The sequence below is a fragment of the Paenibacillus amylolyticus genome (assembly GCF_003719335.1).
Classification (GTDB): Bacteria; Bacillota; Bacilli; order Paenibacillales; family Paenibacillaceae; genus Paenibacillus; species Paenibacillus amylolyticus_D.
Map to the genome: position 1 here is coordinate 1 of NZ_RIAS01000021.1, position 57,671 is coordinate 57,671.

A 57,671-nucleotide genomic window follows, 5' to 3' on the forward strand; every position below is an offset into this window, starting at 1 on the left:
AGGATCAAACTCTCCAATAAAGTTATTGAAAAGAGCGATAAGCTCATTTTGAATCTGACGAGATTAAAAATCTCATTTGTGTTCCAGTTTTCATACAGCCAGATGGCATGTACCAAAAACCTTCACGTCATTCTGCAAGCAGAATGTTTACTCACTCGTTGTTCAGTTTTCAAAGATCAAACTTGTTTAGTTACCTTTACTCATTCGCATCAGTAACTTTTATATCATATCACTTCCGAACCAACTTTGCAAGCTTTTTTTGAAGTTTCTTTCGAAGCTTTCTTAATTCACTGCTTGCCGCACCGTGTTAATTGTGTTTTCTTGGCCGGAATTAGAATATACCATGTATAGAAGTTGAATGCAAGTTTTTTTTCTAAATTCATATCATATCTTGAAACTTAACTTTAGTTGGCTCATATAATCACTAAATTTACTTATAAACGATGATCTATGAACGACTAATTAAAAATTAAGAGGAGACCCTCTCGTTATGAGAAGGTCTTCCCACCTATAAATCTAGATACGTATTCAACCGAGTACTTCCTGTATATATAACTGTCTTTGTTGCATTAGATTGATAATCGATCCTTCTACAGATACCATTGGCCGTGTAGGATGATTTCGATCCGAGAAGATAATTTCCCCAATTTGGCTATTACTCAGTTTTACCCGAATCCCATTATGAATTTGAGTGGAGCGCTGTACAAACACATTCACAATAGAAGGTTCAAGCTTACCAAATGCCTCGCTTTGAATTTGTTCCAACACCAGATATGGAGATTGAGCCTTTCGATAGACCTTCTCCAGGGTCATTGCATGGAAAATATCTGCAATAGCTACGATTTTGGCATAGATATGAATCTGCGTACCGGTAAGTTGCAGGGGATAACCCGATCCATCCACTTTTTCATGATGCTGCAGTGCTGCGAGTCTTGCACCCTCATTAATCGCTTTAGCCTGTTTAAGAATCTGATAACCATATTTACTGTGTTGCCTGATTTCCTCCTGCTCCTCGGCTGTTAGAGAAGAAGGTTTATGAAGAATCTGCGGATCAACCTTGTTATTACCGATATCATGGAACAATCCAGCAAAGGCAACCTGCATCCAATCCTTGGAGGGAAGATCGATCCACTGAGCCAGTTGATAGGATGTAATTGCGCTCAGCACGGCATGGTGATATACATAATCATGCTCTTTCATATTGCGTGGAGTGAAGGTGAGCACATTATATTGCTTGAGATGCATGAACAGAGCCTCAAGTTGTGTCCGTAACTCATAAACGGGCAATTCGGCAGCCAATGAGGAGAGAAAGGCGTTTTTAGTCAACGTAACCATTTTCTCGTATTCGTCCTGAAGCGTAATAACCGGAGCTGAAACCATTGTACTTGTCCGATCACCATTCTTCTCAGCGACGGCTGTTCCTAATGCTCCGCCGGGTCCAGTTGCTCCTTTGGAACCACCACTGCTAGTTCCTGTCCTGTCTTGTTCGATATCTACCTGATGAATCATAAACGCCCTGAGGACTTCCATATCTTTGGGTAAAATAATTTTACCCTTTTGAAGCAACACATTGCCACGCAACGTCTGCACATCACTTCCCAACTTCAGTCCTGGTTTGACTTCTGACAGGGTAATTAATCCCATAGTGATTCCCCTCACTCATCGTTCTTCTTAAGATGATGACAATACAAGACCATAGTCCCGGTTTCTCATGTTATTTCCCATTATATTACTCAGAAAACAGGCTGTACATCCTAGATTTTGAAGCTTCCATCATTTCATCTGTACATATCAAAAAGGCCCCCATAAAGGGAGCCTTTCCTATCCTGTTCCAATCTTCTGAACGATTTGATAAACAAGATACCTATGTTATTCTTCCGAACCTGAATCATCACCTTGAACATCAGCTTCGGCCTCAGATGTCATGTTCTCTTCCAGATTTGACTCTGTAAGAGAAGACACCCCAGCTTCCATTGCTTCAATGTTATCTTCGTCGGGTTCTTCTTCATTTTTATCGATGCGGCTCACGGTAGCCACAGCGTCTTCCTCACGGATATGAATCAGCTTCACACCCTGTGTATAACGACCCATGGTTGAGATGCCATCCATGCTCATCCGAATCAATGTACCACTGGATGTGATAATCATCAGATCCTCTTCGGTTTTAACCATTTTGAGGCTGACAACAGCACCATTCTTCTCGGTAACATTGATCGTCTTGATCCCTTTACCGCCACGGGTTTGCATCCGGTAATCACTAACTGGAGTCCGTTTACCGTATCCTTTGGCTGTAACGATCAGAACATCCAAATCAGAATCTACGACATCCATACCGATAACTGCATCCTGATCATCAAGCGTGATACCCTTAACCCCGGTAGCGCTACGTCCCATAGAACGCACATTACCTTCCGAGAAGCGAATAGACATTCCATGAGCTGTACCCATAATAATCTCTTGCTGCCCGTCCGTCAGTTTCACATCAATCAGGCTGTCATCATCACGCAAGGAAATCCCGATGAGACCACCTTTACGGATATTGGTGTAATCTTCAAGCGGCGTTTTCTTCACTACACCCTGACGTGTTGCAAAGAACAGATACTTGTCGCTCTCGAATTCCTGTACCGGAATAACCGCATTGACGGATTCTCCCTGCTCAATCTGAATCAGATTGATAATCGGTGTCCCGCGCGCTGTCCGTCCAAGCTCCGGAATCTCGTAGGCTTTCAACCGGTATACTTTACCTTTATCCGTGAAGAACATCAGGTAATTGTGAGAGTTGGTTACGAAAAGATGCTCGACAAAGTCAGTATCCTTCGTGTCCATCCCTACAACACCACGTCCTCCGCGTTTTTGACTACGGTAGGTAGATACAGGCAGACGTTTAACGTAACCCGTATGGGTAATCGTGATGATTACTTCTTCGCGTGGAATCAGATCCTCATCCAGAATACTCTCTTCCCCAACCGTGATCTCGGTGCGGCGATCGTCACCAAAGCGCTCACGGATCTCTTGTAGCTCTGTACTGATAATCTCAAGTACAAGATGCTCATTAGCCAAAATTTCGCGATACTCGCTGATTTTGACCATCAATTCGTTGTACTCGTTCTCGATCCGTTCACGTTCCAAACCTGTCAGACGTTGCAGACGCATATCCAGAATCGCCTGCGCCTGGTCATGACTGAGTGAGAAACGCTCAATCAAACCTTCTCTAGCGGCATCTGTATTGCTGGATGAACGGATCAACGTAATAATCTCGTCGATGTGATCCAATGCAATACGCAAACCTTCCAGAATGTGAGCACGAGCTTCCGCTTTTCTCAGTTCGAATTGTGTACGACGACGAATAACCTCGATCTGATGCTGCAAATAGTGATACAACACTTCACGCAGATTCAAAATCTTCGGTTCTTTATTTACAATTGCCAGCATGTTAATGCCGAACGTGGACTGCATCGATGTATGCTTGTACAGATTGTTCAGTACAACCCCAGGGTTAACGTCCCTGCGAAGCTCTATCACAATCCGCATACCGTTACGGTCAGATTCATCACGAAGGTCGGTAATGCCATCGATCTTTTTGTCACGAACCAACTCAGCAATTTTCTCTACGAGCCTGGCTTTATTCACCTGGTACGGAAGCTCTGTAACAACGATTCGAGCTTTGTTGTTGTTCTCCTCGATATTCGTTCTGGCACGCATCGTTACCGATCCGCGTCCAGTCTGGTAAGCCTGACGAATGCCTGAGCGTCCCAGAATATAACCGGAAGTAGGGAAGTCTGGCCCCTGAATATAATCCATCAATTCCATGGATGTAATGTCTGGATTTTGGATCATGGCCTGTACGCCGTCAATAACCTCGCCCAAATTATGAGGGGGAATATTGGTAGCCATACCTACGGCGATCCCACCGACCCCGTTAACAAGCAAGTTAGGAAAACGAGACGGCAGAACAACGGGTTCACTTTCTTCACCATCATAATTCGGTTGGAAGTCAATCGTATCTTTGTTGATATCTCTGAGCATTTCCATTGCAATTTTGGACAAACGTGCCTCAGTATAACGCATCGCTGCAGCCATATCGCCATCGACTGAACCGAAGTTACCGTGACCATCCACGTGCATGTAACGCAGGGAGAAGTCTTGAGCCATCCGTACCATCGTCTCGTAAACGGCAGAGTCACCGTGCGGGTGATACTTACCGATAACTTCGCCGACGATTCTGGCTGATTTTTTATGTGGTTTATCAGGTGTCATGCCAAGCTCCGACATTGCGTACAGGATACGCCGGTGAACCGGCTTCAATCCATCACGCACATCTGGCAGGGCACGGCTCACAATGATGCTCATCGCATAATCCATAAACGATTCACGCATCTCGACGCCAATATCCCGATCTTTAATCTGCGAGTTCATTTCTTCCGCCATGCTGGACCTCCTTCTTGTCCTTCAACAAACGTTCCAAATCAATCATTTCCAAAAAATTAATATATGTGAAAAGCCTAACAAGGCTAAAACCGCGCAAGAACGCTACTCTTTATTATATTACTTTCACAAAAGTTACACAATTAAACGTCCGCTGGGCAATAGCCTTTCTTCCGGGAACTTGAGCGTGTCTGGGGGTTCGCCCTGCCTTCCTCTGCAATTGCACATACAATGCTAGAAAAGCGGCATATGTACTGTCCAATCAAGGCTAGAGCCGTTCCCGCGTGGCAATCAAACTGCAATTTTATTGGCTGACAGCACAAATCGCCATATTCCTCTATTATACCACTGAAATCATCTCTTGTCCTTTGATTTTCTGCATAATGTCCCTCAGCACAACGGATCAAAACCAAGAAAGGACTGATGCACATGAGTATCCAGCGTGTCTCCAGCAAATGGACTAAAACGGCCATTTTGCAACGCAGTCGTCATGTCAATGAATATATACCAGTGACCCGAAAATATAGCTCGCAAACACTAGAACGAATGACCGAGTTATTCCCAGCAAATTTTATTAAGCCCGACCGGGGAACTTACGGTAATGGGGTGATGCGGGTAAGGACAGTTCGCACCTCAATAGAAGTCCCTCGTTCCGCAGATTCAACAACCGAATCCACAAGTGATGAAGCTCCCGATGAATCCACCTCACCCGATTCGGTAGACTCAGATCTTAATCCTCCAACCATGTCCGATCTGACGACCTATCATCTGCAACATGGAACAGAAGAGCGAGTCTTTCATTCGCTCACAGAACTTGAGAACGCATTGAACGAACGTATTCAGAAACGTGACTACATTATTCAACAGGGCATTCCGCTGATGACACATGGGGGATTACCTTTTGACCTGCGTGTATTAACCCAGAAGAACCCACAGCACAGCTGGGAAACGACAGGTATACTGGGACGGGTTGCTGCACCAGGTAAAATCATTACCAATATCCACGGAGGCGGCCGTCTGGCCACCTTTGAAGAACTTGTACTCCCGCAACTCAAAAGGGAAGGATATCAAAAGCTTGAGCACGAATTGCGCCGCCTCGGTATTCATACTGCTGTCCAATTGCAAAGTTCTTTTCCCAGACTCAAAGAGATCGGGATTGATATCGCTTTGGATGACCACGGGCGGCCCTGGATCCTGGAGGTTAATACACTGCCAGGCATCTACGCCTTCGGTCTGCTTCCAGATAAGGCGGCTTATCGTAAGATCAAACGTTATGCCATTGCTTATGGACGCTTACCCTCCAAAAAGGGCAAAACGAAAAAGGCAACTTCTAAAGCTTCCAAAGCGCAAGCTTCAGCCGTTAAACGACGGACAGTCAGATAAATAAGCGCATAGCCTCTCATAATATAAAAAAGGCGCCCTCACAGGCGCCTCTTCGCAACTCGTTAAATATCGAGGTTTTTCACGTATTTTGCATTCTCCTGGATGAAGTCACGACGAGGTTCGACGTTATCTCCCATCAAGGTGTCGAACATGGCATCCGCGAGCATCGCATCGCTAATCGATACTTGCAACATCGTACGGCTTTCCGGGTCCATCGTGGTTTCCCACAGCTGTCCGGCATTCATCTCGCCCAGACCTTTGTACCGCTGAATGTTGAACTTGGCGTTCTCACCCAAGGAAGCGATAATCTCGTCACGCTCTTTCTCGGAGCCTGCATAACGAATGACTTTGTTACGCTCAATCTTGAAGAGTGGTGGCTGTGCAATATATACGTAACCAGCCTCAATGATTTTGCGCATGTAACGATACAAGAATGTCAGCAACAGTGTCCGGATATGGGCACCATCAACGTCGGCATCGGTCATCAGGATAATTTTGTGATAACGTGCTTTGGAAATGTCGAAATCATCGCCGATCCCTGTTCCCATCGCTGTGATAATCGCACGAATCTCGGCATTGCCCAGAATACGGTCAAGGCGTGCCTTTTCCACGTTCAGAATCTTACCACGAAGCGGCAAAATCGCTTGGAAGTGACGGTCACGACCCTGTTTGGCTGAACCGCCGGCAGAGTCCCCTTCGACGATGTACAATTCACTGATGGATGCATCTTTGGATGAACAGTCCGCCAGCTTACCCGGCAGCGAGCTGACTTCAAGCGCGCCTTTACGGCGTGTCAGTTCACGAGCTTTACGAGCCGCTTCACGGGCACGGGCAGCCTGCAATCCTTTTTCCAAAATACGACGGGATACGGAAGGATTCTCCTCCAAGAACTCCTGCAGCTTCTCTGCAAACAAAGACTCCACAATACCACGTACTTCACTGTTTCCGAGCTTTGTTTTCGTTTGTCCTTCGAATTGCGGTTCCGGGATTTTGACCGAAATAATGGCCGTCAGACCTTCACGCACATCGTCACCAGACAGATTGCCGGTGCTATCCTTGATTACACCCGCTTTACGGGCATAGTCATTAATAATCCGTGTAAGTGCACTCTTAAAACCGGACTCGTGCGTTCCACCTTCATGGGTGTTGATATTGTTGGCAAAGGAATAAATATTCTCGGTGTAGTTGTCATTGTATTGCAGTGCAACCTCCACCTGAATGTTATCCCGCGAACCTTCAACGTAGATCGGATTCTCATGCAGCACTTCACGCTTTTGATTCAGGAAAGATACATACTCAATGATCCCTCCCTCGTACATGAAGGAATTGGTTGCACCAGTACGCTCATCCGTTAACGTTAGACCAATGCCTTTGTTCAAGAAAGCCAGCTCACGGACACGTGTAAGCAATGTTTCGTAGTCATATACAGTCGTTTCTGTAAAAATTTCAGGATCGGGATGGAACGTTACAGTCGTTCCTGTCTCGTCTGTTGTACCGATCACTTTGAGGTCATATTGCGGAGCACCGCGGCGGTATTCCTGCTGATGGATATGACCATCCCGTTTTACAGTGACGACCACTTTCTCAGAGAGTGCGTTGACAACGGATACACCTACACCATGCAAACCACCGGATACCTTATACCCGCCTCCGCCGAATTTACCCCCTGCATGGAGAACAGTCATAACGACTTCCAGAGCTGGACGTTTCATTTTGGCATGTTCGCCAACTGGAATACCCCGTCCATTATCCACAACGGTTACGCTGTTGTCTTCATGGATACTGATTTCGATATGATCACAGTAACCCGCCAGCGCTTCATCGATACTGTTGTCCACTACTTCCCAGACCAGATGATGCAGACCTTTGGCACTGGTGGAACCGATGTACATCCCCGGACGTTTACGTACGGCTTCCAGTCCTTCAAGGACCTGAATTTCATTCGCATCATATGACGGTTGATTCATAGACATGCCTTTCACCTACTTCTATAGATTCAATATCTTGAATATGCGTTAACTTAAGAATATTAGCAGACATAGGAGTTTTCTCTTGAATATCCGCTATAGATCAGGAAAATGGTGAGCACGCTTCTTAAGCGTGGCAGAGGAGATCGGTGAGTAATACACAATGTTTTTCGTCACCACAATGGACTTTGCTTCCTCTTCACCGATATGTTCAACGGTTTTCTCCTGTTCGGCATGTGTAACATACTGCTTGGATATTTTTGAGGATTTCTCAATCGATATATCAAAAATAGCAACCAACTCAGAAGAACGGATGATTTTTTCACCGCCCAGATGAATGTACATAAGCCCTCACTCCTTAGCGTTCCACCTGTCCGGCATGAACGTGATAGATACTAGCGTCTTTAAGCTTGTCAACGTTCAGGCTCTCAATTCCCGTAGCAGTAATAAAAGTCTGTACCTTGCTTTGGAATGTTTCGATCAGCTGGGTCTGACGAAAAGGATCGAGTTCGGATAATACGTCATCCAGCAACAGAACCGGATATTCTCCGATCTCTTCATGAATCAGTTCAATCTCCGCAAGCTTAAGAGACAACGCTGTCGTGCGCTGCTGCCCCTGAGAGCCGTACGTTTGTACTTCCCGTTCGTTAATGAAAAAGGACAGGTCATCCCGATGTGGCCCACTCAGCGTTGTGCCTCGGCGAATCTCCTGCTCTTTCATTTGTGATAATTTTATCATAAATTGCTCCATTAAGACAGCTTCATCTTCCTCAGCGGCTTCGCTGAAGGAAGGAAGGTAGGCCAGACGCAGGACTTCTCCACCTCCAGTAATCCCCTGATGGATCGTTTCTGCCCATTTTTGAAGTTTCTTTATGAATTGTTTCCTTTTTTTGACGATTTTAACACCGTGCTCTGCAAGCTGTTCGTTCCAGATCTCCAGCATCGCTTGAGCCGAATCCCCTTTTCCCCACAGTTGCTTGAGCAAATTATTCCGCTGCACCAGCACCTTCTGATACTGCTGCAGATGATAGAGATAACCTGGAGCCACTTGCCCGATCTCCATGTCAAGGAACCGGCGGCGTACCCCCGGTGTGCCTTTGACAATCTCGAGATCTTCAGGGGCAAACATCACCACATTGAGAGAACCGACAAAATCGCTTAATTTACGCTGCTCCAGACCGTTAATCTTTGCCTTTTTCCCTTGCTGTGATAAAGACAGTTCCAGCTTAACTGCTCCGTATTTTTTGTCGACCTCGGCGGTGAGCCTTGACCGTTCTTCCCCGAATCGGATCAATTCCTTATCTCGGGAGGTGCGGTGGCTCTTGGTTAGTGCCAGCACAAAAATAGCCTCGGCCAGATTGGTCTTGCCCTGAGCGTTTTGTCCAATCAACAGATTGACGGGTCCAAACGAATCCAGCTTCAGATGCTCATAATTGCGGTATTGCTGCAACTCTATGCTGTTTACAAACACGCGTTAACCTCCCTTTTATCCCGTCCGTCAGGAGGCAGCAGGATTGCACCTTGTTTTCTACTCTGCAACCACTTCGAACGTTCCTTCTCCGTCTACCTCAACGATATCCCCAGGGTATAACTTCCGTCCACGGCGTTCTTCAGCCTCTTTATTCACACGAACAAGTCCTTCTTGGAGGAGGGCTTTCGCCATACCTCCGGTAGGGATGCAGTCTGCGAGTTTCAAAAATTGGTCAAGCTTAATATATTCCGTACGAATCGATACTTGCTTCATCGTGTGATCTTCCTTTCGTTAGTTGGTCGTCCGATAAGGCAGGATGACGTATAGGCTCTGACTGTCGTCCAGTGGTTTCAGGATAATCGGACTCATTACACCGGTAAAGGCAATCATCAGTTGCTCACTTTCCACCACTTTCAGTACATCCAGCATGTATTTGGAGTTAAACGAGATTTTAAGCGGATCACCCGTAAATTCAGCCGGTTCGATCTCTTCTCGTACTTTACCAAGCTCGGAGGAGCTGGAGGATATTTCAATCGTGCCGGAGTCCATCGTCTGCATGCGCACAATGTTTGTTTTTTCCTCACGCGACAGCAAATAAGCCCGGTCAATCGATTCACTTAATTTTTTTGTGTCCAAAACAAGTTCTGTTTTGTATGACGTTGGAATAATTCTAGAAGTATCCGGATATGTTCCGTCCAAAATACGGGAATAGAACAATACGCGGTCAATTTTAAACAAGACCTGATTATCTGCGACAACGATATCCACAAGTGTGTTCTGGTCAGGAACGATTTTACTCAGCTCGTTCAGTGTTTTACCAGAAATGACGACGTTGTTGAAACGGATACCCTCTGCATTATCCAGCATTGCCGAGCGTGTAGCAAGACGATGACGGTCCGTTGCCACGAATTTCAACTCGTTGTCACCAAGACTCCAGAGTACACCTGTCAGAATCGGTGTCGTTTCATGGGTGGAAATGGAGAACACAGTTTGTTTAATCATATTTTTCAGCAAATCTCCAGGAATGGAGACTGTTTGGTTCTCTTCAATGCTTGGCAGTACCGGGAACTCTTCCGGGTCCAGACCTACAAGTTGAATCTCCGTTGCTCCTGCAGATATAAACGTGTTGAAGTTTTCTTTGACTTCCATATGCACTTCCTGGGAAGGCAACTTTTTAATGATCTCTACGAAAAATTTGGCTGGAAGAACAACGCTGCCTGGTTGCTCTACTTGAACAACACTTTTGTCTCCCTCTTCAAGCGGGATAAACGACTGGATCGAGATATCTGTGTCACTTGCTGTCAACGTTACACCTTGGTGATTTACGTCGAATTTGATACCGCCCAGAATAGGAATCGTCGTACGACTGGAGATCGCTTTGGATACTTGTTGAATAGATTCGTTAAGATAACTTTTCATTATGCTGATTTTCATGGTTTCACTCCTAGCGGATTTTTTAGATGTCTTTTGGTTTTGATCTGGTCTTAAAAAGGTGTTTATCGAAAGGCCGAAGGCCGTGCTTTGCAACGGCTTTTTGGAGAAGATATCTTTAGATCTTTATAGTAATAATAGTAATAGGGGCACTGAATATGTGGATAAGTAGGGTTAAACCCATAAAATTAAGCCTATCCACATGTGTACACGTTGTGCATAGGCTTGGGACTTGTTCAGGTTGGATTCTTAATTTTTTCGGTTAAGCTGTTGATAACTTTATAGAGATCCTGATCGTTCTTGATCGCTTGAGAGATTTTTTCATGGGCATGAATGACCGTGGTATGATCTCGTCCTCCAAAAGCATCCCCGATTTTGGGCAGAGAAAAGTCTGTCAATTCACGAGAGAGATACATAGCGATCTGTCTAGGAAAAGCAACAGCTTTCGTCCGTTTCCGTGCTTTGAAATCTTCAAGCTTGAGGCTGTAGTATTCGCCGACCTTTTGTTGGATGTCTTGAATTGTGATCATTTTGGGACGGCTGGAAGGAATGATATCCTTCAGTGCTTCAGCTGCCAGATGAGAACTAACGTCCTGATTGGTCAGTGAAGAGTAAGCAACGACACGAATCAGAGCTCCTTCAAGCTCCCGGATGTTCGTATCGATCTGGTTCGCGATGTACATCATCGCTTCATTTGGAATATCCAGATTCTCCGCACGCGCTTTTTTACGCAAAATCGCAATCCGCGTCTCCAGATCAGGAGGCTGAATATCCGTAATTAATCCCCATTCAAACCGAGAGCGAAGCCGCTCCTCCAGAGTTGGAATTTCCTTCGGCGGTCTGTCGCTGGAGATGATGATCTGCTTCCGTTCCTCATGCAGCGCATTAAACGTATGGAAAAATTCCTCTTGTGTTGATTCTTTCCCGGCAAGGAACTGAATATCATCAATAAGCAGAATATCTACGCTCCGGTACTTGTTACGGAAGCTTTCACCGCGATTATCACGGATGGAGTTGATGAACTCATTCGTGAATTTCTCAGATGACAAATAAACCACCTTGCTACTCGGATTATGCTCCAAAATATAATGTCCGATGGCATGCATCAAGTGGGTTTTGCCAAGTCCTACGCCTCCATATAGAAAAAGAGGATTGTAGGCTTTGGCGGGCGCCTCAGCGACCGCCAGCGATGCGGCGTGGGCAAAACGGTTACCCGGCCCAATGACAAAGGTGTCGAACGTATATTTAGGATTCAGCATGCTAAGCACGGCTTCTTCCTGAACAACTGTCGGCGTCGGCGCCGGCAGTTGCGGATCTGGTTCTACAGGTTTGTTCTCCTCGATGACAAATTTCACATCGACCTGTTTGCCAAGCAGTTCATAGACCGTCGAACCAACCAGTTTGGTGTAACGGCTCTCCAACCATTCGACGGCAAACGTGGTTGGGGCGGAGATGACGATCGTCCGATCGTTCAGCTTGGTAGCCTTGGTTGCTTTGAACCAGGTGTCGAAGCTGGGTTTGCTGAGTTTATTTTGTATGATTGATAGAATTTGCTGCCATAAATCAGAAGTATGGCTGTCCACAGACTGTCACTCCTTTTACATGTTCCAAGTGTGGCTTAAGCCATGATGCAGTGTCGAAATACGAGATATATTGCCGAATTTATCCCCAAACTCCCGCAGTTCAAAAACAAAAAAAGAAGGAACAACGGAAAATTGTTCACAACTTTATCCACAGGCTGTTGATAATATTATGGGTCAGATCACATATTCACATCCAAAAGTAATACAATCATAGCAAAAGAAGCCCCGCATTTCAACGTATGGCGAGATTTTATCCACAAATTCAATAACTTGTGTATAATTTTTAGTCACAACACAATATATTGTTTATAAATTGTTTAATTTTCGACAGCATGACCTAAAGTACAGAAAATTTTTATACACAGGATATCCGTCGAAAGATGCTAAATGATGTGCAAAAGTGGACTTGCAGTGTGAATAACTTGGTTGTGGATAAACTGAAAGTGAATTGAAGTGAGTAAGTGGAAAATGAGACGAAGTGTAGAGAGGTCTTTTTCAACCTCATGAGGTACTACGTAGTAATAAGGTGACGTATTTGGTTGCTGAATACTCATAAAGGGATGGTTGATTAAATTAAAAGTGACCAGGAGAAAATGAGTGAGGGACATAAGTATGACTGTGCTCACTGAATTGTGACAAAATATCATCAAAAAGAGGAAGACCCCGAAGCCGTTTATGGCTTCGGGATCTTCTCTACTTATATATGAAGCGTAGACATTTTGCGTTGGAATGCAGCAATGTCTGCATATTCCTCTTCCAGTTTGCGCGAAATTCGAATGTAGATCGGCAGCAGCTCCTGATAGAGGGAGGCATTTTCTTTGACCGGCGTATGCCGGTGAGTTGTGCCTATCATTGAGGAAACATCTTCAAGAGACTTGATTCGTCCTGTAGCATATAGGCCAAGTACAACAGCGCCGAGGCATGAACTTTCAAAGCTCTCAGGCACAACGACTTCCTGATTAAAGATGTCGGACATCATCTGCCGCCACAACGGCGAACGTGCAAATCCACCCGTAGCTTGAATAGAGGTGGGTTGCCCGATCTGTTCCTCCATGGCAAGCAGAACGGTATAGAGATTGAAAATAACCCCTTCAAGTACTGCACGAATCATATGCTCTTTCTTATGATGGAGGGTCAGGCCAAAAAAGGAGCCTCGAGCATCTGGGTTCCAGAGTGGAGCACGTTCGCCCGAGAGGTACGGATGGAACAACAACCCTTCGGAGCCAGGTGGAACACGTTCTGCAATTTTGGTTAGTACATCATAGGAGTTGATACCGAGGCGTTTCGCTGTTTCTACTTCAGACGCGGCAAACTCATCCCGAACCCAGCGGAAAAGCATTCCACCGTTATTTACAGGCCCACCTACAACCCAAAGTTTTTCCGTCAGGGCATAACAGAAGGTACGGCCTTTCGGATCAGTCACAGGGCGATCAACGACAGTACGAATGGCTCCACTCGTGCCGATGGTTGCGGCGACGATGCCCGGTTTGATGGCATTAACGCCAAGGTTGGATAATACCCCGTCACTTGCGCCAATGACAAAGGGCGTGGAGGGGGAGAGAACCATTTTTTCGGCCCATTCAGGATGCATTCCCTCTATTGTATAAGTCGTCGGTACAAGCTTTGATAGATGATTCGGTGTGATCCCTGCGATGTCTAGTGCTTCCTGATCCCAGTCCAGTTGTTCAAGGTTCAGCAGCCCTGTACAGGAAGCGATGGAATGATCGACAATATATTGCCCAAATAGACGGAAGAAAAGGTACTCTTTAATCGAAATAAACTTTGCCGTGCGTTCGAATAGTTCTGGCTCGTCATGACGCAGCCACATCAATTTGGTCAGGGGCGACATCGGATGAATGGGGGTGCCTGTACGTAGATAGATCTGATGACCGACGCCATTTTCTTGCAGCTTGGTGGACCAAGCTGCGCTTCGATTGTCAGCCCAGGTGATGCAGCGCGTCAGCGGATGATCGTTCTGATCCATGGCGATGACACTGTGCATGGCTGAACTGCAGGATACGAAGAGAACGTGGTTAGCGGAAATTCCGCTCTGGGTCATCACGCCGCGTACAGAGCTAATGGCTGCTTGCACAATCTCATCCGGGTCTTGTTCTGCAACATCCGGAGCGGGTGTATAGAGCGGATATTCCTGAGTAGAGGTTGTGACCACCTCGCCTTGCTCTGTGAATAAAACAGATTTGGTGCTAGTCGTTCCGATATCGATTCCAATCATATAGTTGGTCATTCGTCTTTCCTTCTTTCGATTTTTTACATGAAAAAAACTGATGTTAACGTATGATCACACCACTGTACTTAGTAGCAAGATAAAGATCAGTCCAACCACAGAAAGCAGTGTTTCCATAACAGTCCACGTCTTCAGTGTCTGAGCAACACTCATATTGAAGAACTCCTTGATCATCCAGAAGCCTGCATCATTAACATGTGAAAGTACAAGGGAGCCTGCACCCGTAGCAAGTACAACCAGCTCAATGTTAGCTCCTGGTGTAAGAGCGAGTACTGGAGCAACAATACCAGCAGCTGTAGTCATCGCAACTGTAGCTGATCCAGTAGCAACACGAATGAGTGCGGCTACAAGCCAGGCAAACAAAATGACGTTAATGTGTGCATTTGTAGCGAATTCTGCAATGGCATTGCCAACGCCACTATTAATCAGCACCTGTTTGAAGGCACCGCCGCCACCAATAATGAGAATAATAGTAGCTGTAGGGGCCAGACATTCACTGGTGAAGCGGGAAAGTTCATGTTTGGTAAACCCGCGGGCAAAGCCGAGTGAAAAGAGAGCGAAAACAACAGAGATCAAAAGCGCAATAATCTCATTGCCGATAAACTCGCTAAAAACGGTAAATCCACTTGTTGCATCAGGATCAACGATGTTCGCAATGGAGCCGATCAGCATCAAAATGACGGGTAGCAGAATCGTAAGCAATGTAATGCCAAATCCGGGCAAATTACTGTTTTTCTTAGCCGAGAACTGTTCAGCGAGTTCAGCTGGTGGTTCGGTGTGAATTCTTTTGCCAATAAATTTACCGAATACCGGTCCGGCAATAATCGCAGTAGGGATGCCCACAATTAAAGAATACAGAATCGTTTTTCCCAGATCCGCGTTGAAGGCTTCAATGGCAATCATCGGTGCCGGATGTGGTGGAACAAGCCCGTGAACTGTGGAGAGACCAGCCAAAATAGGAATTCCGATCTGAAGCAGGGACATATTGGTTTTGCGGGCTACCGTGAAAATGATTGGAATCATTAGAATGACGCCGACTTCAAAGAAAACAGGAATACCTACAATGAATCCAACAATCATCATGGCCCAGTGCACACGTTTCACACCGAATCGATCAACAAGAGTCGTTGCAATCTGCTCGGCACCGCCGGATTCAGCCATCATTTTACCAAGCATTGTGCCAAGTCCGATGACAATAGCAATCGTTCCTAAAGTACCGCCAAGTCCGCCCGTAATGGAGGAAATGACATCAGCTGGTTTCATACCTGCAAGCAAACCAAGCATTAATGCAGATAATAGAAGGGTGATAAAGGGGTTCCATTTATATTTGGAGATTAACAGGATCAGGAAGATGATCGCGATCAACGTCCAGATCAGCAATGTAGCATTATGGGATAATCCGAAAATCGTGCTCATGATGTAATTACTCCTTCGTCTTGGGGATCAACGCTTACAATGAAAACAGTGTTAAGAAAATTAACGCCTTGGTCTGATAACAATGTCAATGAAGCAAACTATTCTTATCATGTCCGAAAAATGAATAAACATCGCATTTTGTATACTTGTCGACAAGTTAAGTGGCAATCATTCACGTCGTTGACGCTGGATTGATTGCACACTCTACCGTCACTCCTAAGAAATCTGTAGGGAACGCTGGAGGTTCTAACAGATACCAAGATTTCTGACAAAGGTAAGCTTAAGAACTCAAGTTCCAAATTCAAAGCTTTCGTGTAACGTTTGGCCGGAGTCTTTAAAATATGTGCGTACCCCGTTCTGGATCAGAACTTTGTCCCCTGATTCCAGAGCAGTTGCAAGGGAGCGGTGTTTTTCAATTACAGCGGTTACTTTGGGCTCGCCTTGGGCAAATACTCTACGCGTAGTAAGCAGCATGACCGTCATAACGACATACCTGATGCTCTTCCACAAATGTGAGATGCGGGAATGGGCAGCTGCCTCGACAATGGTCTCGTGAAACGTGAGATCCTGATAAGCAAATTCGACAGCATCTTGATGTTTGCCAGCGAGTTGCATTTTGTCGATGATATTTCTCAGCTGAGTGATTAGTGCTGGAGGCACATCTGCCGCTAGCCGTTGCTGTACAAAGCTTTCAATGAGAAAACGTACATCATACAGTTCTTCGACATCCTTCATATTCAGGCCCAAGATCACAACGCCCATCCGTTCAAGCCGAATCAGTCCTTCATTTGACAACGTTCTCAACGCTTCGCGAACAGGCGAGCGGCTGCTGTCAAAATCAGCAGCAATTCGATTTTCCGACAAAATTTCCCCAGGCCGCAGGGTTCCGTTGATGATTCTCAGCCTTAATTCGCAAGCTATGGCCTCACCGCGAGATGCTCCTTGAAGCCAGGAAGATGGAAATTGCATATGGCTAACGCTCCTAAATTAAGTAATCCGTACATTAGAATCATAACACAATGTGCTGCACCTCAGAATTCGGTCAATGTCGGAAAACCGAATTGCTAAAAGTGCTTAGTCAGAAGTGATAAAAGCTTTGCTAAGTTCCCATCCGTTCATATCTAGTCGATCGTTTGCAAAATAACATGAATCAAAAGCAACAGGTATACTTGTATACAAGATATTTTCCATCCTACACCTTTCTCAAAAGGTTGTAAACCTTCACAGTAAAGCGGATACATTCAAAATATATTAAGCTTTCATATATCCCGAATTCAACCTAATATTCTTTATCCACATGTGAATAACTTAAAACAGGAAGGTAGAGTTTTTGTATAGATCGCTAAGGGATGTGGATAACAAAAAGAGCCGAAACATCAGGCTTTTTTAGGAATTGGGGATAACTATTTTTGATGATTTGGTGGCTAAACATTGAGGAGAAAAGTCCATGATAGGGGTGGTATGTTTTTTGAGCTCTGGAAAGCATATGAAAAAGAGGGAGGGAGGCGTCGCTTTTCAGTTGACTTTTCCAATTGGACGTGGTTAAATATATAAAGGTGTTTTCTGTGAAGATGAAAAGGATTCATCACATAAGTATTTCCTTGTAAGGAGGTGCAATACATTGAGACCTACATTCAAACCGAACGTTAGCAAACGTAAAAAAGTTCATGGTTTCCGTAAAAGAATGAGCACAAAAAACGGCCGTAAAGTTTTGGCTGCACGTCGCCTGAAAGGCCGTAAAGTCCTGAGTGCTTAATGCATCTGAAGACCACCGAGGTGGTCTTTTTTTTCTTAAAATGGATATTTTGGTCAGGTTTATGGTGTAAATCATCATGATATTGGCTGTGAGAAAAGGGACCGCCCAACTAAACATATAATGTAGATTATGTTCCTCTTTTCGGAAGCTTACCTTATATACAAGTTGTCGCCAAGACGGTTTACCGTCGATCAAGAAAGCCTATACTAAATCAGTAATGAGGCCTCCGTCAATAACATGGATGGGGGACAGCAAGGAGAAGCGCCGTGTATAAAAGATTGCGTCTGCGAAACCGGGCGGATTTTAGCCGCGTATATCGGTATGGAAAATCGTTTGCCAATCATCAATTCGTGGTGTATGGCTGCCGCCGTAAAGATACGGAACAATTCCGGGTGGGCGTATCATGCAGCAAAAAAATCGGTAACGCTGTTGTGCGTAACCGGATGAGGCGTATGATCAAAGAAATTGTTCGGCATCATGAGCAAGAGATTGTTACGCAGATGGATTTGATTTTCATCGTTCGTAAGGGAGCTTTGGACATGTCCTATAAGGAAATGGAGAAAAGTCTGCTGCATGTCATGCGTAAGGCCTCTCTGTTGAAGTCTTGCAAGCGGTAAGCTTCGGTTTATTTGTCCTCCTAATTATGGTATGATTTACGGTGGAATGGAATGGTTAAGAGAGGGGTTATGAAGTGTCGCGATTGAAGACATCTAAGGGGAAGTGGATTCTCCTCATTGCAGTCATTGCAATGGTCACTGTACTCGCCGGATGTACTCCGCAAGGTGCAGGAGTTACAACGGAAGATCTGAAGAATAGTGAGTCATTCTGGCAGGCCAATGTTGTGTACTGGTTCTCACTGGCGCTGGATACATTCGCCAACTGGTTTAACGGTGAATATGGACTGGCCGTCCTTGTGATGGTGCTGATTGTACGGACATTGATTTTGCCATTAACGATGAAACAGGTTCGCAGCTCCAAAGCAATGCAGGCCATTCAGCCGCAGCTTAAGGAGATTCAAGCCAAGTATAAAGATACACCTGAAAAAGTTCAGCAAGAAACGATGAAATTGTTCCAGGAGAACAAGGTTAATCCGATGGCCGGCTGTCTGCCTCTTATCATTCAGATGCCGATATACATCGCACTTTATAACTCCATTTACGGAAACTCCAGTCTGAGAACGCATGATTTCTTGTGGCTCCAGCTGGGATCACCGGATCACCTGTTTATTTTGCCAGTGCTGGCTGCGATCACAACATTCATTCAAACGTGGATGATGATGCGTATGAATCCTGCACAGCAGATTGGCCCAATGCAGTTCATGCTGTGGGTGTATCCGATTTTGATTTTTGTTATGTCGTATCAGTTCCCGTCAGCGTTGCCGCTTTACTGGTTCTACAGTAATATTTACACCATCGTGCAAAACTATTTCCTTTACCGGAATAATGATAAAGTTGTGGCCGAGGTCAACGTGAAGCAAAGCAGCTCTTCCAAAAATGGAGCTAAACGCAAAAACGGTGGCAAGGCAACCGTCTCTGGGAAAGGGTCGAAAGGGGCCAAAAAATCGAAATGACCACAGTCATTACGTCAGGAAAAACCGTTGAAGATGCTGTAAACCAAGGATTGGCTGAGCTTGGCGTAAGCCGGGACAAGGTCGAGATACAAGTGTTAGAGCAGCCGTCAAAAGGATTCCTGGGTTTGTTCGGGGTGAAGGCTGCTAAAGTTGAAGTGAAACTGTTGTCCGTACCCGAAGCTGTACCACAGCCGATCAAACCAGCCACACCTGAACCTGAGATTGAAGCATTACTTGAGGGTGTAGCAGTCCATAATCCCTATGAAGAAGCGGCTGCGTTTTTGAAAGAGGTTGCGGCAGGTATGGGGTTGGATGTCGAAGTGCATATCAAGAAACAGCGAGATGGTCATATCTTCAATATCTCCGGGGAAGACCTTGGCATGATTATTGGCAGACGTGGACAGACGCTGGATGCTCTTCAGTATTTGACCAATATCGTAGCCAACCGCTACTCGGAGAGCTTTGTTCGCATCGTACTTGATGCCGAGAACTTCCGCCAGCGCCGGCGGAAAACGCTTGAAGATCTGGCTGAACGATTAGCTGGACAAGCGATCCGCACAGGTAAGGAAGTTGTGCTAGAGCCGATGCCTCCGCTTGAACGTAAAGTGATTCATGCCAAACTGCAAAATCACCCGCAGATTAAGACCTTAAGTAAGGGCGAGGAGCCCAATCGGCGTGTGGTTATTACGTTGAAATAACACGCAATTGATGACGCAATGGCTGCCTGCCCGGTGCAGAAGCCATTGCTTTTTTCGTACCGAAGTATATGAGACAGGTAGAGTACCCATAGAGTTGAATATGTGTTGGCATTCTCCGGGATGGGATGGATGACAACTTCATTATAGAGAGTAGGGAGAGATCACAATGATTAGCGATACGATTACAGCCATATCTACGGCGGTTGGTGAAGCCGGCATAGCCGTTATTCGCGTCAGCGGGCCGGATGCGGTGACCGAGACAGAGAAGATTTTTCGCAGCAAAACACCTTTGACTCAGGCACCTTCCCATACGGTTCATTACGGTCATATTATAGATCCTGGCCATGGGGAAAAGGTTGAAGAGGTACTGGTCACGGTGATGCGTGCGCCTCGTTCCTTCACCACAGAGGATGTTGTTGAGATTAGTGCACATGGTGGTGTCGTATCTGTTAAGCGGGTGATGGATCTGCTACTGCAGCTGAACATCCGTTTGGCTGAACCGGGCGAATTTACGAAACGTGCTTTCCTCAATGGACGGATTGACTTGTCCCAAGCAGAAGGGGTCATGGATCTAATACGTTCGAAGTCAGATCGTGCCTTCTCGGTAGCACTGAAGCAGGTAGAAGGTAAACTCTCCTCCAAGCTTCGTGATTTGAGATATACGCTGGTCGAGACACTGGCTCATATCGAAGTGAATATCGATTATCCTGAGCATGATGTGGAATCATTAACGTCTGAATTTATTAAAGAAAAATCCAGCGAGGTTATGGCTGAGATCGATAAGTTGCTCACAACAGCAGAACAAGGGAAAATATTGCGTGAAGGTATTACGACAGCGATCGTCGGAAGACCTAACGTGGGTAAATCTTCATTAATGAATACACTTGCGCAAGATAACCGGGCAATCGTTACCGATATTCCAGGAACGACCCGCGATGTCATTGAAGAATTCATTACAATAAACAATATCCCTTTGAAGCTGCTCGATACCGCTGGAATCCGGGAGACGATGGACGTTGTTGAGAGAATTGGGGTAGAGCGCTCACGTTCTGCTGTCAATGATGCGGATCTGATTCTGATGGTTGTGAATGCGGCTGAGCCTCTTCATCAGGATGAGATTGAATTGCTGGAACAAATCCGCGGTAGACAATCAATTATCATTATGAATAAAATGGACTTAACACCACAGATTGACCGTGACGTTCTGCTCCGTTACATTCCCGAGGAGCGGCTTGTCCCGATGTCGGTGAAGGATGATCTGGGCGTTGATCGATTGGAAGATGCCATCTCGACGCTGTTCTTCAGTGGAAAGCTGGAGTCTGCTGACTTGACATATGTAAGTAATGTTCGCCACATTGCCTTATTGAAAAAGGCGAAGCAATCTCTGATCGATGCGTATGAGGCTGCGGATCAGTTTGTTCCAATTGATATGATCCAGATCGATGTTCGTTTGGCATGGGAGCAGCTCGGAGAGATCGTGGGAGATACAGCGCATGATGCATTAATAGATCAGATTTTTTCCCAGTTCTGTCTAGGAAAGTAAATCATTATCCCGTTTCTTTCATTGAAATGGTTGTGTATGATGGGAAGGTACAATTTCTGCCCGTTGTCAAAGGATGGAATGATGTTGTTGCCAGAAAGTGTTGGTTTTCATATAGATAACAGCAAAATTAAGGAGGTAATACACATGGCTTTTGATGGCGGCAGATATGATGTTATTGTCGTTGGAGCAGGACATGCCGGGGTAGAGTCAGCTCTTGCAGCAGCCCGAATGGGTTCAAAAACTCTGATGATTACGATCAACCTCGACATGGTGGCTTTCATGCCTTGTAACCCATCCATTGGTGGGCCGGCAAAAGGACACGTTGTACGTGAAATAGATGCACTGGGCGGGGAAATGGGCCGGAATATTGACAAAACCTTTATCCAGATGCGGATGTTGAATACGGGTAAAGGACCTGCCGTTCATGCGCTGCGTGCGCAAGCGGATAAGTTCTCTTATCAGCATACAATGAAAGAAACGATGGAGAAAGAACCTAATCTGACCATGCGTCAGGGTATGGTGGATCGTCTGATTGTTGAGGACGGTCAGTGTGTCGGAGTTGTCACTCAAACAGGTACCGAATATCGTGCCAAAGCTGTAGTGCTCACAACAGGAACATATTTGCGCGGTAAAGTTATTATGGGAGAGCTGATGTATGAGAGCGGACCAAACAATCAACAGCCATCCCTTAAATTGTCGGAGCATCTGCGTGAGCTGGGCTTCGAGCTTGTACGTTTCAAAACAGGTACACCACCACGTGTGCATAAGGATACGATTGATTTTAGCAAAACTGAAATTCAGCCCGGTGATGATGAGCCGAAGTTCTTTTCCTATGAGACAAAATCTTCTACAAATGAGCAGCTACCTTGCTGGCTGACGTATACTTCTGTGGAAACTCATCAAATTATTAATGATAATCTGCATCGTGCGCCGATGTTCTCTGGTGTGATTGAAGGAACAGGGCCGCGTTACTGTCCATCCATTGAGGATAAAATCGTGCGTTTTAGCGATAAGCCGAAGCATCAGATTTTCCTGGAGCCAGAGGGTAAAAATACGTCCGAGTATTATGTACAGGGCTTGTCTACAAGTTTGCCAGAGGATGTACAGCTTGCTGTTCTTCGCTCCATTCCAGGAATGGAAAAAGTCGAAATGATGCGTAACGGTTACGCGATTGAATACGATGCGATGGTACCAACGCAATTGTGGCCTTCTCTGGAAACAAAACGTCTGCCTGGATTGTTCACAGCAGGTCAGATTAATGGTACTTCCGGGTATGAGGAAGCCGCTGGACAAGGGGTAATGGCTGGAATTAACGCAGCACGTAAAGTGCAGGGCAAAGAGGCTATTGTGCTTGATCGTTCCCAAGGTTACATTGGTGTACTCATTGATGATCTTGTTACCAAAGGGACGAATGAGCCCTACCGTCTGTTAACTTCTCGTGCCGAGTATCGTTTGCTGCTCCGTCATGACAATGCGGATATGCGTCTTACGGAGATTGGTCATGACATTGGATTGATCACCGAGGAACGTTATGAAGCTTTCTTGGACAAAAAAGCAAAAGTCGAGCAGGAGATTGCACGTCTGAAAGAGGCAAAAGTACGTCCAGTTGAGGTTAATGCCAAACTTGAAGAGATTGGTTCTACACCGATTCAAGATGGAAGTACATTGCTGAATCTGATGCGTCGTCCTGAGATTGGCTATGACTGGATCGAGCAGATTTCTCCTTCCGAGGTTGAACTGACGGCTGATATGAAGGAACAAGTCGAAATTCAGATCAAATATGCAGGATATATAGAGAAACAATTGATTCACGTGGAACGTTTGCTGAAAATGGAGAAAAAGAAAATTCCAGACACCATCGTATATGATGAGATTCATGGTCTTGCGATGGAAGCCAAGCAGAAGCTTGCAAAGATCCGTCCAATCTCCATTGGTCAGGCATCTCGTATAGCGGGTGTTACACCTGCGGATATTTCCATTTTGCTTGTCTACCTGGAGCATTATAATCGCGTTACCGCAGCAAGGGGACAATAATGGACGATATTCAACAGCAGTTGCAGCTACGCTTGAAGGAGCATGGCTTGGAAGTTGGAGAACTCCAGCTGGAACAGTTCGAAATGTATTATAAAGAACTTGTCTCCTGGAATGAAAAAATGAATCTTACCGGTATCACAGATCGTGAGCAGGTATATACCAAACATTTTTATGATTCGGTATCGTTAGCGTTTTATACGGATATGACCAAAGTAAACAAACTAGCTGACATCGGATCAGGAGCAGGGTTCCCGGGAATCCCGCTTAAGATTTGTTTTCCACATATCCAGCTTACAATCATTGACTCATTGAATAAACGGATTGGTTTCTTACAGCATGTAGTGGATACACTTGGTCTGGAGCAGGTCGAATTGATCCATGGTCGTGCTGAGGAGCTGGGCCGCAAAGAAGGATATCGGGACAGCTATGATCTGGTTACTGCACGTGCGGTAGCCAAGCTTGCGGTATTGAATGAATTCTGTCTTCCTTTTGTACGTAAAAGCGGTATGTTCGCTGCCATGAAGGGTGGAGACCCGCGGGAGGAAATGAAAGAAGCCGAATTCAGCTTTAATCAGCTGAAAGGGCGGGTAAAGGCAGTTCATCCATTCCAGCTTCCGGTAGAGGAATCAGAACGTCATATCATTTTGATTCAGAAGTTTGATAAGACACCACATAAATATCCTCGTAAACCGGGAACACCGCTCAAAACTCCACTTGTTTAGCAGTATGACATGAGGATAAAAACAAAATAACGCGTCGAATGACAAGAGAGAAAGAGAGGATGTTTCACGTGAAACATCCTCTCTTTTTTTAATTATTTTTAAAATAGAGTTGAGTTAAATTAAATTTGAACTGTGGAATGAGATTTTCCATACAAAATCAGGACTAGAAATAGTCTTAGCCCACCAGGATCGGACGTACATGTGAATTTTTCATACAAAGATATTAGGCAAGCCAGGAATTCTTATAAGATGAGAAAAGTTTTCTCTTTAATGGGAACTGCAAAAATTTCATAGATTAGCCGGAATAGGTAGAGCATCATTCTTTCAATTTCATAATAAACAGAATAAAAAGCAGGAAAATTTGATTCTTTTAAAGAATAGGTAAACATAGGATTATGGTGAAAAAGATGATAGAATAGAAGTAACAGTTTATGCGTAAACAGTGATCTTAGATTAGTTCATATTAATAGATGGTTAAGGATTTGATGCTGTTTCGCAGCAGGCAATACGAATGGCATAACTTATTTCAGTAACGATGAATATGAAGTCTCGCTTATGGAATAAGAAGCACCTGCTCTTGTGGGAGCTATTACGAAACTAGGTGGTAATCTACGGAATGAAAGAACAATTTTCGAAGTTGTTTGGTTTGGCGGAGCGCAGTAACGGAGATGAGATTAAACAGGTCCCGGTTAACGAAATTGTGAGCAGCCCGTATCAACCCCGTACTATTTTTGATGATGATAAAATTGATGAGTTGTTGCAAACGATCAGAACACATGGCGTTATTCAACCTATTGTTGTGCGGGTTCGTAATGGATCATATGAGATCATCGCTGGGGAACGTCGCTGGCGTGCTGTTCGCAAACTAGGCCTTGAGCACATCCCGGCCATTGTGCGTGAATTCAACGACTCTCAAGCCGCATCCATTGCTCTAATTGAGAATTTGCAGCGTGAAGGGTTAACTTCAATTGAGGAAGCGGTTGCCTACCAAAAGTTGATTGATTTGCATCAATTGACACAGGAGAGCCTTGCTCAACGACTCGGTAAAAGCCAATCTACCATTGCCAATAAGATTCGGTTGTTGCAGCTTCCAGAAGGTGTAAAAACAGCCTTGATGGAGCGCAAAATATCTGAACGTCATGCAAGAGCCTTGTTGTCTCTGGATACGGAAGAACTGCAATTGAAATTGCTGGGCGAGATTATCGACAAGGAATTAAACGTGAAGCAGACAGAGGTACGTGTTGCTTTTTACAAGGAAGCATCCAAGATTAAAAAGTCCAAACGGATATCCTTTACTAAGGATGTAAGACTGGCACTTAACACGATTCGTCAATCCATCGATATGGTAACAGGTTCAGGTATGGATATCAAAACCAAAGAAGCGGATCATGAGGATCATTACGAAATCGTTATTCATATTCCAAAACGCAAATAATTGAAGCTTAAGGCGGCAATGGCCGCTTTTTCTGTCTATATAGTCAGTTTTTCATGCGACGTGAAGGGAACAAATCGTTCTGTTAAGGAAACGGTAGTTGTTGTTCTTGTGGACGGTGACCGCCTGCTTATTGTTAACTTGTAACTCACAACCTACAAGAAAAGACTCCTATTTTATTTGAGGTGAAGGTATTGTCTAAGATTATGGCCGTAGCAAATCAAAAGGGCGGTGTGGGGAAAACAACGACATCGGTTAACTTGGGTGCAGGACTTGCTTCACTCGGGAAGAAGGTACTGCTTGTTGATATTGACCCCCAAGGAAATACAACGAGCGGAGTCGGAATTAATAAAGCAGATGTGGCGAATTGTATATATGATGTCCTGATTAATGATGTGCCTCCACAGGAAGCGATCGCGGAGACACAGATTGAAGGACTCCATATCATACCTGCAACGATTCAACTTGCCGGAGCCGAGATCGAATTGGTATCCACCATATCGCGAGAAGTTCGTCTGAAGAAGGCGCTCGCACAAGTGAGAAATAATTATGATTATATTCTTATTGACTGCCCGCCATCGCTCGGAATGTTGACAATTAACTCATTAACTGCCTCCGATTCCGTGATTATACCGATTCAATGTGAGTATTATGCATTGGAAGGATTAAGCCAATTGCTGAATACAGTCCGGCTGGTACAAAAACATTTAAACACTTCTCTTCAGATTGAAGGCGTATTATTGACGATGTTTGATGCCCGTACGAATCTTGGCATTCAAGTTATAGAAGAAGTGAAGAAGTATTTTCAGCAAAAAGTATATCAAACGATTATTCCGCGTAATGTACGACTGAGTGAGGCACCATCTCACGGACAATCCATTATTACGTATGATCCCCGTTCCCGAGGAGCGGAAGTGTATCTAGAGCTCGCAAAGGAAGTGATTTCTTATGAGTAAGCGGCTTGGAAAAGGACTTGATGCCCTCATTCCTTCGCTTTCAATTAATGACGATGATAAAGTCGTAGAAATCCCGATTAGCCAACTGCGGGCTAACCCTTATCAGCCGAGAAAAGCATTTGATGAGGAAGCAATACATGAACTGGCGGAATCGATCCGGCAACACGGCGTGATCCAACCCATTATCGTTCGCCCTGTACTCCGTGGTTATGAGATTATTGCAGGTGAGCGCAGATTTAGGGCATCACAGTATTGTGGTAATGCGACCATTCCAGCGGTTGTTCGTACCTTTAATGATCAGCAGGTTATGGAAATAGCCCTGATTGAGAACCTGCAGCGGGAGAATCTGAATGCAATGGAACTGGCGGTTGCCTACCAGGGATTAATGGATCAATTTTCTTTGACTCAAGAAGAGTTGTCCGTGAAGGTCGGCAAATCACGCTCTCACATCGCTAACTTTTTGCGATTGTTGGCTTTGCCAGAGGAAGTAAAGGATCATGTTTCACGTGGAACATTGTCAATGGGGCATGCACGTGCCATTGTTGGGGTGAAAGATGAGAGCTTGGTTAAACAGCTAGCTAAACAGTCCATTGATCAGCAATGGAGTGTTCGTGAGCTGGAAGAAGCAGTGCAACAACTTGATCGTTCCAAAACAGGTGAAGTGAAGGCTAAGGCCAAGCTAAAGAAGAAAGATCCGTTTATCGACACCTTGGAAGAGTCACTACGGGAACGATTTAAAACGACAGTGAAAATTAAACATGGTCAGAAAGATAAAGGTAAAATAGAGCTCAACTACTATAGCAAGCAAGATCTCGAACGGTTATTAGAACTGTTGCAATAGCAACTCGGGTGCATCATTAACAACATGCAGAGCTACTCATGTCATGACATATCGACTCTGTGTCTTGGAGAAACGATATGTCATTCTTTGTTTGTAAACAAATCCTGTAATTATTTCTTATGAGCTGAGGTGGTAGGAGGGTGGAGAAAACAATCTATCTGGATCATGCAGCAACATCTTGGCCTAAACCACCTGCTGTTGGTGAGGCAATGATGAATGCCCTCGAATTTGCTGGAGCTAACCCAGGCAGGGGGAGTCATCGTATGGCTGTGCAGGCGAGCAGGGTTTTGTTTGAAACAAGAAAAGGCCTAGCGACTCTGTTTGGTATTAAAAACCCTAATGATATTGCATTTGGTTCGAATACAACGGAAGCTCTTAACCTCGCGATTCAGGGTGTGCTTCGAGAGGGTGATCATGTGATAGCCACCATGGCGGAACATAATTCAGTTCGGCGCCCACTGGAGTTCCTTCGCAAACAGGGTAAAATTGAGGTTGATTATGTACCTGTCACAGCCTATGGGGCAATGGATTTGAAACAGATGGAGCGGATGTTTCGAAAAAATACTCGTTTGGTCGTATGTACACACAGTTCTAATCTTCTAGGCAGTATTTTGCCAATTGGAGAAATCTCAGAACTATGCCGTCAACATCAGGCTCTTTTACTGGTGGATGCAGCTCAGAGCGTTGGGGTAATGCCGGTGGATGTAGGAAAACTAGGCATTGATATGCTTGCTTTTCCAGGACATAAGGGGTTGCTGGGACCCCAAGGTACAGGCGGCTTGTACATCGCTCCTGAGCTTGATGTGCAACCTCTGGTTCATGGAGGCACGGGTAGTCAATCCGAGGCGATAGAGCAGCCTAAAGTGCGCCCAGATCGATATGAAGCAGGGACTCCTAATACGGTGGGGATTGCTGGGTTAGGAGCGGGGGTGAAGCATGTACTTGCTATGACACCTGCTTCAATCTATCAGCATGAGTGGGAGTTGACACAACTTATAATGGAAGGACTTTCTTCAATTAAGGGTATTCAACTTTTGGGTCCAGACATTGGACAACCTCGTTCAGGATTAGTATCCTTTATAGTTGAGGGATATGATTCGGCTCAGCTTGCATTCCGGCTGGATCGGAATTATGGTATTGCGGTTCGCTCAGGATTTCACTGTACCCCACTTGCGCATGAGTCAGCAGGTACAACAGCTACCGGAGCTGTCAGAGCAAGCGTTGGATACAATTCTACCCATGAAGAGGCCGAGGAACTCATTCGGGCCATTACTGAGCTGACAGCAGAGAAGTAAGGAATAATAAAATTGTTCAACCTTCTGTTATTTAAATTGGAAATATATGATTAATTCCTTGAATAACGGGTTGATTTATAATAAAAGCTAAGGACTACGGACAGACGTGAATCTGATCAAAAACATAGAGGGGTAGTTGCACTTACATGGCTGAATTAAATGAGCTGATTCTGGAACAGCTGTTGTGGATTATTGGCGGATTGGCATTGCTTACGGTAATTTTGTTGATCGTGAGTATTGCTCAAGGGGCAAAGTTACGGAAATTCAAACGTAAATACGAAGCCATGATGGCTGGCAGTGGTGTGGAGGATTTGGAGTCCTTATTGATTAATCTGAAGATTCAGATGGACAGTATTGAGGACGAACACAAACTGCAAACGAATCAGTTGCAAACAGCATTGCAGAAGCTGGCTCGTATTCAGGGCAAGGTCGGCGTGAAAAGATACAACGCTTATGGAGAGCGTGGTAGCGACCTGAGCTTTTCGATAGCCATGATTAATGAAACTCAGGACGGTATGATCCTTACAGGATTATTCAATCGTGATGGTTCATATGTATATGCAAAACCTCTAAAAGGGGGAGAGTCAACGTATACACTTTCCCCAGAGGAGAAGGAAGCTATTACTCTGGCACAGCAAGCAGAGTAGAGCGGGTATGCCATTCCCGAATGGCCGAATACAGACTACTTGCTATAATTTCAGACATCCGCATAACGAGACTAAGCCGTGTGTTCTGAAGCACAAAGTATTCCATAAAACCGCCGACGTTAACGATACCTGTCAGATGGATATCGCCGACCGGCGGTAATTCTTTATTTACCCCCGCGCCAGGCTTAAGGGGGCCGTTTACGACTTGGATACAACCGACACTAGAGGATTGACCAAGACAGGCATCAATGCCAATCACATACGGATTGTGATGGGTGTTGTAGATTTTGTGGAGCGTGTCTTGCAGATTTACAGCATGAACGGGCTCATCCAATGTGCCATATAGATGGAACAGAGGGCTGTCCCATTTTGCAAGTGACGTACCAACCAGCGGTCCGAGACAGTCACCTGTGGAGCGATCTGTACCGATGCAGACGATCACTACATTTTGCAAGGAATGTGCCTTGTAGAGATGGAACATTAAACGATGTACAATGGCAGAATGCACACCTGGATCGGTATGAGGAACTTTTAGGCTGGTCAGATCTTGCGACGAAAAGGAACGCGAAGTAGGGTTCATAGGATCTATCCTTTCCCTTGGAATAGTAGTATCAGTATATGGAAAGGTAGAGTATTTTATACTTCGGAAGGACAGGCTTTTTGCCTCAGAGTGGTTGAAGTTTGAAAGGAGCAGGACATGGACGAATGGCTGGATGATTGGATGTTGATTGCATTTGATTCAACGCAACAGGCATTGCGAGCAGAGATGCTGCTAGAGTTTGCTGAGATCGAGATTGACTTGTTTCCGACACCTAAGGAGATTACGGCAGGCTGTGCACTGTGTATTCAGTTTCCAAAAGAGGATATGATGCGAGTACAGAAAATTATTCGTGATGAGTTTGTTGAGATTCGCGGCCTCTATTTCAAAACCGAAGACAGCTATGATAACATACCGATGTAGAGGAGTGATCAGACATGATGTCATTTTATTTTGCCCAGGGAAATGATTCTGATAATGAAACTGCTGCACAGGCAGTGACTAATGCCATCCGTTGGACGGATCAGGTGTGGGCTAAAATTTCGGATACGGATATGTGGCTTAACATCATGTTCAGTTCGATTCGCATCCTCATTATTTTCATTATCACCCGTATTGTCATTAAAGTGGTGTCTCGGGTTATTGATCGTTCGATGGCACGGAAGCAGGAAGGCAAAATTCGCGTCAACCCGCGCAGATTCGTTACGATTGGTGAGTTGTTGAAAAATGCGACCTCGATAACATGTAATTTCATTATGATTTTGTTACTGTTATCGGAGATCAATGTACAAGTTGGGCCATTGCTAGCTAGTGCCGGTGTACTGGGGCTTGCAATTGGTTTTGGTGCTCAGGGATTGGTGAAGGATGTCATCACTGGATTCTTTATTATTCTAGAGGATCAGTTTGCTGTAGGAGATGTAATTCAGACAGGCACATTCAAAGGAACTGTTGAAGTCATTGGCCTAAGAACAACCAAACTGGTAAGCTGGCAAGGGGAAGTACACATCATTCCGAATGGTACGATTGCAAGTGTGACTAACTATTCGATGTCTAATTCGCTCGCTGTAGTGGATATCCCGATGAAGGCTGATCTTACGCTGGATGAGTCCGTACACTTGGTGAAGCAATCACTCGCAGGTATTGAGGAACGAGATTTGAATATCGTGAAGGTTCCTGATGTGCTGGGTATTCAGTCCATGTCCACTTCTGATTATGTCATACGTGTGGTAGCAGAATGTATGCCGAACTCCCGGTCTTCGGTGGAGCGCCAAATCCAGGGAGATGTGAAGAAAATACTGGAGTACCATGAGAGAAGCAAGTTGGCTGCATTAGAGCAGGCGGCTGCGATGGATAATGATGAGGGAGATGGTGCAGGTGGAGCGTAAAAGTTTCCAGCTTGGAGATATTGTACAGATGAAAAAGCAGCACCCCTGTGGAAGCAATGAGATGGAGATCATTCGGATGGGGATGGATATCCGGATCAAATGTGTTGGATGTAAACACAGCGTGTTGATTCCCCGGGCTAAGTTTGAGAAAAACATGAAGAAAGTGCTTCGTTCGGTGGAAGAGGATACGCAGTCCTGAGGGCAGGGTGGAAGAGGAAAACCAATACCCAGTTTTGGCAACATGATAAACCAGAAAGCCGCGATAAAACGTACTGGTGAAATAGCGTTTACATGCATGCAGCGCACAGGTATTGCTTTCCTTCTACAAGCGTGATATAATCAATTTTGCTGCGGAAAGGTACCCAAGAGGCCCAAGGGGGCTGACTCGAAATCAGCTAGGCGTGTCACAGCGTGCGTGGGTTCGAATCCCACCCTTTCCGCCACTTAAGTCATTTAGATATTCGGAAGATGCTTACATAACTCCATTGACTGGAGTCTTTATAAACAACGCTGAAGAGACTTTCCAATTGGGGAGTCTTTTTATTTTACTTCTTTTAATTACTTTTAGCGGTTCTTTATAATGGTCATCTATAAAAAATAAAGAGCCCAGAAGGGCTCTTTATCCGGCGGTACATGTTTAGTTAGATCACAATCGGTCGTAACGATAGAAACGCTGGCTGTACTGCTTGCAGCAATACCTGTGCTTCAGACAAGAGTCTTATACACCCACAAGCTTCTTATATTACGTGATGCATCTCCAACATCGAAAAATCGGCTTCGTTGTCCAACGGAACCACACCTCTCTCGTGTACCGCCTGATTGTATTATGTGCTAACTGACGTTTTATATACGCGGTATTGAAAAAATATTTAGTGGACGCGTGCTTTGGTCAGCTTTTTCCACTTGCGGTTGTGATTACTCGTTTCCGGAAAGGCCTCGCCTTTTTTCAACGTTACTCGCTTGGGATCATTAATCTCCGTGTGAAAGCTTTTCTCTCCGACTTCAGTGTACTCTCCATCATTCGGTGCTTTGTCTCCTGGTTCGAACTCGGTTCTTTCACCCATAATAAGCAGCCTCCTCTACAGATTGCAGATCGTAATAACTTCTATAGTGTGTTCCGGCAAGGAGCTGATCATGTTAGTGATTATGTACCAATATGTACAGGGAACGTTTGCTTGCATTTGGTCTCCGTATTTGTTATATTAATATAGTTCGAGTTTGTGCTCGTTCCTTGCTCTCAACCTGGATTGAGGGCCAGAGTCCATAAGGAGGTGAAAATTATGCGCAAATATGAAGTGATGTACATTATTCGTCCTGACGTTGAGCAAGAAGTTGTTCAAGCTACAGTCGATAAATTCCAAGGCATCATCTCCAACGGCGGTGGTGAGGTTACAGCTCACGACGTTATGGGTAAACGCCGTCTTGCGTATGAGATCAAGAAATTCCGTGATGGTGTTTATGTTCTGGTACACTTCACTGCTGAACCAGCAGTAGTTACTGAGCTTGAGCGTCTCATGAAGATTTCTGACGAAGTTATTCGTTATCTCATTACAAACGACGTTAAGTCTGCCTAAGACAATAACTCGTGATTATCGCACCAATACGCTCAGAAGGAGGGGATTACATTGTTGAACCGTGTCATTCTGATCGGCCGGTTAACCCGGGATCCTGAGTTGCGTTATACTCCAGCAGGAGTAGCCGTGACACAATTTACTTTGGCCGTAGACAGACCGTTTACAAGCCAAGGAGGAGAGCGGGAAGCAGATTTTATTCCGGTCGTAACCTGGAGACAGCTTGCCGAGACTTGTGCAAACTATTTGCGTAAAGGTCGTCTGGCTGCAGTCGAAGGACGCATTCAAGTACGGAACTACGAGAATAACGAAGGAAAACGTGTATACGTGACCGAAGTCATTGCCGATAATGTTCGTTTCTTGGAGTCAGCTAACCGTGAAGGCGGTGGCGGCGGGGGTCAACCTATGCGTGAAGAGCCTTCTTATGGAGGCGGCGGCGGACGTGCAAGCAACAATAATGCTGCGCGTAGCAACAATCAGGATCCTTTTTCCGATGACGGAAAACCGATTGATATATCGGATGATGATTTGCCATTTTAACGTGAGCCGTTACTCGTTACGAGATTTCGGTTACATGATAGGAAAGGACTGAAAAGCATGGGCTTCAAGCAAAGAGAAGGCGGAGACGATAAAAGACCGGCACGTCGTGGTGGTCGCAACAAACGTCGTAAAGTGTGCTTCTTCACAGCGAACAAAATTACTCACATCGATTATAAAGATACGGACTTGCTTCGTAAATTTATCAGCGAACGTGGAAAAATTTTGCCACGCCGTGTAACAGGTACTAGCGCTAAATATCAACGCATGCTGACGATTGCAATCAAACGCTCCCGTCAAATCGCATTGCTGCCATACACAACTGAGTAGTCTTTACTCAGTTTGCATACAAGAGCAGTCGGCTTATAGCCGGCTGCTTTTTTGTTTGTAAATGCTATGAATCCTGAGGATAAGCATACTATATGAAAATTAAAGAAAATGAAAACGTATAATCATGTAATTTTTACAGAAGAAGCATTCAAAGCTGAGATGAATTATAATAGAAGTTAGTTTACCTGAAATGAAGCCTTTGAATAGAAAAGAAGTTTGATGAGTAGAAAAAATGTAGGAGAACATATGAATTCATCATTACGTAAGGAAAGACAGCGAAGGAAGAAAAGTCTGAGAAACTGGATCATCGCAACGATTATTCTATCCATTGTATTTGTATGGTTGCAACAAAAAGGAGACTTGGGAGAGATATGGCAAGATGAAATAATCCCTGAGCCTTTACCCATTACCGGTTTGCATCCAGTTGTTGCCGAAAGTGAAGGTGTATTAGTTCGTATGGCTGCCAGGCGAGGTATAGAAGTTGTGATTACACATGGATATCGAAGTGTGGAGGAACAAGATGCTCTCTTTGCACAGGGACGTTCATCTTCTGGGAATATTGTCACCAACGCAAGAGGAGGAGAGTCATATCATAACTATGGACTTGCCATTGATTTTGCCCTAAGAACCCCTGATGGAGATATTGTCTGGGATATGAAACGAGATGATAATGGCAATGGTAAAGCAGATTGGACGGAGGTTGTTGATTTAGCTAAAGAGCTAGGTTTCACCTGGGGTGGGGACTGGACTAACTTTCCGGACTATCCTCATTTACAGATGGATTTTGATTTAACCATTCGTGATTTAAAACGTGGTAAAAGACCACCAACGGCACAATAAAGATAATAGTGTATATGCGCAATTATGTATATTTATTAGAAAAGTCCTGCTTTTTGCAGGACTTTTTTCTTTCTTTTGTAAAATAAATGTTCAAAAATAACAATTAACTCTTTACAGCAACAATTAAATAAAACTATACTATAATAACTAGATTTTTATGTTTATCTTACAAACGTTGAATAAATGTATAAATATAAGGTTCATTTTGACCTGTATATATAGAGTCTATTAAACGACAAAATCCCCCTAAATATGACATGCTATTTACATTAACTAAGCTATACACACATACTATTTGTCCTTAACACTACCTATAGTGTCATATATATGTTATATATTCGTTATATATGCGTACGAAAAAAATCAGTACACTCGCCTCATATTATTGTAAATCCACCCAAATGCACTTAAATCTCACACTAAAACCCTGTTATATATACCTTTTAAACAAAACTATTACCCAAAACTGTAGTATAGAAAACATTTATTCCAAAAATCTCAAAATAATGATTGACGTTAACTAAAATTACACGTATGATTACAGTAATTATTTGTATTTATAATTCCGCTAGGAATTATCAACATTAATTGACCAATGGTTTAAATTGAAGACTATAATCTTGATTCTGTTAACGATAAGGTATTTTGTATACACTTTTGTTCAATTTGAGGAACAACATGGAAATATACAGTGGATGCATTCTTCTACTTATGAATACAGTCTGATGAAATTACAGGGTTAGGGTGATTGATTTGAATAAAGAGCTATTGGAAGTCAGAGACTTAACGACATCATTCAGAATTGAAGATAACTATTACGCAGCAGTCGATCACGTTAATCTTAAGGTTAAGAAAAATGAAGTATTGGCTATTGTTGGAGAATCAGGGTCAGGTAAGAGTGCATTTGCATTTTCTCTAATGGGATTGCATAACAAAGCCAAAATCGAAGGCCAAATTCTCTATAAAGGGCGAGATATCGCCAACATATCCCCTAATCAATTGAACAAACTGCGCGGAAAAGAAATGGCCATGATCTTTCAGGATCCATTATCCGCACTTAATCCTCTAATGATCATAGGTGAACAGATTGAAGAGATCCTTACGCTTCATCAACCGAAGCTGTCTTCCAGAGAGAAGCGGGAAAAGGTTATTCACTTATTGAACCAGGTAGGGATTCCACGTCCCGAACAAATATATAAGCAATATCCCCACGAACTATCTGGTGGCATGAGGCAACGTATTGTTATCGCGATCGCAATTGCCAACAAGCCAGAACTGCTCATTGCCGATGAACCAACAACAGCACTTGACGTTACTATTCAGTTGCAAATTCTCGAGTTGATTCGAGAGCTGAAGGATGAGATTAATGCAGGCATTATCCTTATTACGCATGATCTTGGTGTAGTGGCTGAGATGGCTGATCGGGTAGCTGTCATGTATGCAGGAGAAATTGTTGAAATAGCGGATATTGTTACTTTGATGACCAATGCAAAACATCCCTATACACGTTCATTGTTGAACTCGATCCCTACTATTACCGAAGAAAAATCCAAATTACATGTCATTCAAGGTATTGTACCTTCTCTCAAAAATCTTCCAAGGCAGGGGTGCAGATTCAAGGCGCGAATTCCATGGATTAGCGACTCGGCTCATGAAGATAACCCGCAGATGCATGAAATTGCGCCAGGACACTTCGTAAGGTGTACCTGCTATCAGCACTTTCATTTCCCTGATCAAGCGGAGGAGGAATAACATAATGGCACTACTTGAAGTAGAAGGACTCAAAATACACTTTCCGATTCGCGGAGGATTACTGAAACGGGAGATTGACAGTGTCAAAGCGGTTGACGATGTCAGCTTTTCCATTGAAGAAGGACAGACCTATGGGCTTGTTGGAGAATCAGGTTCAGGCAAGACAACAACAGGCAGAGCTGTTATTGGTCTGAATCATGTGACAGGCGGCAAAATTTTATTTAATGGCAGGGATTTGACCAAAGAACGACGCAAAGATCGCCAGCTTCAGAGGGATGTACAGATGATTTTCCAAGATCCTTACTCCTCTCTTAACCCGAAGAAGCGCGTTATGGACATCATTGCTGAGCCTCTAAGGAACTATGAACGACTGACGGCAACGGAAGAGAAGAGGCAAGTCGGCAGCTTGTTAGAGAAGGTCGGGCTAAGTCCCGAGTCTATCTACAAGTATCCGCATGAATTCTCAGGGGGACAGCGCCAACGGATTGGAATCGCCCGTGCCATTGCACTCAAGCCCAAACTGATTATCGCTGATGAACCCGTATCTGCACTGGATGTATCCGTACAAGCCCAGGTGCTCAACTTCATGCAGGAGATCCAGAAAGAACTGAATCTGACGTATTTGTTTATCAGCCACGATCTGGGCATTATTCGTCATATGTGCGACCAGATCGGAATTATGTATAAAGGTCGATATGTGGAACAAGGGACAACAGATGATATTTTTGAAAATCCCCAGCATATCTATACCAAGCGTCTTATTGCAGCGATTCCGGATATGGACCCAACCAAACGTGAGGAAATGATAGCTTTCCGACAGCAGATCAAATCCGAGTATGAAAATTCATACCGCAATTTCTTCGATGAGGAAGGGCTTGCTTATTCGCTCCAATCCATTTCCGATACTCACCGGGTAGCTTTACCTCAGAAAGGTTGAAAGCCATATGTGGAAAACTATTGTACGCCGAATATTCATTATGATTCCTCAAATAATTTTGCTTAGTATTCTGGTCTTCCTGATGGCCAAAGCCATGCCAGGCGACGCGTTGACAGGATTGCTTGATCCAAGTATTGATCCCAAAGCGCTGGAAGAACAGCGTGAACGTCTAGGGTTGAACAATCCATGGTATATACAGTATTGGGACTGGATCAGACATGCTGCTATGGGTGATTTTGGACAATCCTTCCGTTTCAAAATGCCAGTAACAGACCTTATTGGTCAACGGATTGCCAATACATTCTGGCTTGCTTTGGCAACACTGGTTCTCACATATCTTATTGCTATCCCACTCGGTATCATCAGCGGTCGTTATAACGACACCTGGTCTGACCGTTTAATTACAGGATATACGTACCTGGGTTTTGCAGCACCACTTTTCATTTTTGCTCTAGTCATGGTCTGGATTTTCGGTTTCCGTTTTGGTTGGTTTCCAACCGGGGGAAGTGTTGCACCGGGGCTTACACCAGGGACATTCGAATATGTTATAAGCAAGATTCACCATTTGCTTCTTCCAGCATTATCAATGGCTTTAATCTCCACTGTATCTACGGTACAGTATTTACGCAGCGAGATTATTGATATCAAACATAAAGAATTTGTACTTACGGCGAGAGCCAAAGGTGCTTCGGAATCCCGAATCTACAACAGACATATTTTGCGGAACTCCCTGTTGCCGATTGCTGCATTTTTCGGGTATGAGATTACGGGGCTAATTGGCGGGACCATCTTCATTGAAAGTATATTCAGCTACCCGGGTATGGGACAGTTGTTCCTGAATTCCATCTCATTACGGGATTTCAGTGTAGTCACAGCACTCGTATTATTATATGGGATTGCTACGATTCTCGGCTCACTGCTGTCTGATATTATTCTGGGATTGGTCGATCCGCGTATTCGCATTAAGTAAGAACTTGAAGATTTCGGGGTGAAAACAGATGAGCAAGACCAATGATGTTATTGTAACTTCACAGAAGGTTGATAAAAGCCCTTCCGGCTTAAGCATTGTGTGGCGAGAGTTGGTCAGGGACAAAGTAGCCCTCGTTTCGCTCATATTCCTGGGGCTTGTCATCCTGCTTGTATATGGAACTTCCATGATCCTGAATCAGGACGATATTGTTAAAGTTGATTTGTTTGCTCTGTATGAGCCGCCATCCGCACAATACTGGCTGGGAACGGACTATGGTGGCCGAGATGTATTTGGTCAGCTTGTTATAGGGACAAGAAACTCGCTAACCATCGGTATTCTGGTAACCTTAATGACTGGATTTATTGGCATTCTGGTTGGTGTGCTTTCGGGATACTTCGGCGGAATGATTGATAATATGTTCATGCGTGTAGTGGACTTTTTCATGATCTTACCATTCCTGATGATGGTTATCGCCTTTGTAACGGCTGTACCGAAATATAATATCGTTTCATTCTCTCTCATTATGACCGCCTTCCTATGGATGGGAATTGCCAGGTTGATTCGATCCAAGGCGCTACAGGAAGGTGAACTTGAATACATTAAAGCTTCCAAAACACTTGGATCTTCTCACTTTAAAATTATTGTATCGCAGCTTCTTCCCAACCTGAGCTCAATTATCATTGTTACGATGACATTGAACCTGGCTGCTAATATTGGTCTTGAATCCGGGTTGTCTTTCCTAGGGTTTGGTTTCCCGGAAAGCACACCGAGTCTTGGAACACTCGTAAGTTATGCACGTAATCCGCAAACTTTGGAATACAGATGGTGGATATGGCTACCTGCATCACTGCTGATTCTGGTATTGATGTTGAGTATAAATAATGTCGGACAGGCCTTAAAACGTGCGACGGATGCAAGACAAAGAAGAGGTTAAAAAAAGGGAGGAAAGGTTCATGAAAAAGGGATTATTTTCACGAGGACTATTTTTCACGATGATGCTGGTCTTTGTATTGGCGCTTGCGGCGTGCTCCGAGAAAGAAGCAGCAACTCCTGCACCAGGAGCCAAAACAGAAGAAGGAAAAACGGAGGAGAAACCTGCGAAAGAAGAAGGGGTTTACTCCATTGAGGATTTCAGCAATGTCAAAAAGAATGAAGGTACAGCCATCGAAGGTGGATCACTTACCTTTGGTCTCGTATCCGATACTGCTTTTGAAGGTACATTAAACTTTAACTTCTATTCCGGTAATCCAGATGCGCAAGTTTTGCAATGGTTTGACGAAGGTTTGCTGACTTGGGATAAAGACTATGTCTACACCAATGATGGTGCTGCAACATATGAAACATCGGAAGATGGCAAAACGTTTACACTCACGATTCGTGACAATGTAAACTGGCATGATGGCAAGCCAGTAACGGCTGAAGATTTGCAGTTTGCTTATGAAGTCATCGGTGGCAAAGGCTATGATGGCCCGCGGTATGATTCCAATTTCACGAGTGTTGTAGGTATGGATGAATATCATGCTGGAAAAGCAAAAACAATCTCTGGTATTAAAGTGCTGAGTGACAAAAAAATCAGCATTACGTATAAAGAAGCAACGCCATCCCTTTTGACAGGCGGCGTGTGGACATATCCATTAGCCAAACATATCTTTGGTGGTATGGATATTGCGAAAATGTCTTCTTCCAAAGAAGTACGTGAGAAGCCAATTGGTTTTGGTCCGTTTAAAGTAGAAACGATCACACCAGGTGAGTCTGTAACGTTTGTTAAAAACGATGACTACTGGCGTGGAGCTCCGAAACTGGACAAAGTAACATTGAAAGTAATCAACCCGACAACGGTTGTTCAAGAGCTGAAATCTGGCGGTGTAGATCTGGTAGACTCCTTCCCGACAGATCAGTATAAAGATAATGCTAATCTATCCAACGTTGAATTCCTGGGTGCAATCGACCGTGCGTATACGTATATCGGTTTCAAACTTGGAACGTGGGATGCTGAAAACAATAAAGTTAAATCCAATCCTGACGCAAAAATGGGTGATAAAAACCTGCGTAAAGCGATGTGGATGGCTGTAGATAATGACCAAGTAGGTAAACGTTTCTACAATGGTCTTCGCTGGAATGCAACAACGCTGATTCCGCCTTCTCACCCTGAATTCCATGATTCCAACAATCCAGGTGTGAAATATGATCCGGAAGCTGCAAAGAAATTGCTTGACGAAGCTGGCTATAAAATGGACGGAGAATTCCGTACGAAGCCAGATGGTTCACCACTTGAAATCAATTTTATTTCTATGACAGGTGGCGACACAGCTGAGCCACTCGCACGTTACTATGTTCAATCTTGGGCAGCAATCGGTCTGAAAGTAAACTTGGAAATGATCGAGTTTAACAACTTCTACGACCGTGTAGGTAACACAGGTAAAGATGATCCAAATGTCGATGTGTATCAAGCGGCTTGGGGCGTTGGTATCGACGTTGACCCATCAGGTCTGTATGGACGTGATGCACTCTATAACTTCCCTCGTTTCTCCAGTGAAGAGAACGACAAATTGCTGGCACGTGGTATCTCTGCTGAAGCATTTGACGTAGAGAAACGTAAAGAGATCTACAATGAGTGGCAACAATACATGGTAGATGAAGTTCCAGTATTCCCAACGTTGTATCGTGCTGTGGTATCCCCAGTTAACAAACGTGTAATGAACTATGCGATTGGTGATGGAACTGGCGTATACTTGAGCGATCTGGCAGTAAATGCAGATAAACCGGTTGTTGCTCAGTAATTATGAATAAACTAAACATGGATTCCGACACTCTGGCATGGGGTGGAAGGAATCCATGTTTTTTTTGTAACCAAAAAATAAAAAAAATTTAATTTTTTCTCAAAAAAGTGCAGACAAAATTCCTCTTTGCTACGTCTATATAAGTAAGAGGTGATGAATCGATGAAAATATGGTGGAAACGTGCAGGGATGCTGTTCACTTTACTAGTTATTATATATTTGGGAGTAAAACCGGACATGCTGGTTGGTAAACCAGGCATTAAAGCAGAATCAGCTGTTTTGATGGATATGAATTCGGAAAAGGTGCTGATGGATTACAATGGCTCTGAAGAGATTGCTCCCGCAGGTGTCAGCAAGTTAATGACGGAGTTACTTGTGATGGAGGCTGCAATGAGAGGAGATATTCGTTGGGATGATCCTGTTAATGTCAGCCGTTATGCCAGTTCTGTTGGTGGCAATCAGCTTGCACTCAAGCAGGGGGATCGATTCACTGTTCAGGAACTATTCCAAGTGGTGGCGGTATACTCTGCCAATGATGCTACCATTGCTTTAGCTGAGCATATCAGCGGTTCAGAGCATCAATTTGTACAACGGATGAATCAGAAGGCTGCTGAGATTGGTTTGTCAGGAGATACTCACTTCACGAACTCCACAGGTCTAGGCGAGACTATGCTTGGTCCTTACCGTCCACAGAATATCGAGGGTCAAACGTTAATGACTGCGATGGATGCCTGCAAGCTTGCTCGATATTTGCTTGACCATCATCCCGAGATTCTTAAAGTATCCAATCAGATGCAAGTCTCCTTGCACCAAAAGGGGATCTATATGAGCAATACAAACTGGATGTTATCTTCAATCGGCGGTCCATATGCTTATGAAGGAAATGATGGGTTAAAGACTGGATATGATGAGGATACGGGTTATCATTTCGTCGGAACAGCAGAACGGGATGGCAAGCGTCTAATTTCGGTTGTATTTGGATCAGATACGAGGGAAGGGCGGTTTATTGAAACCCGTAAGCTGTTGAATTATGGATTTTCGAACACAAAAGTAAATTAAACGTACCACCCGTGTCAAGGAGAGTTGCCGCTGTTACTATATGGATAATCATAGTAAAATAGGATATGTATAGATCCATATTATCCTGTAATTCACTTATAAGGAGGAAAACATTTGAACCCGATTAGCAAAAAAGTGTATGCACTCACGCTGTCTATGGCCATGTCGATTGCCTTGATTCAGCCTGCCGTACAGGCAGCCGAAGCAGTCAAACCTACGGCGGCTGTCTCGGAATCTATCGTTTCCAAGGCGACACAGACACTGCAACAACTGGGATACATAGATGGCACCACAGATGGAATGAAAGAAACAGCAACACCTATAACACGTGCTGAAGCTGCGATTATTCTACAGCGTGTGCTTGAACTGGATGCTCCGGCAACCCTTACAGGCTTTGCAGATGTTCTGTCAGATCATGTAGCAGCGCCGGCCATTTATGCGCTGAAACAAGGTGATCTCATTCAAGGTAATACCAGAGGGTATGCGCCAGATGCCCCGCTCACACGCGCTCAGATGGCCTCTCTGTTCACACGAGCATTCGAATTGAAGGATAACGGAATCCAGGTGGTTTACAGTGATGCTGACCAAATCCCGGCTGTACATGTGAATGACGCTGTCCGAGTTAAACAACATTTCATTATTGAAGGTAGTGCATTTCATGCAAAACAAGCAGTAACGCATGGGGAATTTGCGAGAGCATTGTACCTTGCCTTAGGGCTTGATGTGAAAAAAGCAGGGGTCACACCGCTCGAAGACTTCTTCAAACAGCCTGCTCAGGCAGCTTTCCAAATGTCCCCGGATGGCAAACATCTGGCTTACATGGAACCGTGGAACAATCGAATGAACATCGTGGTTACGGCAAATGGTCAAGATAAACCTGTACGTATTACAAGTGAAACAGATCGCAGTATTGCTAGTTTTGCCTGGGCAACGAATGACAAACTGCTGTATGCAAAAGATGCAGCCGGAGACGAGAACTATCACTTATATGTTACTGATATTGATGGCAAAAATAGCAAAGATCTGACACCTTATCCAAACACAAGAGCTATGCTTGTCGATCCTTTGGAGAATATTCCAGATGAAATTTTGGTGAGCATGAACAAGCGTGACCCGAGAATTTTTGATGTATACCGTATCAATATCAAGACCGGAGAGGCAGTTATTGCTGCGGAAAACCCAGGTAACATTACTGGCTGGATGACAGACCATGAGGGAAAAATTCGTGTGGCCATATCCAGTGATGGCAATGTGTCTTCCTTATTGTACCGTGATGCAGAAAATCAGCCGTTCCAGCCGTTGCTCACCACAGATCTGGGAGATACGTTCGTTCCTGTCATGTTCACAAGCGACAACAAGAACATGTATGCGGTATCCAATCTGGAGCAAGACAAAATGGCTATTGTGGAATATAGCCCAGCAACGAAGAAGGTAACCAAAACTCTTTTTGAAAACAAAGATGTCGATGTCAGCAATGTTATTCCTTCCAAAGAAAAAGGAAAGATCCTTGCAGCAGTCTATGAGACAGACAAGGTAAACTATGAGTATTTTGACAATGGCTTCAAGACACTCATGCAGGATATCAAAGCCAAGGTACCTGGCAAAGAGGTTAGTATTATAAGTACAAGTGACGATGGGCAGGTACTCTTTATATCTTACAGTGACAAATCGATGGGCACGTATTATTTCTATGATTCCAAAACAGGTAAGCTGGATAAACTGGCGGATACGGCTCCATGGATTGATGAGACCAAAATGGCAGATATGAAACCAATTACGTTCAAGTCTCGGGATGGTCTGGACATTCATGGATATCTAACGCTGCCAAAGGGCGAGACATCATCTAATCTTCCGTTGGTTGTTCTTCCGCATGGTGGACCTTGGGCTCGTGATTCATGGGGATATAGTCCGGATGTTCAGTTCTTGGCAAGCCGCGGATATGCAGTCCTCCAAGTGAACTTCCGTGGATCAACAGGTTATGGTAAGAAGTTTCTAGAGGCAGGCAACAAGCAGTGGGGTAAAGCCATGCAGGATGATCTCACCGATGGTGTGAACTGGCTGGTAAAAGAAGGTACAGTTGATCCGAAGCGAGTTGCTATCTATGGTGGATCTTATGGGGGTTATGCGGCGCTCGCTGGCCTGGCCTTCACACCGGACGTATATGCTGCTGGGGTTAGCTATGTAGGTCCATCCAACATCTTTACGTTGCTTAACTCGTTACCTCCATATTGGGAATCAGGGCGCAACCTGTTTTATGAGCGCGTTGGTGATCCTGTGAAGGACAAAGAGTTGCTTACCGCGATCTCACCGCTCTTCCATGTCGATCAGATGAAAGCACCGCTACTTGTTGTTCAGGGGGCCAATGATCCGCGTGTCAAACAGGCAGAGTCTGATCAAATCGTAGAAGCACTGCGCAAACGTGGAGTCGATGTGCCTTATATGTTGAAAATGAATGAAGGGCACGGCTTCGCCAATGTGGAGAATCAACTGGATCTCTACCGCGCTATGGAGAAGTTCCTGAACCGTCATTTGATGCAGTAACAAAAGCTAAGGTTGTTCTCTGATTCCCCATGAGGGATTAGGGAACAACCTCTTTTTTGAATCGTGAGATAGAGAAATACATCATGGAAATGGAAATGCAGATGTTCGCATGGTTTGGCCCAATCAATATTCATCAATTGACATATAGGCTCGCTTTATTTTAAAATGACCAGTGAGTCATTCTTATTCATTCACGTTTATATAGATCGTATGAAGAGCTGTACGAGAATGTACAAGATCAGATGAAGGAGGAATCCAGGATGCAAAAAGAAATGAAATGGCCATTGATTCTCTTTGCCGTGGGTGTATTTATGGCCGCACTGGATAACGGAATAATTACATCGTCGCTGACCACATTAAATGCCTCGTTTGGTGTTTCGCCAACATGGGGTGCTTGGACGATTACTTTATACACGCTTGGGCTTGCGATCAGTGTACCGATTGCGGGCAAGCTGTCAGATCGATTTGGACGCAAAAAACTGTTTCTCATTGAGGTTGCTTTATTCGGAATCGGATCGTTTCTGGTTGCATTAAGTACTTCGTTTACCTTTTTCCTGATTGCCCGGGTGATTCAGGCGCTTGGTGGAGGCGGGATATTTATCATTGCGAGCTCTTATGTGCTTAGCAAATTTCCTGCTCAGCGGCAGGGTACAGCTCTGGGGCTTCTGGGAGGTATGAACGGCATTGCAGCTATTCTTGGTCCTAACATCGGCGCATTCATCCTTGATATTACGGGGAACTGGCATTGGTTATTTCTCATCAACGTACCGATTGCAATCCTGCTGTTCATTGCCGGAATTCGTTATATCCAGGAAGAACAGGAGTTAAGCCGAGCGGCTGTCGATTGGAGCGGCATAGCGGTCTTAACATTAGGCGTACTGAGTCTGATGTACAGCTTCAGCAATCTCGACGGTGTGAACATGCTTCAAAGCTTGGCCTCACCGATGTTTTATAGCTTCTTTTTAGTGGGTGTAGCTGTGCTGGTGATCTTTTATTTTATGGAAAAAAGGTTGGAAGGATCAGACCGTGAACCGGTCGTTTCCACAAAACTGCTTGGCATCGCGTCCTTCCGCTGGACGCTGCTCATTGCCTTTTTCTCAGGAGCCATTCTGGCCTCCGTTATCTTCATTCCTGGCTTTGTAGAGCAATATCTAGGCGTATCAAGCACGGCTTCGGGTTACTGGTTTACACCGCTCGCTCTGGCTTCTGGGATTGGAGCAGGAGGAGGAGGGTACCTCGTTGACCGCAAAGGACCAATCTGGACATTGTCGGTAGCTGGCTTGCTCTCTGCGATTGGTTTCCTATTATTCCCGCTGTGGGTAGAGCATATCTGGCAGTTTGTTATCGCGAGTACCCTTGTCGGCATTGGTTTTGGTATGATGCTGGGTGCGCCAGTTAACGTTCTGGTGACCGAACAGGCAGGTGAGAACAATAAAGGTATTGCGGTAGCAACCAGCTCTTTGTTCCGCCAAATGGCGATGGCTATTGCACCGACGATCTTCGCCGGATTCCTGGCACGTTCTTTTTCTAACCTGGGTTCGAACATCCAGTCAGGTCTGGCAGATCGAGGAATTGAAGTACCACCAGCTGCGCTGGAGCAATATGCTTCTGGTGGAGCATCAGGTAATGACGTCTCCAGTCTCATGGCGGGGTTATCCAAAATTCCGGATGCTAATATACGGGAAACGTTGCTTCAGGCTGTACATCAAACGACAGGCCAAGGGTACAACGGACTTTTCTGGTCAGCAGTTATTTTTAGCGTGTTAACCTTGATCGTGGCTCTTATAACGGGACGTCTTCGTCAAAAAGAGAAACAGAAGCAGAAACCAGATGGATCGCTGGGATCCATATAATATTTAGAAAGTAAAATGAGGAGAACGGGAGAACAGTGAACCTTTTGTAACCGAAAAAGGGGTCGCTGTTCTTTTCAATTTAACCCGATTGTAACTTTTCATGATGCAGGAATGATTACAATAGAACGAGCATGAACGAGCATCAGCGGTACTCCGGCTCAAAGAGAAATAAAAGTTTGGAGAACTGCGTGTCATCAGACGTTGCTGACGTTTAATGGGTAGTAATGAATTTCAATTTTGAGAGTGAAGAAGGAATCGACAGATGAAAAGCAGAACTAAAGAAAAGAAGAAAAAAAGTCGCAAAGGCCTCTATATAACACTTATATCCCTCGTCGTTCTGCTCATTGGCGGTTATATTTTCCGTCAGCAGTTGGCTGTGGCCGCTTTTGACCTGTTTCTGGCAGATACGGTAGAAGCGCAGCTAACGCATTCTTACGTGCCGCAGGAAGGCAATAAAACGCCAGATCCGACGGTATATCGAAAAGAACCATTCTCTGTGTTGCTCTTGGGCTCCGATAAACGAGATTACGAGAAGTCACGTGGACGTTCGGATGCAGTCATCTATGCTGTTGTTCGTCCGAAGGAATCTCGAGTGTTGCTGGTATCTATTCCGCGTGACACATATGTGCAGATCGTGGGAAGAGATGCGGACAAAGACGGAACGGATGATTATGACAAAATTGCGCATGCTTACGCTTTCGGCGGGGAGAATATGTCCATCAATACGGTGGAAAAGTTTCTCGATGCTGACGTAGGTTATTACGCAACGATTAACTTTCAGGGGATCAAAAAGGTGGTTGATGCCCTCGGGGGTATATCACTGCCAATTGATAAGGACATTGTGAACAAAGATCCAAATCATGAGCAGTTCACGATTAAGGGCGGTAAACCGATTTACGACGGGCAGGAAGCACTCTATTACGTGAGATATCGGGAAGACAGTGACTTTAACCGCACGAATCGGCAACAAATCTTCCTGAATGCATTTGCAAACAAGATGTTGAATCTGAATCAAATCGCGAAAATCCCTGAGCTATTTCAGATCATGGGCGATAATTTTCAGACCGACATGCAGCCAAACTTTATTATTGATTTGGCGAAACAGGTGCTGACACAGGAGAAACCACAGGTTTCCAGCTTTACGATTTTGAGCGAAGGTATGCGCAAAAACGGCATTTATTATGGCCGTGCCGATGAAAAAGATGTTCAATATGCCAAAGAGCTGATTAAAAACTGGATGGATCAATCGACCCCAGCCGGTGAAGTCATGATCCCTGACCGGCAGAAGATTGAATAGTTAACTCCATACAGATGGTTTGTCTTACACAACAATCAGCAGTACGTTAATGAGCGGGCTGCTGTTTTTTCATTGTGTGAGGCTTTTCATCGTGTAAGATTTTCAACCTTTTGGAACATCCTTCGTTCTATAACGTATAATATAAGTTGAGCGATCTAGTTGAACGAGAAATACACAAGGAGGATACATGAGGGTATGAACATCGCATTTTTTTTGCTACCCAAACAAGAGGTTACATGTGTGACGTCGGACTCTACACTGCGGCAAACGCTGGAACGGATGGAATATCATCGGTTTACAGCAGTGCCTATTTTGAATAAGGAAGGTAAATATATTGGTACGGTTACGGAAGGCGATTTGTTGTGGTATATGAAAAATGCGGAGGGGAAGATATCATTTGAAAACGCTTCAAAATTTCTTCTTAAGGACGTTCCGCTAAGACTCGATATCAAGCCGGTATCCATCGATGCCAATATGGAGGATTTAATTAACCTAGCCAAGGTGCAGAATTTTGTCCCAGTCGTAGATGATATGGAACGCTTTATCGGGATTGTAAGACGCAGTCAGATCATTGAATACTGCGAAGGAATTGTTGCCAAGGAGTCCATGAAGGCTAAATAGTTGAATTCTTTTTGGAATAATGATGCTGACAGGCATAATCACAGTGATTATTACGAATATATATGAATAAGACATACGGGGCTCGGGATCACACCTGACATGGGGTTTCGGAGACTTTCTTCGTTTTTGGGGTTAATTTTGCAGGCCCCTTTTTTATGCTATAATCGAGAATAAAGCTTTTTCGGGGGAGAGTGACTTTCGCCAAATGCCTAAAGAACTGGATGTAGCCAAGCGGGCTAAAGTGATTGAATGGCTGAAAACCGAAGTACTTGATCAGGTATCCCGATTATTTAAAGCATTGTGGGAAGGCAGCACGATTCGAATCGGAGATAGTCTTGCCAGTTTAATGATGAGCAGTTACATATTGGGCCGTCGGCTCGGTATTCCGTTTAAGGATCTCGATGCTCTGCTTGTGGAGAAGTTGAAAAAGCATAAACAGGAAGGTCACCAGCTGGAAGACTGGTACCAGGATATTTCCGCACTAGAAGATCATATGCGTAAGAGGTGAATTTGTTGAAATTTAGCTTTAAATCAGCTGTCTGGAGTGCAGTGCTTTTACTTTTACTGCTTTCGCTACTAACTCCTTTATCGGTGCTCTCTATATTTTTTATGATGATTCCGGGAGTTATTTTGTATGCCTCATTATCTGTAAAATCCTTTATTTTGCATCTCGCACCGGTTGCTATTATTTTGGCGATGGTCCATCCGATTTATCTGTTATTCATGGTGATCTTAATTTTGCCAGCAATCGCTATGGGGCACGCGTATAAAAAACAAAAATCGGCGTTGTTTGCTTTAATGACAGGTGCCGGAACGATGCTGGCAGAATATCTGTTGTTACTTTTGGTGGGCAGTCTCATTTTCCAATTTGATCTGTCCAGTTATATCAGAGATGTGGTACAGCTAACGATCGAACCACTCACGAATTCTTCGAATCAGATGATCAATGGCTTCGTTTGGACGCCTGAAATGACCGAAGATATCGCTAAACAAACACAGTTAATGATTCCTTTTGCACTGGTCGTTACGTCGATGGTCATGGCATTCATCACACATATCATTGCTCGTCCAATTCTGAGTGTTATGGGCTTGAACGTATCCAAACTTCCACCTGCACGAGAATGGCGTATGCCACGTGCATTGATCTGGTATTATTTCCTCGCATTGATTATTGAGGTAGTATCCAGACAAAATGACGGATCATATTGGAAGATGATTGCGATGAACTTGTCACCATTAATTAATCTTGGTTTCATGATTCAAGCCATCGGTTTCTTCTTTTTCCTCTCGCATACAAAAAGATGGAACCCGATTATTCCATTTTTATTGGGAGCGGCAGTGTTCTTCATTGGTCCGCTTCGGATTGTCGGAATTATTGATCTGGCGTTCCCGATCCGTGAGGCAATATCGAAATCAAAACGATAGGGTGATGAGTCATGCCTAAATTTCTAAAGAAACGCTGGCACGGCTATTATACCGTATGGGCGTTCATACTGCTGTTGCTGCTAGTGATGTTGGTTACTATCTATAACTGGACGCTTGGTTTGATTAGTCTGATACTGGCTTCGGCGCTGGGAATCGTCATGATCAAGGCAGAACTGGCATTCCGCCGGGAGCTTAATGACTATATTAATGGCCTTACCATTCGTATTAAACGTATGGAGGGTGAGGCGGTCAGCATGCTTCCCTTCGGAATTGTGCTGTACAGCGAGGATCGTACGATAGAGTGGCATAACCGCTTCGTTGCAGAGATGTTCCATGAGAAGACGGTCGTTGGCAGTTCACTGCTTAACCTGTTCCCACATCTCCCCCAACCGAAGGAGAAGAAGGATAAGGATGGATCGAAAGAACCATCACCCAAGGAATTCCATGATGAATTCCAGTTGGATGATCGGTATTACGGTGTAATTCACAATCCGCAGGAGCGGTACGTATATGTCTACGAGATCACCGAGTTAGCTGTACTGCGGGATAAATATGAGAATGAACGCATTGCCCTGGGCATTCTTGTTCTGGACAATCTGGATGAGGCTGCTCAAGGCATGGATGACCAGCAACGTACAGCGCTCATCGCGCGAGTCGCCAGTGAGATTACAGCCTGGGCGAAGCAATATGGCGTGTATCTCCGTCGCCTTTCTTCAGATCGTTACTTGATGATGCTAAATCATAAGTCTCTGCAGGAGCTTGAACAGAGCCGGTTTGTTATTCTGGATGAAGTTCGGGAGATGACAGCCGATCTGAAAGTACCGATGACGCTTAGCGTCGGACTTGCATCGGGTTCAGACAGCATCAGCGAGATGGGTGAACTGGCACAATCAAGTCTGGATATGGCGCTTGGACGAGGCGGGGATCAAGCGGCTGTGAAGTCGGGCCAACGTTTATCGTTTTACGGTGGAAAGTCCAATGCGGTGGAGAAACGCACACGCGTCAGAGCACGGGTTATTGCTCATGCACTGCGAGATTTGATGCAGGAAAGTGACCGGGTGATTGTCATGGGTCACAAAATGCCGGATATGGATGCCATCGGTGCATCGATTGGGGTGTGGAAGGCGGCGAGTCTGTACAACGTTGAGGCTCGTATTGTGCTGGACGGGGTGAATCCTTCTATTGAACGGCTGATGGAGCAGGTGAACAAGGACGAGAAATTGTCCAAAGCTTTGATCTCTCCCGAGCAAGCCACACAGTTGATGACAGAGCATACACTGCTAGTCGTTGTGGATACCCATAAGGCTTCGATGACGATGGAACCTAGACTGGTGCAATCTGCAACCCGTGTAGTGGTAGTGGATCATCATCGCCGGGGTGAGGAATTTATTAATGATGCGGTACTAATCTATCTGGAACCTTATGCTTCATCTGCCGCTGAGCTTGTCACGGAGCTTCTGCAATATATTCATGAAAAGGTACAGTTTACTCCACTTGAAGCAACGGCGCTTCTCGCGGGCATCACGCTGGATACGAAGCATTTTGCGCTGCATACGGGTTCGAGAACATTTGAAGCTGCAGGCTTCCTTCGTCGCAGTGGCGCAGATACCATTATGGTCCAGAAGCTGATGAAAGAGGATTTGTCAGAATATATTGCTAAGGCAGAAATCATAAAGCATGCTAAAATGGTATACGGGAACATTGCGCTGGCAGTTACGGGTCCGGGCAATAAGATTTCACAAATGATGATCGCCCAGGTGGCGGACACATTGTTGAACATGACCGATGTGGTCGCCTCATTTGTGATCAGTGAGCGTCCGGATGGACTGATTGGCATCAGTGCGAGATCACTGGGGCGCATGAATGTGCAGGTTGTTATGGAACGATTAGGTGGCGGTGGCCACTTAACGAATGCTGCGGTGCAGCTTGAAGGAACGCTGGGAGCAGCGGAGAAACGGCTGATGAACGTCCTGGCTGAAATCGAAAAGGAAGAGGGGTTATTCGAATGAAAGTCATTTTTATAAAAGATATGAAGGGTCAAGGCAAGAAAGGGCAAGTGAAGGAAGTATCGGAAGGGTACGCACAGAACTTCCTGTTGCCACGGGGAATTGTACGACTGGCAACAGAAGGCAACATGAAAACACTGGATAATCAGAAGGCGGCTGAAGAAAGACTCAAGCAGGAAGAGAAAGCCGAAGCTGAAGTACTTGCGAAAAAGCTGGAAGCAGAAGTGACGGAACTCAAGGCAAAAGCAGGTGAAGGCGGCCGTCTATTTGGTGCCATTACAAGTAAACAAATCGCGGAAGCTTTGGCCAAAAAAGGTCTGAAAATAGACAAGCGTAAAATCGAGCTGAATGATCCGATTCGTACGCTTGGTGTAACACAAGTGATCGTCAAGGTTCACCCTGAAGTGAAGGCAACCTTGAAGGTACAGGTAACGGAGGAGTAAGATGGGCGGCGAAATGCTATTCGACCGGATTCCCCCGCAAAACCTGGAAGCCGAACAGGCAGTGCTGGGTGCAATCCTGTTGCAGGGCGAAGCTCTGATTACAGCGATGGAACGGGTGCAAACCGAGGATTTCTACGATAAGCCCCATCAATTGATTTATGAAGCAATGATTCAGCTGGGTGAGGAAAATCAACCGATTGACCTTGTCACGCTGACTTCGCGTCTGAAGGATAAAGGCGAGCTGGAGGACATCGGTGGTGTCAGCTACCTTGCCAAGCTTGCTCACGGTGTGCCAACAGCGGCCAACGTGGATTATTATGCGCAGATTATCGAAGAGAAATCGATGCTTCGTCGTCTGATTCGCACAGCTACGCAGATCGTAAGTGAAGGATACACAGGCGGCGAAGATGTCGCAGGTATGCTCGGCGAAGCGGAGCGCCGTATCTTGGAGATTTCCAATAGACGCTCCAGCAGTGGTTTTATTGCGATCCAGGATGTTCTCATGGAAGTATTCGACAAGGTCGAAACGTTGCATCAAAACCGGGGAACGACAACCGGGATTCCTTCCGGCTTCATCGATTTGGACAAGATGACCGCTGGATTTCAGCGCAGTGACTTGATCATTGTAGCGGCGCGTCCATCCGTAGGTAAGACAGCCTTTGCCTTGAATATCGCGCAGAATGTAGGTATTCGGGCACAAGAAACGGTAGCCATCTTCAGTCTGGAGATGTCCGCGGCACAGCTCGTACAACGGATGATCTGCGCCGAGGCCAATCTGGATGCGGGAGTTCTTCGTACAGGAGAATTCAAAGGCGATGAAGACTGGCAGAAGCTGACCATGGGTATCGCTGCTTTGAACGAAGCGAATATCTTCATTGATGATACGCCAGGCATCACGGTAGCCGATATCCGTGCGAAATGCCGTCGTCTGAAAAAAGAGAAGGGTCTCGGTATGATTCTGATCGACTACCTTCAATTGATCAGTGGACGTGGCAAAGCCGGAGAGAACCGTCAACAAGAGGTATCCGAGATTTCACGTACACTGAAACAGATTGGCCGGGAACTGGAAGTTCCGGTTATCGCCTTGTCTCAGCTTAGCCGGGGTGTAGAGCAACGTCAGGATAAACGTCCGATGATGAGTGACTTGCGGGAATCGGGTTCGATCGAGCAAGATGCTGATATCGTAGCCTTCCTGTACCGGGATGACTACTATAACCAGGAAACCGAGAAGAAAAATATTATCGAGATCATTATTGCCAAACAGCGTAATGGTCCCGTAGGTACGGTAGAGTTAGTCTTTTTGAAAAACTTTAATAAATTCGTCAATTACGAGAGGGCGCATAATGATGCCTTCGCGATGTAGCGGATAGACTGCGAATGCTCTGAACAGGGGTGCACAGGCTATCCGTACAACCAGTAATCGGAGAATGCATGGTTGAATATTAGGATTTATACCATATATAGCGTCAATCAATTGCAAATGTAAAAGTACCGGTGAGAATGCAGTCAAGGTAAACAAGACTGGGTCACCGGTTTTTTACTGTGGAATTCGGTCATAATTCCGAACATTAAGCATGTGCCATATATAATTGTTCGCCATTTCATTTGACTTTGAAAAAGGGGACTGGTACACTAATATTGCTGCGTTAAAGCAGCGCAAACCTTCCCTTGAATGTAACGGAAGGACATTTTTACTGTCCGTTAGCACGCTTCTCAGTCGGTTTATTGCGTAACATGCCTGCCGGGATAGAGGACGGACAGACCAATACAAAGGTGCGCAAGGCACCCACGGAGGTATGTTAACTATGTCAACGGTAGTTGTAGTGGGAACGCAATGGGGAGACGAAGGTAAAGGTAAAATTACGGATTATTTGGCGGAAAGCGCTGATGTGGTGGCTCGTTACCAAGGAGGTAACAATGCTGGCCATACTATCCTGATCGACAACAAAAAGTATAAATTGACGATGATTCCATCGGGTATCTTTTACACAGACAAAGCTTGTGTGATCGGTAACGGTATGGTTATCAACCCGAAGGCACTTATCGAAGAAATTAATTATATTCATGATAACGGTTTTACAACGAAAAACCTGTCCATCAGTGAGCGTGCACATATCATCCTGCCGTATCACATGGTTCTGGATGCACTGGAGGAAGAGAGCAAAGGCCCGAACAAAATTGGTACAACCGGTAAAGGAATTGGCCCTTGTTACATGGACAAATCTGCCCGAATTGGTATCCGCATGGTGGATCTGCTGGATGCAGAAGATTTCGAATTGAAATTGCGTCATCTGGTTAAAGAGAAAAATCGTGTTATCGAGCAAGTATACAATGGTACTCCAGTGGATGTGGAAGAGATTCTGAAAGATTACCTCGGTTATGCAGAAATTCTTCGTCCTTATGTGAAGGATACATCGGTTGTGCTGAATGATTCCATTGATGAGAATAAAAAAGTACTGTTTGAAGGCGCACAAGGTGTGATGCTGGACCTTGACCAAGGTACGTATCCATATGTGACTTCTTCCAATCCGTCTGCAGGCGGCGTATGTATCGGTTCGGGTGTTGGTCCAGCACGCATTCAGCAAGTTATTGGCGTAGCGAAAGCATACACAACTCGTGTAGGTGACGGCCCATTCCCAACAGAATTGCATGATGCGATTGGCGACCAGATCCGTGAGACAGGTCATGAGTACGGAACGGTAACTGGACGTCCGCGTCGTGTGGGCTGGTTTGACAGTGTGGTTGTTCGTCATGCTCGTCGTGTAAGCGGCATTACAGGGCTGTCCTTGAACTCGTTGGACGTTATGACAGGTCTGGATACCGTAAAAATCTGCACAGGTTATAAATTCCGTGGCGAGGTTATCACACACTACCCGGCTAGCCTCAAAATGCTGGCTGAATGTGAAGCAGTATACGAAGAAATGCCAGGTTGGAGTGAGGACATTACTGGAGCGAAGAAGCTGGAAGATCTGCCGGTGAACACACAGAACTACGTAAAACGTGTGTCTGAACTGACAGGTATTCCGATCGCGATCTTCTCTGTAGGTCGTAACCGTGAGCAGACGAATCAGGTTCTGCCAATCTACGAATAAAATGATATTTGAATAATAGATAGATATACCTCCAGTTGTTGCTACTCAGCGGCGACTGGAGGTTTTTTGTGTCTGTTTTGGATATAATCCCTAGATTTCCGTCAATACTGGCTAACAGGATATACGTTGAACGAATGATATCTATACGAGCACAACGATGCAAAGTATACATGGATTCAACCCGTATAAAGTCGGTTATCCCCCGAAATCCACTTGGATAAGGGAGAGCAAATTGGAGGGAGAGAAACAGAGATGAAGTTGCTGATGTGGTTTGTCAAAATGGTGCTTATCGTGTTGCTGGTCAGTTCACTGACATTGCTTACAACAGGTTTGATTGTGCAATCGTATGCCAAGTCATTACTTGCCAGTTTTAATATACAGTGGGAAGGTCAGCCCATGGGTCTGATGGGCATGTTCCAGGGGGCCTTGGGCGGCAAGCAGTCCAGTGAGGGAGAAAAGTCCGGGGATACGCCTGCGGATCAGCCGACGGGGACGGAAGAGGAAAAAGCTCCGGAGAATTCAATTTCGGTGATGGGCAACGGAACGAGTGAGGAAAACGCTGGAGTAGACAAAGGTAAGGATGATACTACAGCAGGATCAAATTCAGGCACAGGACAGGCAGGATCCGGAACATCTAGCAACGATGAAACGGGCGATGATGCAATCGTTGTTACACCGGATGACATTACAGGCGCCAAAAACAAACTACCGACGGAGGAAAAAGAACGTATTTTCACTCTGCTGATGAACAAGCTACCCCAGAAGGAAATGCAACAGATCTCAGGAGCGATGGAAGGTGGACTGACCGAGCAGGAGCTAAAAGAGATTGAACAGGTTATCTCAAAGTATCTCACGAGTGAGGAGTACGACAATTTGATGCAAGTGTTGCAGGCAGAATAGAGGTGGGTTGTTGTATATTGTTACTCCCCCGCATCCACCAAGTAGGACAACAATCTGGAGTGGAGAAATATTACATCCATGTTGAAATGTATAACTCATTTCCCATATAATTGAATGAATAGTAGAGAACGTACCTACCCAGGAGGAAGAGCATATGAAAATGAACCGCAAAGAACACGATATATAACAACAGAACCTCTCCTTACCACAGGCTTCTAGGCCGCAGAGTCGTGGCCCTCCGTTCATGCCTTTTTACCAATGGTACGCTGTACCGATAACGGAAAAGAGCATGAATATGGACTATTGGAGGCCTAATAACTATGAATACATTGAATAATAAAGGTGCTAAAAATACAACATCAATGATGCCGGCTGAACAACTTGCTGCAATGAAGGAACGATTTGAGCAAGGATTAAAGGAAGCAGAACAGCCCTTCCATGGTTGGGATTTTGGATATATTACGAGTAGTGGGCGGATGCAGAGCGGTGTGATGCCATGGTCTTATAATGAGATGGCACGGAGTTGCATGCAGGATACGAAGCGAATGTTGGATATGGGCACAGGCGGTGGTGAGCTGCTCTCGAGTCTGCTCCCTTTACCCCCGTATACCTGTGCAACGGAAGGATATACCCCAAATATAGCGATTGCGAAGGACCGTCTTAGCCCGTTAGGTGTAAACGTGTATCCTGTAATAGATGATGCTCAGCTTCCTTTTGCAGATGAAGAATTTGATTTGATCCTCAATCGACATGAATCGTATGATCCACGGGAAGTATGGCGTGTGCTTTCAGAAGGTGGAGTGTTTCTGACACAGCAGGTTGGTTGGTCGGATTGCCGTGAGATTAATGATCGATTAGGTATTCCAATGCCATCTGATTATGCTGGATGGGAGCTGGATTTCGCCGTGGATCAGTTGGTGAGAAACGGTTTCCACATCTGGGATCAGCGTGAGTCTGCGCCTCTGCAGCGTTTTTATGACATTGGGGCTTTGGTGTACTATCTAAACACCATCCCTTGGCAGGTACCTGATTTTACAGTGGAACGATTCCGTGATCCATTATGGGATATCCATCTGGTGATGGAGCGACATGGGTTCTGGGAAGTGCAACAAAAGCGGTTTATTATAGGAGCAACCAAGAATAATTAAAAAATGAATCTTGGGTTATGCGTGATGAGCCTGCCAGAGCATAAATAGAATAAGCGATGTTATAATCCTTCATCAGAGTTTACTCTGATGGGGGATTTTTTGTATTTACATGAAAAAGATAATGCAATTTAGTAGGTCTTAGAACCTAGTCCTAGATTGAGATAAAAGGTACATAGTATAACTGGAGTTGAGGCATAATGGGTGATGGAACATACGGCCTAACCAATGGATA

General features: G+C 44.8%; 51 protein-coding genes and 1 tRNA gene. 39 read left to right on the plus strand and 13 right to left on the minus strand.

Annotated elements, in window-relative coordinates; genetic code table 11:
* Positions 1-528: 528 nt before the first annotated feature.
* Both EC604_RS26240 and gyrA read right to left on the minus strand, forming a co-directional pair.
* Positions 529-1,644 carry an HD-GYP domain-containing protein gene (locus EC604_RS26240; RefSeq protein WP_123066982.1) on the minus strand — a complete coding sequence of 372 codons (1,116 nt, stop codon included), beginning with the start codon at positions 1,642-1,644 and terminating at the stop codon, positions 529-531.
* A gap of 225 nt (positions 1,645-1,869) precedes the next feature.
* On the minus strand, positions 1,870-4,428 hold the full coding sequence (gene gyrA / locus EC604_RS26245) for a DNA gyrase subunit A (RefSeq protein WP_123066983.1): 2,559 nt from the start codon (positions 4,426-4,428) through the stop codon (positions 1,870-1,872).
* A 426-nt stretch (positions 4,429-4,854) separates the two neighbouring features.
* On the opposite strand from gyrA, the gene EC604_RS26250 reads away from it, so the two are divergent.
* Positions 4,855-5,808: a YheC/YheD family protein gene (locus EC604_RS26250; RefSeq protein ID WP_161557061.1), complete on the plus strand. Its 954-nt coding sequence runs from the start codon at positions 4,855-4,857 to the stop codon at positions 5,806-5,808.
* A 62-nt stretch (positions 5,809-5,870) separates the two neighbouring features.
* Here EC604_RS26250 and gyrB read toward each other — a convergent pair whose 3' ends face one another.
* The 9 genes from gyrB to EC604_RS26295 all read right to left on the minus strand — a co-directional run bounded on the left by gyrB (position 5,871) and on the right by EC604_RS26295 (position 16,890).
* Positions 5,871-7,781 carry a DNA topoisomerase (ATP-hydrolyzing) subunit B gene (gene gyrB, locus EC604_RS26255; protein WP_123066985.1) on the minus strand — a complete coding sequence of 637 codons (1,911 nt, stop codon included), beginning with the start codon at positions 7,779-7,781 and terminating at the stop codon, positions 5,871-5,873.
* A gap of 90 nt (positions 7,782-7,871) precedes the next feature.
* Positions 7,872-8,120 carry an extracellular matrix regulator RemB gene (remB, locus tag EC604_RS26260; protein ID WP_090923610.1) on the minus strand — a complete coding sequence of 83 codons (249 nt, stop codon included), beginning with the start codon at positions 8,118-8,120 and terminating at the stop codon, positions 7,872-7,874.
* A 13-nt stretch (positions 8,121-8,133) separates the two neighbouring features.
* The gene (gene recF / locus EC604_RS26265; RefSeq protein ID WP_123066986.1) at positions 8,134-9,246 is read right to left on the minus strand and encodes a DNA replication/repair protein RecF; all 1,113 of its coding nucleotides are present in this window, start codon (positions 9,244-9,246) and stop codon (positions 8,134-8,136) included.
* Positions 9,247-9,303: 57 nt separating this feature from the next.
* Entirely contained in the window at positions 9,304-9,519 is a 216-nt protein-coding gene (gene yaaA, locus EC604_RS26270) for a S4 domain-containing protein YaaA (RefSeq protein ID WP_090923608.1), read from the minus strand.
* A gap of 18 nt (positions 9,520-9,537) precedes the next feature.
* A complete protein-coding gene (dnaN, locus tag EC604_RS26275) occupies positions 9,538-10,680 on the minus strand; it encodes a DNA polymerase III subunit beta (protein WP_123066987.1) in 1,143 nt (380 codons plus the stop codon).
* 233 nt (positions 10,681-10,913) lie between these two features.
* On the minus strand, positions 10,914-12,260 hold the full coding sequence (gene dnaA, locus EC604_RS26280; RefSeq protein ID WP_123066988.1) for a chromosomal replication initiator protein DnaA: 1,347 nt from the start codon (positions 12,258-12,260) through the stop codon (positions 10,914-10,916).
* 697 nt (positions 12,261-12,957) lie between these two features.
* Positions 12,958-14,505 carry a gluconokinase gene (gntK, locus tag EC604_RS26285; RefSeq protein ID WP_123066989.1) on the minus strand — a complete coding sequence of 516 codons (1,548 nt, stop codon included), beginning with the start codon at positions 14,503-14,505 and terminating at the stop codon, positions 12,958-12,960.
* A gap of 54 nt (positions 14,506-14,559) precedes the next feature.
* Complete coding sequence (locus tag EC604_RS26290; RefSeq protein ID WP_123066990.1) at positions 14,560-15,921, minus strand: gluconate:H+ symporter; 1,362 nt, start codon at positions 15,919-15,921, stop codon at positions 14,560-14,562.
* A 288-nt stretch (positions 15,922-16,209) separates the two neighbouring features.
* Entirely contained in the window at positions 16,210-16,890 is a 681-nt protein-coding gene (locus EC604_RS26295) for a GntR family transcriptional regulator (RefSeq protein ID WP_123066991.1), read from the minus strand.
* Between the two features lie 652 nt (positions 16,891-17,542).
* Here EC604_RS26295 and rpmH point away from each other — a divergent pair.
* From rpmH to EC604_RS26355, 12 genes are all read left to right on the plus strand, one after another.
* Entirely contained in the window at positions 17,543-17,677 is a 135-nt protein-coding gene (gene rpmH / locus EC604_RS26300; protein ID WP_019914530.1) for a 50S ribosomal protein L34, read from the plus strand.
* 266 nt (positions 17,678-17,943) lie between these two features.
* Positions 17,944-18,294, plus strand: coding sequence for a ribonuclease P protein component (gene rnpA, locus EC604_RS26305; protein WP_123066992.1), 351 nt, complete (start codon positions 17,944-17,946; stop codon positions 18,292-18,294).
* A 74-nt stretch (positions 18,295-18,368) separates the two neighbouring features.
* Positions 18,369-19,247: a YidC/Oxa1 family membrane protein insertase gene (locus EC604_RS26310; protein WP_123066993.1), complete on the plus strand. Its 879-nt coding sequence runs from the start codon at positions 18,369-18,371 to the stop codon at positions 19,245-19,247.
* On the plus strand, positions 19,244-19,945 hold the full coding sequence (gene jag, locus EC604_RS26315; protein ID WP_123066994.1) for an RNA-binding cell elongation regulator Jag/EloR: 702 nt from the start codon (positions 19,244-19,246) through the stop codon (positions 19,943-19,945). The genes EC604_RS26310 and jag overlap by 4 nt, the downstream gene beginning before the upstream one ends.
* A gap of 166 nt (positions 19,946-20,111) precedes the next feature.
* On the plus strand, positions 20,112-21,488 hold the full coding sequence (mnmE, locus tag EC604_RS26320) for a tRNA uridine-5-carboxymethylaminomethyl(34) synthesis GTPase MnmE (RefSeq protein WP_123066995.1): 1,377 nt from the start codon (positions 20,112-20,114) through the stop codon (positions 21,486-21,488).
* A 144-nt stretch (positions 21,489-21,632) separates the two neighbouring features.
* Positions 21,633-23,522: a tRNA uridine-5-carboxymethylaminomethyl(34) synthesis enzyme MnmG gene (gene mnmG / locus EC604_RS26325; protein WP_123066996.1), complete on the plus strand. Its 1,890-nt coding sequence runs from the start codon at positions 21,633-21,635 to the stop codon at positions 23,520-23,522.
* Positions 23,522-24,244: a 16S rRNA (guanine(527)-N(7))-methyltransferase RsmG gene (gene rsmG, locus EC604_RS26330; protein WP_123066997.1), complete on the plus strand. Its 723-nt coding sequence runs from the start codon at positions 23,522-23,524 to the stop codon at positions 24,242-24,244. The genes mnmG and rsmG overlap by 1 nt, the downstream gene beginning before the upstream one ends.
* A 616-nt stretch (positions 24,245-24,860) precedes the next feature.
* A complete protein-coding gene (gene noc / locus EC604_RS26335; RefSeq protein ID WP_123066998.1) occupies positions 24,861-25,679 on the plus strand; it encodes a nucleoid occlusion protein in 819 nt (272 codons plus the stop codon).
* A gap of 191 nt (positions 25,680-25,870) precedes the next feature.
* Positions 25,871-26,632: a ParA family protein gene (locus EC604_RS26340; RefSeq protein WP_090923627.1), complete on the plus strand. Its 762-nt coding sequence runs from the start codon at positions 25,871-25,873 to the stop codon at positions 26,630-26,632.
* Positions 26,625-27,473: a ParB/RepB/Spo0J family partition protein gene (locus EC604_RS26345; RefSeq protein ID WP_123066999.1), complete on the plus strand. Its 849-nt coding sequence runs from the start codon at positions 26,625-26,627 to the stop codon at positions 27,471-27,473. Before EC604_RS26340 ends, EC604_RS26345 begins: the two co-directional genes overlap by 8 nt.
* Before the next feature lie 140 nt (positions 27,474-27,613).
* On the plus strand, positions 27,614-28,768 hold the full coding sequence (locus EC604_RS26350; RefSeq protein ID WP_123067000.1) for an aminotransferase class V-fold PLP-dependent enzyme: 1,155 nt from the start codon (positions 27,614-27,616) through the stop codon (positions 28,766-28,768).
* 146 nt (positions 28,769-28,914) lie between these two features.
* Entirely contained in the window at positions 28,915-29,415 is a 501-nt protein-coding gene (locus tag EC604_RS26355; RefSeq protein WP_123067001.1) for a DUF4446 family protein, read from the plus strand.
* Here the strand turns inward: EC604_RS26355 and yyaC are convergent.
* Complete coding sequence (yyaC, locus tag EC604_RS26360; protein WP_123067002.1) at positions 29,390-29,995, minus strand: spore protease YyaC; 606 nt, start codon at positions 29,993-29,995, stop codon at positions 29,390-29,392. The two genes, EC604_RS26355 and yyaC, sit on opposite strands and share 26 nt — an antisense overlap.
* A 117-nt stretch (positions 29,996-30,112) precedes the next feature.
* Between yyaC and EC604_RS26365 the strand changes: the two genes are divergently transcribed.
* From EC604_RS26365 to EC604_RS26380, 4 genes are all read left to right on the plus strand, one after another.
* Positions 30,113-30,376: a DUF3343 domain-containing protein gene (locus tag EC604_RS26365; protein WP_192895163.1), complete on the plus strand. Its 264-nt coding sequence runs from the start codon at positions 30,113-30,115 to the stop codon at positions 30,374-30,376.
* 14 nt (positions 30,377-30,390) lie between these two features.
* The gene (locus EC604_RS26370) at positions 30,391-31,338 is read left to right on the plus strand and encodes a mechanosensitive ion channel family protein (RefSeq protein ID WP_123067003.1); all 948 of its coding nucleotides are present in this window, start codon (positions 30,391-30,393) and stop codon (positions 31,336-31,338) included.
* On the plus strand, positions 31,328-31,537 hold the full coding sequence (locus EC604_RS26375; protein ID WP_123067004.1) for a DUF951 domain-containing protein: 210 nt from the start codon (positions 31,328-31,330) through the stop codon (positions 31,535-31,537). The genes EC604_RS26370 and EC604_RS26375 overlap by 11 nt, the downstream gene beginning before the upstream one ends.
* A 153-nt stretch (positions 31,538-31,690) precedes the next feature.
* Positions 31,691-31,781, plus strand: a tRNA-Ser gene (locus EC604_RS26380).
* A 426-nt stretch (positions 31,782-32,207) separates the two neighbouring features.
* Here EC604_RS26380 and EC604_RS26385 read toward each other — a convergent pair.
* Positions 32,208-32,402, minus strand: a complete 195-nt coding sequence (locus tag EC604_RS26385; protein ID WP_090923589.1) for a YjzC family protein — start codon at positions 32,400-32,402, stop codon at positions 32,208-32,210.
* 216 nt (positions 32,403-32,618) lie between these two features.
* Here EC604_RS26385 and rpsF point away from each other — a divergent pair, with 216 nt between their 5' ends.
* The 22 genes from rpsF to EC604_RS26495 all read left to right on the plus strand — a co-directional run bounded on the left by rpsF (position 32,619) and on the right by EC604_RS26495 (position 57,439).
* Entirely contained in the window at positions 32,619-32,912 is a 294-nt protein-coding gene (rpsF, locus tag EC604_RS26390; protein WP_024629534.1) for a 30S ribosomal protein S6, read from the plus strand.
* A gap of 51 nt (positions 32,913-32,963) precedes the next feature.
* Positions 32,964-33,449 carry a single-stranded DNA-binding protein gene (ssb, locus tag EC604_RS26395; RefSeq protein WP_090923588.1) on the plus strand — a complete coding sequence of 162 codons (486 nt, stop codon included), beginning with the start codon at positions 32,964-32,966 and terminating at the stop codon, positions 33,447-33,449.
* A 57-nt stretch (positions 33,450-33,506) separates the two neighbouring features.
* Positions 33,507-33,776 (plus strand): 30S ribosomal protein S18, encoded by a 270-nt coding sequence (gene rpsR, locus EC604_RS26400; RefSeq protein ID WP_090923587.1) that lies wholly within the window; start codon positions 33,507-33,509, stop codon positions 33,774-33,776.
* Positions 33,777-33,995: 219 nt separating this feature from the next.
* Entirely contained in the window at positions 33,996-34,616 is a 621-nt protein-coding gene (locus EC604_RS26405) for a M15 family metallopeptidase (RefSeq protein ID WP_240037240.1), read from the plus strand.
* Between the two features lie 753 nt (positions 34,617-35,369).
* The gene (locus EC604_RS26410) at positions 35,370-36,368 is read left to right on the plus strand and encodes an ABC transporter ATP-binding protein (protein ID WP_123067006.1); all 999 of its coding nucleotides are present in this window, start codon (positions 35,370-35,372) and stop codon (positions 36,366-36,368) included.
* A gap of 4 nt (positions 36,369-36,372) precedes the next feature.
* Positions 36,373-37,305, plus strand: a complete 933-nt coding sequence (locus tag EC604_RS26415; protein WP_123067007.1) for an ABC transporter ATP-binding protein — start codon at positions 36,373-36,375, stop codon at positions 37,303-37,305.
* 7 nt (positions 37,306-37,312) lie between these two features.
* Complete coding sequence (opp4B, locus tag EC604_RS26420; protein ID WP_123067008.1) at positions 37,313-38,275, plus strand: oligopeptide ABC transporter permease; 963 nt, start codon at positions 37,313-37,315, stop codon at positions 38,273-38,275.
* 28 nt (positions 38,276-38,303) lie between these two features.
* Complete coding sequence (locus tag EC604_RS26425) at positions 38,304-39,209, plus strand: ABC transporter permease (protein WP_123067009.1); 906 nt, start codon at positions 38,304-38,306, stop codon at positions 39,207-39,209.
* Positions 39,210-39,228: 19 nt separating this feature from the next.
* Positions 39,229-41,055, plus strand: a complete 1,827-nt coding sequence (locus EC604_RS26430) for an oligopeptide ABC transporter substrate-binding protein (RefSeq protein WP_123067010.1) — start codon at positions 39,229-39,231, stop codon at positions 41,053-41,055.
* A 161-nt stretch (positions 41,056-41,216) separates the two neighbouring features.
* Positions 41,217-42,113: a D-alanyl-D-alanine carboxypeptidase family protein gene (locus EC604_RS26435; protein ID WP_123067011.1), complete on the plus strand. Its 897-nt coding sequence runs from the start codon at positions 41,217-41,219 to the stop codon at positions 42,111-42,113.
* 114 nt (positions 42,114-42,227) lie between these two features.
* A complete protein-coding gene (locus EC604_RS26440; protein WP_123067012.1) occupies positions 42,228-44,654 on the plus strand; it encodes a S9 family peptidase in 2,427 nt (808 codons plus the stop codon).
* Positions 44,655-44,896: 242 nt separating this feature from the next.
* Positions 44,897-46,507, plus strand: coding sequence for an MFS transporter (locus EC604_RS26445; protein ID WP_429352072.1), 1,611 nt, complete (start codon positions 44,897-44,899; stop codon positions 46,505-46,507).
* A 262-nt stretch (positions 46,508-46,769) separates the two neighbouring features.
* The gene (locus EC604_RS26450; RefSeq protein WP_123067014.1) at positions 46,770-47,804 is read left to right on the plus strand and encodes an LCP family protein; all 1,035 of its coding nucleotides are present in this window, start codon (positions 46,770-46,772) and stop codon (positions 47,802-47,804) included.
* A gap of 195 nt (positions 47,805-47,999) precedes the next feature.
* Positions 48,000-48,425 (plus strand): CBS domain-containing protein, encoded by a 426-nt coding sequence (locus tag EC604_RS26455; RefSeq protein ID WP_090923576.1) that lies wholly within the window; start codon positions 48,000-48,002, stop codon positions 48,423-48,425.
* A 205-nt stretch (positions 48,426-48,630) separates the two neighbouring features.
* Complete coding sequence (locus EC604_RS26460; protein WP_090923575.1) at positions 48,631-48,933, plus strand: MazG-like family protein; 303 nt, start codon at positions 48,631-48,633, stop codon at positions 48,931-48,933.
* Positions 48,930-49,850, plus strand: coding sequence for a DUF2232 domain-containing protein (locus EC604_RS26465; protein WP_240037242.1), 921 nt, complete (start codon positions 48,930-48,932; stop codon positions 49,848-49,850). The genes EC604_RS26460 and EC604_RS26465 overlap by 4 nt, the downstream gene beginning before the upstream one ends.
* Before the next feature lie 11 nt (positions 49,851-49,861).
* On the plus strand, positions 49,862-51,859 hold the full coding sequence (locus EC604_RS26470; RefSeq protein WP_123067015.1) for a DHH family phosphoesterase: 1,998 nt from the start codon (positions 49,862-49,864) through the stop codon (positions 51,857-51,859).
* Entirely contained in the window at positions 51,856-52,299 is a 444-nt protein-coding gene (gene rplI, locus EC604_RS26475) for a 50S ribosomal protein L9 (protein ID WP_123067016.1), read from the plus strand. The genes EC604_RS26470 and rplI overlap by 4 nt, the downstream gene beginning before the upstream one ends.
* A gap of 1 nt (position 52,300) precedes the next feature.
* Positions 52,301-53,662 carry a replicative DNA helicase gene (gene dnaB / locus EC604_RS26480; protein WP_123067017.1) on the plus strand — a complete coding sequence of 454 codons (1,362 nt, stop codon included), beginning with the start codon at positions 52,301-52,303 and terminating at the stop codon, positions 53,660-53,662.
* A gap of 442 nt (positions 53,663-54,104) precedes the next feature.
* Complete coding sequence (locus EC604_RS26485; RefSeq protein ID WP_123067018.1) at positions 54,105-55,391, plus strand: adenylosuccinate synthase; 1,287 nt, start codon at positions 54,105-54,107, stop codon at positions 55,389-55,391.
* 252 nt (positions 55,392-55,643) lie between these two features.
* Positions 55,644-56,291, plus strand: coding sequence for a hypothetical protein (locus EC604_RS26490; protein WP_123067019.1), 648 nt, complete (start codon positions 55,644-55,646; stop codon positions 56,289-56,291).
* Positions 56,292-56,680: 389 nt separating this feature from the next.
* On the plus strand, positions 56,681-57,439 hold the full coding sequence (locus EC604_RS26495; protein WP_123067029.1) for a class I SAM-dependent methyltransferase: 759 nt from the start codon (positions 56,681-56,683) through the stop codon (positions 57,437-57,439).
* Positions 57,440-57,671 lie beyond the last annotated feature (232 nt).

Bases quoted from the DNA above. Each gene is read 5' to 3' on its own strand.
- EC604_RS26385 (WP_090923589.1), bottom strand. From the start codon at position 32,402: ATGGGTGAAAGAACCGAGTTCGAACCAGGAGACAAAGCACCGAATGAT.
- yyaC (WP_123067002.1), bottom strand. From the start codon at position 29,995: ATGAACCCTACTTCGCGTTCCTTTTCGTCGCAAGATCTGACCAGCCTA.
- gyrB (WP_123066985.1), bottom strand. From the start codon at position 7,781: ATGTCTATGAATCAACCGTCATATGATGCGAATGAAATTCAGGTCCTT.
- EC604_RS26345 (WP_123066999.1), top strand. From the start codon at position 26,625: ATGAGTAAGCGGCTTGGAAAAGGACTTGATGCCCTCATTCCTTCGCTT.
- EC604_RS26365 (WP_192895163.1), top strand. From the start codon at position 30,113: ATGGACGAATGGCTGGATGATTGGATGTTGATTGCATTTGATTCAACG.
- EC604_RS26495 (WP_123067029.1), top strand. From the start codon at position 56,681: ATGAAGGAACGATTTGAGCAAGGATTAAAGGAAGCAGAACAGCCCTTC.
- noc (WP_123066998.1), top strand. From the start codon at position 24,861: ATGAAAGAACAATTTTCGAAGTTGTTTGGTTTGGCGGAGCGCAGTAAC.
- EC604_RS26485 (WP_123067018.1), top strand. From the start codon at position 54,105: ATGTCAACGGTAGTTGTAGTGGGAACGCAATGGGGAGACGAAGGTAAA.
- EC604_RS26240 (WP_123066982.1), bottom strand. From the start codon at position 1,644: ATGGGATTAATTACCCTGTCAGAAGTCAAACCAGGACTGAAGTTGGGA.
- dnaB (WP_123067017.1), top strand. From the start codon at position 52,301: ATGGGCGGCGAAATGCTATTCGACCGGATTCCCCCGCAAAACCTGGAA.
- remB (WP_090923610.1), bottom strand. From the start codon at position 8,120: ATGTACATTCATCTGGGCGGTGAAAAAATCATCCGTTCTTCTGAGTTG.
- EC604_RS26425 (WP_123067009.1), top strand. From the start codon at position 38,304: ATGAGCAAGACCAATGATGTTATTGTAACTTCACAGAAGGTTGATAAA.
- EC604_RS26405 (WP_240037240.1), top strand. From the start codon at position 33,996: ATGAGTAGAAAAAATGTAGGAGAACATATGAATTCATCATTACGTAAG.
- rpsR (WP_090923587.1), top strand. From the start codon at position 33,507: ATGGGCTTCAAGCAAAGAGAAGGCGGAGACGATAAAAGACCGGCACGT.
- rplI (WP_123067016.1), top strand. From the start codon at position 51,856: ATGAAAGTCATTTTTATAAAAGATATGAAGGGTCAAGGCAAGAAAGGG.
- EC604_RS26430 (WP_123067010.1), top strand. From the start codon at position 39,229: ATGAAAAAGGGATTATTTTCACGAGGACTATTTTTCACGATGATGCTG.
- EC604_RS26355 (WP_123067001.1), top strand. From the start codon at position 28,915: ATGGCTGAATTAAATGAGCTGATTCTGGAACAGCTGTTGTGGATTATT.
- mnmE (WP_123066995.1), top strand. From the start codon at position 20,112: ATGATTAGCGATACGATTACAGCCATATCTACGGCGGTTGGTGAAGCC.
- gntK (WP_123066989.1), bottom strand. From the start codon at position 14,505: ATGACCAACTATATGATTGGAATCGATATCGGAACGACTAGCACCAAA.
- EC604_RS26295 (WP_123066991.1), bottom strand. From the start codon at position 16,890: ATGCAATTTCCATCTTCCTGGCTTCAAGGAGCATCTCGCGGTGAGGCC.
- mnmG (WP_123066996.1), top strand. From the start codon at position 21,633: ATGGCTTTTGATGGCGGCAGATATGATGTTATTGTCGTTGGAGCAGGA.
- EC604_RS26460 (WP_090923575.1), top strand. From the start codon at position 48,631: ATGCCTAAAGAACTGGATGTAGCCAAGCGGGCTAAAGTGATTGAATGG.
- EC604_RS26490 (WP_123067019.1), top strand. From the start codon at position 55,644: ATGAAGTTGCTGATGTGGTTTGTCAAAATGGTGCTTATCGTGTTGCTG.
- EC604_RS26370 (WP_123067003.1), top strand. From the start codon at position 30,391: ATGATGTCATTTTATTTTGCCCAGGGAAATGATTCTGATAATGAAACT.
- EC604_RS26290 (WP_123066990.1), bottom strand. From the start codon at position 15,921: ATGAGCACGATTTTCGGATTATCCCATAATGCTACATTGCTGATCTGG.
- dnaN (WP_123066987.1), bottom strand. From the start codon at position 10,680: ATGAAAATCAGCATAATGAAAAGTTATCTTAACGAATCTATTCAACAA.
- gyrA (WP_123066983.1), bottom strand. From the start codon at position 4,428: ATGGCGGAAGAAATGAACTCGCAGATTAAAGATCGGGATATTGGCGTC.
- EC604_RS26415 (WP_123067007.1), top strand. From the start codon at position 36,373: ATGGCACTACTTGAAGTAGAAGGACTCAAAATACACTTTCCGATTCGC.
- EC604_RS26470 (WP_123067015.1), top strand. From the start codon at position 49,862: ATGCCTAAATTTCTAAAGAAACGCTGGCACGGCTATTATACCGTATGG.
- rsmG (WP_123066997.1), top strand. From the start codon at position 23,522: ATGGACGATATTCAACAGCAGTTGCAGCTACGCTTGAAGGAGCATGGC.
- opp4B (WP_123067008.1), top strand. From the start codon at position 37,313: ATGTGGAAAACTATTGTACGCCGAATATTCATTATGATTCCTCAAATA.
- rpsF (WP_024629534.1), top strand. From the start codon at position 32,619: ATGCGCAAATATGAAGTGATGTACATTATTCGTCCTGACGTTGAGCAA.
- EC604_RS26455 (WP_090923576.1), top strand. From the start codon at position 48,000: ATGAACATCGCATTTTTTTTGCTACCCAAACAAGAGGTTACATGTGTG.
- yaaA (WP_090923608.1), bottom strand. From the start codon at position 9,519: ATGAAGCAAGTATCGATTCGTACGGAATATATTAAGCTTGACCAATTT.
- jag (WP_123066994.1), top strand. From the start codon at position 19,244: ATGACCACAGTCATTACGTCAGGAAAAACCGTTGAAGATGCTGTAAAC.
- EC604_RS26450 (WP_123067014.1), top strand. From the start codon at position 46,770: ATGAAAAGCAGAACTAAAGAAAAGAAGAAAAAAAGTCGCAAAGGCCTC.
- EC604_RS26250 (WP_161557061.1), top strand. From the start codon at position 4,855: ATGAGTATCCAGCGTGTCTCCAGCAAATGGACTAAAACGGCCATTTTG.
- EC604_RS26435 (WP_123067011.1), top strand. From the start codon at position 41,217: ATGAAAATATGGTGGAAACGTGCAGGGATGCTGTTCACTTTACTAGTT.
- EC604_RS26445 (WP_429352072.1), top strand. From the start codon at position 44,897: ATGAAGGAGGAATCCAGGATGCAAAAAGAAATGAAATGGCCATTGATT.